Raw genomic sequence first — 57,499 nt, forward strand, 5'->3', positions numbered from 1 at the left:
CTCCGAGTTTCCGACGCTGCAGCCGCTGTCGCTGATCGGCCTCGTGTTTCTGGCCGGCGCCTGCCTGCTCGTGCTCTGCGGTTTTCACCATGCGCTCGGCGTGCAAAAACGCACCTCGACAGCCCTCGTCGCAGCAGGGTCCCTGGCAGTCGTCGCGCTGCTGATCGCGGCATTCGGCGCACGGAGCACCACCTTGCATGCGCTCTCCGTCATCGGCATCGTCGCCGCCTTCGTGCTGATCATCGCCGTCTGTTCGCAGCACCGGCGCCAGGCGCCCGGCCCGGTGGAGCGGCTCTGCGTCATCGCTTGCGCGGCAACCGGCTGTTCGACGCTGCTTGCGGTCACCGTGCTTTCGCCAGCCGCCCATGTGGCCGCATCGGTTCCACCTCAACCCGTCAGCTGGGACTTCGCGTGCGCCGTGATGCGCTCCTTTTACCTGCCGGCGCTCTTCCTTGGCGTGATCCTGATGATCCAGAACCGGGTGATCGCCGACCTCAAGACGGCGATCGCGCGCGACGAGTTGACGGGTGCCCTGTCGCGGCGTGCCCTGCTCGATCTTGGCCAGCGGGCGCTTGCCACCAGTCTCGCACGGCAACAGCCGGTGTCCTTCCTGCTGCTCGATCTCGATTACTTCAAGCAGATCAACGATCGTTATGGCCATGCGGTCGGCGACGCCGCGCTAGGCCACTTTGCCGGCACCGTGGCTGCCTGCCTCACCGGCCGCGGCACTCTGGGGCGCATCGGCGGCGAAGAGTTCGGAATCGTCCTGCCCAATCACACGGAAGATAAGGCCTTCACGCTCGCCGAAGAGATCGGCCGCGTGGTGCGCGACACGCCGATCGGCCGCTTCGATCGACCGATCCGGCTGACGGTGAGCATCGGCCTTGCCGAGGCCGTGCCGGGCGACACGATCAGCGACATCATGATCCGCGCCGACATGGCGCTCTACGACGCCAAGGCCGACGGGCGCGATCGCTGCACGATTGCCGGCCGCTTCCAGCCCGGCGCCAGTGCGCGGGCGCTCGCTGGTGCAGCCGCGCAGTTGCGCGCGGCCGACAGCCGCAGCTTCGAACCGAGGCTGCTGCGCGATACCGGCTGACCCCTGTGGCCCGAACCCTGCTGCCCACCCCCTGCGGCTTGTAATGCCGCGTCCTAAACCTATGTGAGCTTGGCCCAGTGCATGTCTCCCCGAACCGCAACCGGTTCACCGACACACGCGGCCATTCGAAACGCCAGGGCGACCTCTCACGTGTCTGAGAGACGCGCGTCGCTGCAGGAGGACAATCATGTTGCGTGCTGTTCGCGCTCTCTTCGTTGCCGGTCTCGCCGCCTTTGCGGCGACCTCCCTGCCCGCGCGCGCCGAAACGGTCGGCGAGGTCGGTGTCGACTGGCTTGGAAACGATATCATGGTCGATGCCGTCACTGACCCTAAGGTCAAGGGCGTCACCTGCCACGTCACCTATTTCGACCGCAGCGTCATCGACAGGCTGAAGAACGGCAACTGGTTCGAGGACCCGTCGAACAACTCGATCGCCTGCCGGCAGACCGGTCCGATCGAAATCGGCGACATCGATCTCTCCAAGGAAGGCGAGGAAGTGTTTCGCGCCGGGCTTTCGCTCGTCTGGAAGAACCTGCTGGTCACAAGGATTTACGATCGCAAGAACGATACGTTGATCTATCTCGCGCATTCACGTGAATTGACCGACGGCTCGGCCAAGATGTCGATCACCACCATTCCGCTCTACGGACAGACGGTCACCTGGCAGAACGGAAAGCCGCAGTAGGAGCGGCCCTGCCGCCTGTATCGGGCCTGCAAGGCAATCCGTCATGGAGGTGTGAAGCGCCCACCCCTTCACGGACGCTTCCGGAACCTCGCCAGAGCGGAACGAGGCGAAGTGTGTGGGAGCACCTCGTCCCGGATCTGCGTGCTCAATAGGACGTCGGCGGGACTATGCCCTGATAGTAATCGCCATCGCCGCCCTGATAACCGCCGAACGGCTGACGTTCACGATAGATCGGGGTCGGCGTAGAGGTTCTGCTGATGCTGCCCGTCGCCATCGTATCGACCGGCGCAGCGTAGCGCTTCGTCATCGGCGTGGTCTTGTGCATGTTCTGCGTTCCGGGAGGATTGTTGACGTCGATGCCCGGATAATAGCTATCGGCCAAAGCCGGCCCGGCTACCAACATCGTTACGGAGAGCGCGGCTAAAAGTTTCCTGACAGAGATTGTCATGAGTTCAACTCCTGTTTGGGGACAGGCACCCGGCCTCCATTCGGGCACCCAGCAACACCGTTAAATTAGTACAAGTATTGCTGCCAGCCACATGACGTTTTGTCACAATGGCATCGCCCAAGCGTGAAGATCATTGCTGAAGTTTAACTTGACCGGAGACTCCCCCAAACTGCCCGAACACAGCCGAAACGCAAAGCACCCCGGTGGCGATGCCACCGGGGTGCTTGTCAATTCTACCGGCAGTCGAACTCAGGCCGCCTGTGCCAGTTCGTCGGCGATGACCGTATCGAGGTTGAGGAAGCAGACCATGGTCTTTTCCAGGGCCACGATGCCACGGCAGAAGGCGCGCTGCGCTTCCGGAATGATCTCCGGCGCCGGCTGCAGCGCCTCGCTCTTGATCGTCATCATGTCCGAGACCTGCTCGACCAAAAGGCCGACGAGCTTGCCGGCAATGTCGGTGACGATGATCGCCGAGCGTTCCGAAGGTTCCGTCATCTTCATGCCGAGCCGTGCGGCCATGTCGATGACCGGGATCACCGCGCCACGCAGGTTGATGAGGCCTAGCACGTAGGGCGGCGTGTGCGGCATCGGGGTTACCGGCGCCCAGCCGCGGATTTCGCGGATCGCCATGATGTCGATGCAGAATTCCTGGTCGCCGAGATGGAACGATACGATTTCGAGATAGGCGCCGGACTGCTTGATTGCGTTGGTCATGGTCAGAATTCTTCCCAGTTCTCACCGGAGGCCGTCGTCGACGGCACGGAGCCCGGTTTGTTGCCGAATGCGCCCGCCAGCTTGCCCATCAGGGCCTTTGCGGGAGATGGAGTTGGAAACGACGCCATTTTGGCGGTGCCGATCTTGCGCAGCGGCACCGCTTCGCTGGTGCCCTTGGCGGCCGGCCGCTGAACGGCCGAAGCCGGAGATACTTTCGCCTGAACAGGGGCGGCCGTCCTTGCCGATGGCGCCACCGGCGCCGGCGCCAGGGTGGGCATGACGCGCTGCATCGTGTGGCCTTCGTGGAACTGGCCGACGAGGCCGGTGAGGCGCTCGGCGTCCTGCGCCAGCGTATGGCTCGACGCATTGGTCTGTTCGACCATGGCCGCATTCTGCTGCGTCATCTGGTCGAGCTGGCCGACGGCGGTACTGATCTCGTTGAGACCGGTCGACTGCTCGCGCGCCGCCATGACGATCGAGGTCATGTGTTCGTTGATGCGCGCCACGTCTGTGCCGATCCGGCCGAGCGCCTCACCCGTCGCCCGGACGAGCTTGACACCGCTGCCGACCTCGTTGCCGGAGCGGCTGACCAGCGCCTTGATATCCTTGGCAGCGCCCGCGGCACGCTGCGCAAGTTCGCGCACTTCCTGCGCCACGACCGCAAAGCCCTTTCCGGCTTCGCCTGCTCGGGCCGCCTCGACGCCGGCATTCAGCGCCAGAAGGTTGGTCTGGAAGGCAATCTCATCGATGACGTTGATGATCTTGCCGATCTCGTTCGAGGCATTTTCGATGCGCGCCATGGCGGCGATCGCCTCGCCGACGATGCGGCCGGACTCTTCCGCATTGGTGCGCGTCTCGCCGACCATGCGGCTTGCCTCTTCGGCGCGCTGGGTCGCGGTGTGCACCGTCACGGTGATTTCGTCGAGTGCGGCCGAGGTCTGCTCTAGCGAAGCGGCCTGCCGCTCGGTGCGGCGCGCCAGATCGTCAGCGGCACTGCGCATCTGCCGGCCGTTGGATTCGATCGAGAGCGCATTTTCCTTGACGCTCGAAAGCACGACACGGAGCCGTTCGACCGTCTGGTTGAAATTCTGGCGGAGCTGATCGAGGTTGCCGTCGAAGGGCCGGTCGATCGCAACGGCGAGATCGCCATCGGCAAGCTGCGTCAGGGCACGGCCGAGATTGTCGATCGCCGCCTGGATGCGGCGCACCGCCGCCTCCCGCTCGTTCTGCTGCTCCTCGCGTTCCTTCTCGATTTCGCGCCGGCTGCGTGCGGCACTCTGTTCGAGCGACTGCTTCTCGATCGCCGACAGGCGGAAGAGATCGACGGAGCGCGCCATGGCGCCGATTTCGTCGCCGCGGTCGAGCGCCTCGACCTTGGCTGCAAGATCGCCGTTCTGGATCCGCTGCATGCCGTTGCGCAGGTTGAGAATGCCGGCGCGGAGCGTGCTGCCGTGGAACCAGAGCAGATAAAGCAGCGTCGCCATCGCCAGCAGTCCCGCGGCCACCTGAAGCCGGAACGCCTGGTCGGACACTGTGCGCGCCTCGGCAACGCGCGCCTGCACCAATGCGGTCGCGGCTTCGGAAAGTCCGGTCAAGGCGGTGGCGACCCGTTCGCCGGCGCCATCGATCGCATCGTCGATCTTGCCGAAATCGTCGGCCGAAGCCTTGCCTTCGATCAGCGCCTTCAGGTCCGTGCCGATCGCCCGGCGCAGTTCCGCGACATCGGCGTCGTAGGTCGAAAGCGCATCGGTGCGGCCGAGCAGCTGGGCAAGCGCCTTGATATCGGCAGATTTCGTCTCGAGCAGTTTCAGGGTGCCGGCAATGCTCGCGGCACGCGCCGGCTGGATCGCGCCCTCGTCACGATCGATGATGCTGTCCATCGCATTGAGCACGAGATTGGTCGTCGCAAGGCGGATTTCGTCGACGGTCGTCAGGCCGTTCTGTGCCGCGATCGCGCCGTGCAATGCGTCATTCGCACGACTACCCTCATACCAGCCGACCCCGAGCACGGAACCAAAGCCGACAAAAGCGGCGCCGGCAAGCGTCGCCAGCCGCTGGCTCACGGAAAGATTGCGTTTCAGGGAGGCAGATGTGGCAGTCATAGGGAGTCCATGGTCACGGATCCGCGTGAAGCGGAGTCCTCCTACGATCGATACGGAAAACCGGGGCCGATAAAGCCGGCTGACCTCATGTCATGTCGGAGAGCGAACACTCCTCCCGCGTGGAAAAACACTGTCAAACAGACCTTAAACATTCGCTAAGGCAGGCGCCCAATCCCCAGGGAAAACGGCTATTTCAATATTTGCACATATGCGCTGCAAGCCCTGGTTTTCCGGCACTTGCAGACACAATCGATCAAGGGCCCGAGACCATATCCACCATTTCCTGCGCCCCCACCGATCCACGACGGCACTTGGCATACGACCCGCCTTCCCCTTGCCCCATGAACTGCTATGATGTCGCCATGAACACGAAGACCCAGCGCTCTATCCGCCTTCCCCTTGCCGCAAGCCTTGCGGCCGGGATCGCTGTTGTCATGCTGCTTGCCTTCCGCGGCTGGATGGAGAACGGCGCCGAGATGTTCCTGGCGCTTGCCCAGTCCGGCCTTTCCTGGTGCCTTTAGAATAGACTGGCGCCGCCAGGACGAGCGCTTCCAGTTTACGCCGGGCTTTACCCCTCACCCTAACCCTCTCCCCGCATGCGGGGAGAGGGTACGAGCACTGCTCAACGTCACCATGCGTTCTTGCGTCTTTCATGTTGGCGCACCGAGGCCCATGTTGAAGTGAGCGATCGCCACACGGCCCTTCTCCCCGTCATGACGGGGAGAAGGTCGCGGCAGCGGGATGAGAGGCAAATCCGCAAGGTTGCACCACAACCTGCGGCAATTGTCCCATTTGCGCGCCCCCGGTGAAGGCGGTATCAAGAAGCGATCAACCGGACATGGCCTTCGCTGGCCCCAACTAAATCGGTAGCAAGCATGAAAACCATCCGCATCGTCCTCTGGGCCGCCGTCGTCGTCATGGCGGGCATTCTGGGCTGGCTGACCTATGAAATGACCCAGTCGAAGCAGCAGGCTGCCTCCGGCCCCTTCGGCGTTCCCTTCACGCTGGTCGCCCAGGACGGCAAGGAAATCACCGAAAAGGCCTTCACCGGCAAACCGACCGCCCTCTTCTTCGGCTTCACCCATTGCCCGGAAGTCTGCCCGACGACGCTGTTCGAGTTGAACGGCTGGCTGGAAAAGGTCGATCCCGAAGGCAACAAGCTGCAGGCCTATTTCATCACCGTCGATCCCGAGCGCGACACGCCGGAAATCCTCGGTCAGTACGTCTCCAATGTCTCCAAGCGCATCACCGGCATTTCCGGCCCGGCTGACAAGGTAATGGAGATGGTCAAGGGCTTCCGCGTCTATGCCAAGAAGGTACCGGTCGACGCGGCCCAGCCGAATGGCGACTACACCATGGACCACACGGCCTCCGTCTTCCTGCTCGACGCCAACGGCCATTTCTCCGGCACGATCGCCTACGAGGAAAACCCGGAAACGGCGGTCAAGAAGCTGGAAAACCTGACCAAGGGCTGAACCCCTTCGATAGCGATGTGAAGTTGCAAGCGCCGGCTCCGTCCGGCGCTTTGCCTTTGTGGGGCAATCGTGATAGCGCACAGCACACGATTGCCGACGCTTGGCGCACCCTTCCACGGTTTGATGCGGGCGGCGGATTTCCCAGCCGAAGGACAGGGCCTTGAGCGAGATCAGACTTTTCGTCACCACCACCGAGAAGCAGGCGGAAGCTGTGCTCGACCGCATGAGCGAGGTCTTCGGCGAGGAAGACTTTGCCATCGGCACGACGGAAGTCGACGAGAAGCGCGACGTCTGGGAAGCCTCGATCTACATGATGGCGGTCGACGAGGAGGGTGTGAACGAACGCCTTGCCGAAGCGCTTCGCGAAGACTTCGCCCATCTCCCGATCGAGCGCGAAGTGCTGCCGGATATCGACTGGATCGCCAAGTCGCTCGAGGGCCTGGCGCCGGTGCGTGCCGGCCGCTTCGTCGTGCACGGCTCCCATGACCGCGACAAGGTCAAGACCGGCGAGATCGCCATCGAGATCGACGCCGGCCAGGCCTTCGGCACCGGCCATCACGGCACGACTGCCGGCTGCCTCGAAGTGCTGGCCACCGTCGCGCGCACCCGCACCGTGCGCAACGTGCTCGACCTCGGCACCGGCAGCGGCGTGCTGGCCATCGCCGCCTGGAAGCTGATGCACGTGCCGGTGCTTGCCACCGACATCGACCCGATCGCCACACGCGTCGCCGAAGAAAACGCCCGGGTCAACGGCGTCGTCACCGGCATGACCTTTGCGACCGCCCCCGGCTTCCACTCCACCGCCTTCAGCGCCAACGGCCCCTTCGATCTCATCATCGCCAATATTCTGGCCCGCCCGCTGATGAAGATGGCGCCACAGCTCGTCGCCAACCTCGCCCCCGGCGGCTCGGTCATTCTCTCCGGTATTCTCGCCGAACAGCGATGGAAGGTGCTCGCCCACTACAACGGCCAGCACCTGCGCCACGTGCGTACCATCTGGCGCAACGGATGGGTGACGATTCACCTGGAGAAGTGAGGGCCGTAGGCACTGGACCGGCGCCGCAAGCGAGCAGCCAATCCCGCTAGCGCGGTCCCTAATCCTGCGCGGCCACGACATCCTGAATCAACATCGTCGGCGCCCGTCGCTCGAAAGACCAATCCCGCGCCAAGCACTCGAAAGTGTCGTCGCGAAGATAAAATAGGAAATGCCTGTCCGCCGGCTCTGGCATCGGTGCCGGACGCAAGTCCGGCACCTGGTCGCGGAGAGGATCGTCGCCCACCAGCTTGTAGAACTCACCCCAATTCGGGGCGAGCATGCTGTAACGACACTGGCCCCGAAACCAACCCTCGTCATTGGTCGCCCCGAGCCGCCAAGCTTGGCATCCGTTGAACGTGAGATAACCGATCTCATCCTCGCGCGCCTCCTGCCCCCGAGAATCCATCCGAAAGCAAAGCTGGATTACGCTTCCTGCCGCGCGGACTTCCACCGCCGGAACATTCGGATCAGCATTCCAGTTGGCGTTGAGTTGTATGAAGTTCAAGCTTGGCACGCGAACTCCCTTCACGGCCCTATCGATTCGTCGGAACGATACCACCCGAATGTAATGCGAGCAGATGCATGCCTTCTGCAATTTCGGAGGGTTTCAAGCGCAGGCGGGGCAAGCCGACGAAGGGCCTTTCCGCGATGCGCCGCCACTCCTCGCCGTGACCAATCATCCGGAAAAAGCGAAAAGGCCGCCACGTCTATCATGACGGGCGGCCTTTCGAAACAAAGGCGATGCCAGTGGCATCGCCTGCTGGTTGGCTTGTGGCCAACCATGCCCGCGAGCCTGAGGAGGAGGAGTGCTCGAGCGGGCGTCTACCGTTCCGAAGCTGACCACCCTTGAGGGAGGAGGAGAACAGAGTGACCAACTATTCTCGGAACCGCAGCTTTTTGAACCACCGGATGTTCGTCCGTGTTCGTTGAGGCGGCTTATAAACCATTATTCCGATAGAGAAAGGGTTTTCTGAGCATGGGTGCCATGCGTTGAGCGCATATGTATGGTAAATGGGCAATTGCTCTCCTATCGCAACACAACTGCAGCTTTGCACAAGTCAGGTGATCAAGCCCCCGCAGGATATCGCCTCTTTCCCGGCAAGGGCGATTTCCGCTAACATGGCCCCACATCTTTCCCGCGGTTTGCCGCTCAATCTACCGGAATTCCCCCATGTTTCAGTCTTTTGAAGTCACCTCCACGCCGCAATTCGGCAAGGAGCGCACCGAAGCCCTGCGCGCGTCCTTCGCAGCTCTCGGCATCGACGGCTTTCTCGTGCCGCGCGCCGACGAGTTCCAGGGTGAATATGTGCCCGCCTCCTCCGAGCGCCTCTCGTGGCTGACGGGCTTCACCGGTTCGGCCGGCGTCGCCCTCATCACCAAGCGTGAAGCCGTCGTCTTCGTCGACGGCCGTTACGTCACCCAACTGAAGGAGCAGGTCGACGGCTCCGTCTTTACCGGTGGCGACCTCATCGGCGAACCGCCGCATCTCTGGCTGGAAAACCATGGATCCAAGGGCTTCAAGCTCGGCATCGATCCCTGGGTTCACACCGGCGCGGAAGTGCGCCGGCTGGAAAAGGCGCTCGCGACGCTCGGCGGCTCACTCGTCTTCCTCGATCACAACCCGCTCGACAAGATCTGGGCGAACCGCCCCGCAGCCCCGCTCGGCAAGGTCACCATCCAGCCGATCGAGCATGCCGGCGAACTGGCCAAGGACAAGATCGCAAGAATCGCTGCGGGCCTTTCCAAGGCCGACGCGAGCGCCGTGGTGCTGACGGATCCCTCCTCGGTCGCCTGGGCCTTCAACATCCGCGGGTCCGACGTACCGCATACGCCGCATCCGCTCGCCCGCGCGATCATCCACGCCGACGGCCGCGCCGAGCTTTTCCTCGACAAGCGCAAGACCGGCATCGAGCAGGAAGCCTATCTCACCCAGATCGCCGAGATCGTCGCACCTTCGACCTTTGACGACCGCCTGCGCGCACTGGGCACCGCCGGTGCCGCAGTCATGCTCGATCCGGACCTCGCCTCCTTCGCCATCTCCGAGCTGATCCGCGCCAAGGGCGGCAAGGTGGTCGAAGCGGTCGACCCGGCCCGCCTGCCCCGTGCCCAAAAGAACAAGGCCGAGATCGACGGTTCGACCCGTGCCCACCTGCAGGATGGCGCCGCCATGGTCGAGTTCCTCGCCTGGCTGGACAAGCAGCAGCCCGGCACGGTCACCGAGATCGGCGCCACCAACCAGCTCGAATCCGCCCGCGCCACCGTCGGCGAGCGCATGCAGAACCCGCTGAAGGACATCTCCTTCGACACGATCTCCGGTGCCGGCGCCCATGCGGCGATCATGCACTACCGTGTTACCACGGCCACCGATCAGGCGATCGAAGCGGGCACCATGTTCCTGATCGATTCCGGCGCGCAGTACATCAATGGCACCACCGACATCACCCGTACGGTGGCGATCGGCGCGGTACCTGAGGAACAGAAGCGCTTCTTCACGCTGGTGCTGAAGGGCATGATCGCGATCAGCACGGCTCGCTTCCCCAAGGGTTCGCGCGGCGTGGACCTCGATCCGTTGGCCCGTATCGCACTCTGGAAGGCAGGCGTCGACTATGCCCACGGCACCGGCCACGGCGTCGGCTCCTATCTCTCGGTGCATGAAGGCCCGCAGCGTATCGCCCGGCTTTCCACGCAGGAGCTTCTGCCCGGCATGATCCTTTCGAACGAGCCCGGCTACTACCGCCCCGGCGCCTTCGGCATCCGCATCGAAAACCTCATCGTGGTGCAGCCGGCAGCGATGGTCGACGGCGGCGACCTGCCGATGCTCGGCTTCGACACGATCACCTACTGCCCGATCGACCGCCGCCTGGTGCTGCCGGCTCTGCTGACCGACGAGGAACTCGACTGGCTCAACGCCTACCATGCCGAGACGCGCGAAAAGCTCACGCCGCTGCTCGCCAACGAAGACACCCGTGACTGGCTGAAGGCCGCCACGGAAGCGCTTTCACGCTGAGTCAGGCAGTCACTACAAAAAACGATGACGCCGCGCTCTTTGGGCGCGGCGTTTTGCTTTCCCGATATCGGATGCTGGCGAGCCCTACATCACCAAGTGCCGGACCACCATTACCACGACCCAGCCGATGACGAGCATGCGCAGCGTCGAGAGGTTCAGCCCGAGCGCTATGGCAAAGGCGATGAACATGGCGATCGTCACGTCGAGCCCGCCATAAACGAAGGCCGGAGCCACCAGCGTCGTCAGGACGGCGGCGGGAACGGCGTTCAGCGCCGCTTCCAGCCGCGGCGGGATCTGCTTCATCTGGGTGATCAGGATGTAGCCGCCGAAGCGCGTCAGGAAGGTCGCGACGGCCGCCGCGATGATCAGGTAGATGAGATTGAGATGTTGCGGATCCATGCTCAAGCCTCCTTCTCGACAGCCGGCGCGGCAGCCTGTCCGCTCGGCGGCAGGATGGCGGCAAGCAAGATGCCGGCGAGCGCGCCGATGCTGACATGCCAGGGCGAGCCGACGAAATGCATGCCGGCAACCGACGCCAACGCCGAGACGGCAACGATCGGCAGGAAGCGGTCGCGCTTGCGGAAGCCCATGACCAGCCCCATGAAATAGACCGGCAGCAGCACGTCGAGGCCGATCGCCTTGGGATCGCCGATCATCTGCCCGAAGATCGCTCCGACCAGCGTGTTGATGATCCAGGGGACATAGATGACGAGGCCGAAGCCGAGGTACCAGGCAAAGGTGATTGGCAAGCCACGCTCGCCGCGCTTCTCGGTCTCCGCATATTGCGGATCGACCAGCAGGAAGAAGGCAAGGAACTTCTGCCCGAAGGTGAAGTGCCGGACATATTTGGCGATCGAGGCCGAATAGAGCACGTGGCGGAAGTTGACGGCAAAGACCGAGAGCACGACCAGCCAGGGCTGGACGTGATTGCCGAAGAGCTCGATGCCGACCATCTGGCTGGCACCTGCATAGACCGTCGCGCTCATGAACACGGCATCCGCGATGGTAAAGCCGTTGTCCACCGCAAGCGCGCCGAACAGCGCACCGAAGGGCGACGCCGCCAGCATGATGGGAAAGCCCCCGCGGACCCCTTCCCAGAATTCATCTTTTTTCATGGAAACCTCCGCCGGCCGAGGCGATGAGGTGCGCCGTGCGGCCGGTGCCGGACTGATAGGCGCTCTCGCCCCCGGCAACAATTCAAATGCGCTGATACAATGATTGAATTTTATGATGCCTGACGACGGCAGGCTTGAACGAAATGCGCACCGCACGAAAAATGGCCGCGTTTTGCCTATTCAAGGCAGCGGCCCGTGGGGACCGCTGCCCTTGCTTCGCCTGGGCCTCAGGTCTTCGCCTGGCCCTTACTTTTTCGCCTGAAACGTATGTTCGATGCCCGGGAAGCTGCGCGCCTTTACCTCTGCCGCATAGGCCTCGGCCGCCTTGGAGATCGCCGGGGCGAGCTCGGCGAAGTGCTTGACGAAGCGCGGCTTGAAATCGTTGAAGAGGCCGAGCATGTCGTCGGAGACGAGGATCTGGCCGTCGCAGGCGGGTGACGCACCGATGCCGATGGTTGGCGAGCGCAGCTCAGCAGTGATGTCACGGGCGACCGGCTCGACCGTGCCCTCGATGACAATCGCAAAGGCGCCGGCATCGTCGATCGCCTTGGCGTCGCGGCGAATTTTTGCCACTTCCTTATCATTGCGACCAACCGAGCGATAACCGCCTGTCGTGTTGACGAGCTGCGGCATCAGCCCGACATGACCGAGAACCGGAATACCCCGGCTGACGAGAAACTCGACCGTCTCGGCCATCTCCGCGCCACCCTCGAGCTTCACCGCGCTGCAGCCGGTTTCCTTGAGGATGCGCGCGGCACTGCGGAACGCCTGTTCCTTCGATTCCTGATAGGAGCCGAAAGGCATGTCGATGACGACGCAGGCGCGCTCCGAGCCGCGCATGACCGCCTGGCCATGGGCGATCATCATTTCCAGCGTCACGCCGACGGTCGTATCCAGCCCGTAGAGCACCATGCCGACGGAATCGCCAACCAGCAGGAAATCGACATGCGGATCGAGCAGCCGGGCGATCGGCGTCGTATAGGCCGTGAGGCTGACGATCGGGCGTTCGCCCTTCAGCGCTTCGATGTTGGCGGGGCTGAGCCGGCGCTTGGCGGTTTGCACGCTCATGTCAGGCAACCTTTGCAAAATGCGCGGATTTCGGGGCGATCACGCGATTGTCGAGCAGTTTGGTCGTGCCGAAGCGCACGAAGAGCAGCAGCAGCACCGGACGGTCGCCGATCGTTTCGATCGTCTCCAGAGTATCGGGATCGCGCACCGCAACGACCTCGGGCTTCGCCAGCGGCTCGCTCGCGAGGAACTCGGTGACTGCCTTCTCGAGTGCCGCGACGTCGCTGACGCCGGAGGCAACCAGCCGTTCTGCCTCTTCCAGCGCCTTCGGCACGACCGCCGCGGCGCGGCGCTCTTCGGGCGTCAGGTAAACATTGCGCGACGAGCAGGCGAGCCCATCGGCCTCGCGCACCGTCGGCACGCCGATGACCGTCACCGGCTGGGCGAGATCTTCCACCATGCGGCGAATGATCTGCAATTGCTGGAAATCCTTCTCGCCGAAATAGGCGCGGTCCGGCTGAACGATATTGAAGAGCTTGGTGACCACCGTAGCGACACCGGCGAAATGGCCGGGGCGGACCGACCCTTCAAGCTCGCTGCCGAGCGTCGGCACGTCGACGACCGTTTCCATCGGCCGCGGATACATGTCGGCAACGCCGGGCGCGAAGAGATAGTCGACGCTGCCCGCTTCCAGCATCGCCTGGTCGCGGGCGAGATCGCGCGGATATTTGGAGAGGTCTTCGTTTGCGCCGAACTGCAACGGATTGACGAAGATGCTGGCGACGACGATGTCGTTTTCCTCGCGGGCGCGGCGCATCAGTTCCATATGGCCGACATGCAGGTAGCCCATGGTCGGCACAAGACCGACCGACTTGCCTGCGCGGCGATGTTCCGCAAGCGCAAAGCGCAGTTCGGCGATGGTGGTGAAAGTCTTCATCTCCGGACCCTCCAATCCGCGAACGCCCGACCCGAAGGGGTAGCGGCGCCCTGCCCCGCGGCAAGCGGCAAGCCTGCTGCGTCAGTGGGCATCTGCACAAATTTCGGCTGCAATCCTCTATCTTGTGCAGCGCAAAAAAACAATCGGATTGATGACAGCTTCGTGAAGCCGTGCCGCGCTTGACTTCCATCGGCAGCCTGTCACGGTTGGCCCTCGACGCGACTGCAACTCACGCTGGAGAACGAGATGAAGACCTGCCTGCGCGCCCTTGGGATCCTGCTGCCGGCGCTCGCCATCGCCGGTGCGGCCGAAGCCAAGATTCCGCTCGTCAACGCCACCTGCCCCGGCAAAATCGAGGTCCATGCCGATGAAGGCGGGCCGGTCTACATCAACGGCAAGGAAGTCAAGCTCAAGATATTCAACGACAACTACTACGAAGCGCATGGCGCCGGCGTTACCATCTCCTTGAGCATCAATCCCGATGGATCGCCAAGTGTCTCCTACACCGGCAAAGGCGGTGCCAACGGCGTCTGCACGCTGAACTAGGGCGCACGAACCCGACGGCGACCGAGAACGGCTGCGACCCGGATCGAAAATCCGACCGCACCGAAAGCTGCAAAGGATGCAGACCGTCCCGGCTGTCGGACGTGTTCGCACTTGCGTAAGGCCTTGCCAATGGTGGCTAGCGCGACAAAGCCGATGCGGCTGTCCCGTGATCAGCCCCGCGGCACTGCACACAGATCTGTGCGGATCGCATCGAGAACCCATTCTCGAAAGGCTGCGATCTTAGGCAGTGCGGCGTTCGCCTCGGGATAGACGAGATAGTAGGCGAATGCCTCGATATGCGTTTCTTCGGCCAGCTGGACGAGCCGCCCCGCTTCGATGTCCGGCGCCACCATCGCCGCTGGTAGCAACCCGGCCCCAAGCCCCGCGATCACGCCCTGCAACAGAAGGCCGGTGTCATCGAAAGAAGGCCCGAGCGGCAGCGCCGTTTCTGCGAGATTCTGCGCCTGCAGCCAGAGGCTCCACCCTTTCCGGTCGGCGTCCTGCACCTTCGGCCAGGAGGCCAAATCTGCGGGGCTCGCCGGCAGTCCCAGGCGCTCGACCAATGCCCCTGCGGCGACAGGCACCATCTCGACCGCAAGCACATGATCGCTGCGCAGCCCCGGATAGCAGCCATGACCATGGCGGAAGGCGACGTCGATGCCGCTGCGCGAAAAGTCGACCAGCGCATTGCTGGTGACGATCTGCAGGTCGATCTCCGGATGGGCATCGCGAAACGAAGCCATGCGCGGAACGAGCCATGCGGACGCGAAGAACGACGTGGCGCTGACCGTGAGCACGCCGCTGTCGGCCGAATTGGCGACACGCTTCGATGCCTCGGTGATCTGACGGAAGGCGTTGCGCACCGGCGGCAGGTAATCTCGCCCCGCATCCGTCAGGAAGATGCCGCGATTCACCCGAACGAAGAGCCTGACGCCTAGATGCTGTTCCAGCACCTTCAACATCTGGCTGACCGCGCCCGGCGTCACGCACAGCTCTTCGGCCGCAGCCTTCACCGAGAGGTGGCGGGCCGCAGCCTCGAAGGCGCGCAGTGCGTTCAGGGGTGGCAGCTTTGAATGCATAATTTAGAAATTCTAATCTGAAGTCCGCATTATTTATGGTTTGTACCCTGCCAAAATAACCGGAACATATGGCCTCATGCAACCGGTCGCATCGCAAAGATGTCCGGCAACTGAGTGAGGGAATATAATGCGAATGTCAGAAAGCAGTCTCGATCCCTCCGCACCGGGAGGATCAACGGCGATGACGGCCGATACCACCGGGCTTGCCTTTCTCGGCCTGATGGAGGTCGGAGCCATGATCCGCGATCGGGCTGTCACCTCGCGAGAAGTGGTCGAGGCCCAGCTTCGGCGTATTGCAGCACTCGACAAGGAGCTCAAGAGCTACGTCCTCGTGCTTGAGGCTTCGGCCCGGGCTCAGGCCGATGAGGCTGACAGGGAAATTGCAGAAGGACGGTATCGCGGCCCGCTCCATGGCGTGCCGATTGCCGTCAAGGATCTGTTCTGGCTGAAGGGCGAACCGACTGCGGCGGGGACCACGGTCCACCGGGCCTTCGTGCCGGACGAAGACGCAACGGTGGTGCGGCGTCTGCGCGAAGCCGGCGCGGTGCTGATTGGCAAGACGCAGTTGTCCGAAGGCGCCTATTCCGACCATCACCCCTCGGTGACGCCGCCGCGAAACCCCTGGAATGGCGATTGCTGGCCGGGCATCTCCTCGAGCGGCTCGGGCGTGGCAACGGCGGCGGGGCTTTGCTACGGCGCGCTAGCCTCCGACACCGGCGGCTCCATCCGCTGGCCGTCGGCGGCCAACGGCGTGACCGGCCTGAAGCCCAGTTGGGGTCGCATCAGCCGACACGGCAGCTTCGCCCTCGCCCCCTCGCTCGATCACGTCGGCGCCATGGCGCGCAGCACCGTCGATGCGGCCGCGCTTCTCGCCGCAATTGCCGGCTCCGACCCGCGCGACCCGACCGCGCTCCTCGATCCGGTGCCGGATTACTCCGCTTCCGCCGGGATCGGTGGACAAGGGCTCAGGATCGGCATCGACCCGGCCTGGAACGGTGCCGATGTCGATCCGCAAACACAGGCTGCGCTGGCTGCGGCCCTCGCCGTGTTCGCCGATCTGGGTGCCGAGATCGTCGAAGTCCGGTTTCCCGACGTCACCCGAATTGTCGCAGACTGGGTGCCCAATTGTGCGGTCGAGGCAGCTGTTGCCCATGAGGCAAGCTTTGCTGCGCACAGGGATCAATATGGTGCGGTTCTGGCCGGCGTCATCGAAGCCGGCCAGAACCTCTCCGGAACCGACTACCAGAAGATCCTGCTCAGGCGCGCAGCGTTTCGCGGCGAGGTCGATGCGCTGTTTTCGTCGATCGACCTGCTGCTGACGCCGGTTCAGCCCTTTGCGCCGCTGACGCTGAAAAAGGTCGCGACGCTCGGCGAGCAACCGGAGTTGATTACCATGCTTCAGCGCTACACCTGCCCGTTCGACATGAGCGGGCACCCGACGCTCACCTTGCCCGGCGGCTTCAGCGACGCCGGCATGCCGATCGGGCTGCAGCTTGTGGCCGGGCACCTTAAGGAGGCGACCCTCGTGCGCGGCGGCGCCGCCTTTCAGGCCGCCACATTCTGGCACCACAGACATCCGGGGATCTGACATGCACCCTCATGCGCGAAACGACAGCGTCTTCTATGGCTGGGCGGTGGTCGCTGCCGCCTTCAGCATCACCTTCGTGGGCTTCGGCAGCGCCTATACCTTCAGCGCCTTCGTCGAGCCGCTGCAGCGCGATCTCGGCGCCTCGCGCGGCTCGGTGGCGCTCGTCTTCTCACTCGCAGGCTTCCTCTATTTCGGGCTCGGCATCGTCTCAGGCCCACTTGCCGACCGCTTTGGCGCGCGGCGGCTTGCCATGCTCGGCATGCTCTTCGTCGGCATCGGCCTTGCCCTTGCCAGCCGGGCTCGCAGCATCGTCGAGGTCTACGCCGCCTACAGCATCGGCATCGGTCTTGGTGTCGGCCTCGCCTATGTGCCGGCGATTGGCACGGTGCAGCGCTGGTTCGTGGCGCGCCGCGGCCTTGCGTCCGGCCTTGCGGTCAGCGGCATCGGTGTCGGAACCCTGATCATGCCGCCACTCGCCACCTGGCTGATCGCTTCCCTCGGCTGGCGAGACGCCTATCTCGTCCTCGGCGTGCTCGCAGCCCTGGTCGGCGTCGCAATGTCCGCCCTGATCGTCAACGATCCGCGGGACCGCGGCACCGGCCCCGATGGCACCGCCATAGACACGCGTGCCACGGCAAAACCCGCCTCGGGAGCGACGGTGGCCGAGGCCGTCCGAACCTCGCAGTTCATCGGCCTTTACGCCGCCTGCCTGCTCGCAGCCTTCGGCGTCTTCGTCCCCTTCGTGCATCTGGTGCCCTATGCACTCGACCACGGCCTGGATCAGGCTTCCGCAGTCCTCCTGCTCGGCGCCATCGGCATCGGCAGCACGCTCGGGCGCTTCCTGCTCGGCAGCCTCGCCGACCGCATGGGGCGACAGGTCTTCCTCGTCGCCATGTTTGCCGGCATGGCCGCCTCGCTCTTTATCTGGGCCTTTGCAGGCAGCTTCTGGCCGCTCGCCATCTTCGCGCTGGTCTTCGGGGTCTTCTACGGCGGCTGGGTCGCCATCCTGCCGGCCGTGGTCATGGACTATTTCGGCGGGCGCCATGTCAGCGGCATCATCGGCGCGCTCTACACCAGCGTCGCGATCGGCACGCTCATCGGCCCAAGCGCCGCCGGTTTCGCCTTCGATTTCAGCCACAGCTATACACTGCCTATCCTCGCGGGAGCCGCAGCCAACATCCTCGCCGCAATCGTCGCGATCGCGACCGTGCGCGCACCGAGACGCGCGATCGTTGCAAGCTGACCGGAGTTCGCATCCAGAACCACCGGCGAAAAGGCCGACGATCGCATCGGTCTGCAACACATCTCGCCGGCGGCCTTGGTCGGCTCGTCCTTGAAAACCTGCGGTTGCGCCCCACATCAGCCCGGTTCAAAAAAATCTTTGAGCCGATGTCGGGATCGTCGACCGGCATTCGTCCTTAGGGCAGTTCCAGGAAAGCCATGAGACGGCTCTCCCCCGGAATTGAGCAATTTCCAGGAATTGGGTTCTTTCACGGATGGCGTGAAATGACCCGAAGCGTAAAACACAAATCCATACCAAGGAGCATTTCATGCGCATGATTTTCGTAAACCTGCCGGTCAAGGATCTGAAGGCTTCGCGTGCATTCTTCGCCGCGCTCGGTTTCACCTTCAACGAGCAGTTCTCCGACGACACGGCCGCTTGCACCGTGATCTCGGACAATATTTTCGTCATGCTTTTGACCGAGCCGAAGTTCCGCGACTTCATCACCGGCGAGATCAGCGATGCCCGCAAGGGCACGGAAGTCATCACCGCCCTTTCAGCCGGCAGTCGCGCCGAATGCGACGAGGTGCTGGCCAAGGCGCTTGCCGCCGGTGCCAAGCCGTGGAAGCCCGCGCTCGACTACGGCTTCATGTACGGCATCTCCTTCCAGGACCTCGACGGCCACGTCTGGGAATTCATGTGGATGGACCAGGAAGCGGCTCAGCAGCAGGCCTCCTGATATCAAGCAATGCCACCAGTGTTACACCCGCCGCCGAAAGCGGCGGGCATTTTTTGTGTGATCGAATGATCGCAGTGCCGGGCGAAGCATTCCGTCGGTACCCGATTTGAGAAGAAAGCGTCCGGCAAATCCGGTAGATGGGAGCCGACAGAAAGGCCGAGCGACGCGCAGCTTCGCTTGCATGCATTGAGAATGAGGAATCCCATGTCCACGAAGGTCGAAGCCAAGCACTGGTCCAAAGTCGAGCTCCTGCACGAGACCGTGCGTAACTCGAACATCCACGTTCGTGGCACCAACAGCTACTACAGCAACGCCTGGACCGGCTCCTTTGAGGAGAGCGTCGTTCGCTACCTCTATGGCGACGACTACAGCCTCGAGGCCTGGGAGCCGCAATGGCCGACCGACCAGTTGCGGATCGGTGACTATGTCGCGATCGGCGCCGAGGCAGTGATTCTCATGGGCGGCAACCACACCCATCGCACCGATTGGGTGAGCCTCTATCCCTTCCTCGACGTGATCGGCGAAGCCTATATCGGCAAGGGCGACACCATCATCGGCGACGGCGCCTGGATCGGCATGCGCGCCATGATCATGCCGGGCGTCACCCTTGGTGAAGGCGCCGTCGTCGCATCGGGCGCCATCGTGACGAAGGATGTGGCGCCCTATTCCATCGTTGCGGGGAATCCTGCGCGCCCCGTGCGCCAGCGTTTCCCCACAGCCGATGTCGAGACGCTGCTCGCACTCGGCATTTACCGGTGGGAGAAGTCGAAATTCGATGCGCTGCGTCGCTTCATCTGCGACGACGATATCGCCGCCCTGAAAGCTGCGTCAGAAGCCTACGATACCAAGCGGGCCTGACGACAACGCGGATCGGCGGGATCACCCGCCGATCAGCACCAGCCACTCGTCTTCGTCCATGGTCTGGACGCCGAGTTCGCGGGCCTTGTCGAGCTTGGAGCCGGCACCCGGTCCGGCAACGACGATGTCGGTCTTCTTCGACACCGAGCCTGCAACCTTGGCGCCCAGGCTCTCGGCCTTGGCCTTGGCCTCGTCGCGCGTCATCTTTTCGAGCGAGCCGGTGAAAACCACCGTCTTGCCCGCGACCGGGCTGTCCGAGGCAACCGGCGCTTCCGCCGCTTCTGGCGTCACTTCCGAAAGTAGCCGGTTGACCACTTCGAGGTTGCGCGGCTCCTTGTAGAACTCGACGATGGCGCGGGCGACGACCTCGCCGATGCCGTCGATGCTGTTGAGCTCGTTCCAGGCCTCGCCGGTAAAGGTCGCCGCCTCGCTCATCGCAGTTCCAAAGTGCTCGTAGTTGCCATAGGAGCGCGCCAGGAGCTTGGCCGTCGTCTCACCCACATGGCGGATGCCGAGCGCGTAGATGAAACGCTGCAGCGCGATCGAGCGGCGCGTGTTGATGGCGTCATAGAGCTTGCGCACGCTGACGCGGCCAAAGCCGTCGATGTTTTCAAGCTTGGTGAGCGACGCCTCCTGGCGCTTCTCCAGCGTGAAGATATCGGGCGCTGTGCGGATCGAAAGCGTCGGATCCTCGCTTTCGAAGAAGAACTCGATCTGCTTCGATCCGAGGCCCTCGATGTCATAGGCGTTGCGCGAGACGAAGTGCTTGAGATGTTCGACCGCCTGGGCGCGGCAGACGAAGCCGCCGGTGCAACGGCGCACCGCATCCACCTTGCCGGTCTTCTCGTTGATGTCGCGCACCGCATGGCTGCCGCAGACCGGGCATGTGGTCGGGAAGCGGTAGGGCTCGGCCCCTTCCTTGCGCTCGTCCATCACCACGTCGACGATTTGCGGAATGACGTCGCCGGCGCGCTGGACGATCACCATGTCGCCAATGCGGATGTCCCTGCCCTCGCGGATCGGCTCGCCCGAATTGCCGAGGCCCTTGATGTAATCCTCGTTGTGCAGCGTCGCATTGGTGACGACGACGCCGCCGACCGTGATCGGCTCGAGGCGTGCCACCGGCGTCAGCGCGCCGGTGCGGCCAACCTGGATGTCGATCGCCGTCAGCCGGGTAAAGGCCTGCTCCGCCGGGAACTTGTGTGCCGTCGCCCAGCGCGGCGAACGCGAGCGGAAGCCGAGGCGCGCCTGCAGGTCGAGCCTGTCGACCTTGTAGACGACGCCGTCGATATCGTAGTCGAGATCCGGCCGTTCCCGCTCGATGTGATGGTAGTGCTCAAGCAACGCATCAGCCGAGGAGAGCCGCTGCATCAGCGGGTTGACCGGGAAGCCCCAGTTCTTGAACACCTCGACCATGCCCATCTGCGTATCGGCGGGCATTTCCGAGATCTCGCCCCAGGCATAGGCGAAGAAGCGCAGCTTGCGGCTCGCCGTCACCTTGGCGTCGAGCTGGCGCAGCGAACCCGAAGCGGTGTTGCGCGGGTTGACGTAGAGCGGCTTGCCGAGCGCCGCCATCTCGGCGTTGAGCGCGGCAAAGTCGGATTTCGCCATATAGATTTCGCCGCGCACCTCGACGACGTCAGGCGCATCGGCGGGCAGCGTCTGCGGGATCATGCCGATGGTGCGGATGTTGGCGGTAACGTTTTCGCCCGTCGTGCCGTCGCCGCGGGTCGCCGCCGTCACCAGCCGACGGTTCTCGTAGCGCAGCGACATGGAGAGACCGTCGATCTTCGGCTCGGCGGTAAAGGCGATCGAATTATCAGGTAGCTGGCCGAGGAAGCGATAGACCGACGCCACGAAATCGCGCGCGTCCTCGTCGGAAAACGTATTGTCGAGCGACAGCATCGGCCGGGCGTGAACGACAGGCTGGAAGGTGACGGACGGCGCCGCCCCCACCTTCCGAGACGGGCTGTCCTCGCGCACGAGTGCTGGAAAGAGCGCCTCGATCGCATCGTTGCGCCGCTTCAGCGCGTCGTAGTCGGCATCCGAAATCTCCGGCGCGTCCTGACCGTGATAGAGCGCGTCGTGCCGGGCCAGTTCGGCCGCGAGAAAGGCGAGCTCCGCCGCCGCTTCCGTTTCGGTGAGGTTTTCGACGGGTTTCAGTTCGTTGGACATACGCAAGGACTCCGGATTCGGAGTCGTTTTTACTGCATGATTCCTTAAATCGGAATCGATTTGGACAACATCATGCAGGAATTCAAAGTGCCACAGCGACCTTCGTCGCGTCCTTTGGGCGCGCGGCGCCGTAAGCAACCACTGCAACAGAAAAGTGCTAGCGGCTAGCCGTTACCGGCGAGCAGTCGGGCGGCAGCCGCCCTTGCCTCTTCGGTGATCGAGGCACCGGCAAGCATGCGGGCGATTTCCTCGGTTCTGGCCTTGTCGTCCATACGGGCGACGCGGGTCGAGATCATCTCCGACTTTTCGGCCGAAGGCCCCTTGGAGATCAATAGGTGCGTCGCTGCCCGCGCGGCGACCTGCGGTGCGTGGGTGACGGAAAGCACCTGCACGGTCGCCGAAAGCCGCTTCAGCCGCTGGCCGATGGCGTCCGCCACCGCACCACCGACCCCGGTGTCGATTTCGTCGAAGACGAGCGTCGGCGCCGAGCCGCGATCGGCTAGCGCCACCTTCAGCGCCAGCAGGAAGCGCGAGAGTTCGCCACCTGAAGCAACCTTCATGATCGGCCCCGGACGGGTGCCGGGGTTCGTCTGGACGTGGAACTCGACGAGATCGATGCCCTCGGCCGTCGCTTGGGCCGGGTCGCTCTGAACTTCCACCATGAAGCGCGCGCGCTCGAGCTTGAGCGCCGGCAGTTCGGCCATGACAGCGGCGGAAAGGGCGGATGCCGTGCGGTGACGCTTTTCCGAAATCGAGCGCGCCGACGCGTCGAAGGCTGACCTGGCGACGCCGACCTGCCCTTCGAGCTGCTTCAACTTTTCTTCACCTGCGTCGAGATCGGCCAGATCGGAGATCATGCGCGCAGCCAGCGCCGGCAACTCGGCCACCGGCACGGAGTATTTGCGGCTTGCGCCGCGAAGGGCGAACAGGCGTTCCTCCACCCGCTCCAGCTCTTTCGGGTCGAATTCGGTGTTGCGCAGCGCCCGCTCGACGGACATCTGCGCATCCGAAAGCTGGTTCAGCGCCCCGTCGAGCAACTCGACCGTTTCTTCGAGCAGGCCCGGCGCTTCCTGGCTCTTGCGCTCGAGGCGGCGCACCAGCGAGGCGATCAGCGGAACCGGCGAAGCGTTGCCGTTCAGGAACTCCGAGGCTTCGTTGATGTCGCCGGCGATGCGCTCGGCCTTCATCATCCGCGCCCGGTTCTCGGCAAGCTCGTCTTCTTCGCCGTCGCGCGGGCTAAGCTTTTCCAGCTCTTCCACGGAGGAACGCAGATAGTCAGCCTCGCGCGCGGCAGCCTCGACGCGCTCGCGGTGCTTCTTCAGGCCGCGCTCGGCATCCTTCCAGGCCCGGAAGAGGTTGCCGACATGCTGCGCCTCGTCGGCGGTGCCGCCGAAAGCATCAAGCAACGTGCGGTGCGCATCGATATCGACGAGCGCACGATCGTCGTGCTGTCCGTGAATTTCGACGAGCGTCTGCCCAAGCTGGCGCATCAGCTGCACACTGATCGGCTGGTCGTTGACATAGGCCTTGGTGCGGCCGTCGGCCGATTGCACGCGGCGGAAGATCAGATCGCCGTCGTCGTCGATGCCGTTTTCACCGAGCATCAGCCGCGCCGAATGACCGGCCGGCACGTCGAAGACCGCCGTCACCTGCCCCTTGTCCGAACCGTGGCGCACCAGCGAGCCGTCGCCACGGCCGCCAAGCGCCAGCGACAAACTATCGAGCAGGATGGATTTGCCGGCACCGGTCTCGCCGGTCAGCACCGAGAGCCCGGCGTCAAAAGCCAGATCAAGCCGTTCAATCAGGACGATATCGCGGATCGAAAGCTGGGCGAGCATCCGGGGTTAAATCTTCCTTGACGGGCGCTGACGAAATCAGGCGCCGATGAGGTTCTTGGCAGCGCGCGAAATCCACGAGTTGCCGCTTTCACGCGGCTCGAGGCCACCCGACTGCAGCAGCTTGAAGGAATCGGAGTACCACTGGCTGTCCGGATAGTTGTGGCCGAGAACGGCGGCAGCGGTCTGCGCCTCCTGGGTCACGCCCATCGAGTAATAGGCCTCGGTCAGGCGCGCCAGCGCTTCCTCCACCTGGTTGGTGTTCGGATACTGCTCGATCACGACGCGGAAGCGCGAAACGGCGGCAAGGTATTCCTTGCGCTCGAGATAGTAGCGGCCGACCTGCATTTCCTTGCCGGCCAGCTGGTCGCGGGCAAAACGGATCTTCGACTTGGCGTCGTCGACATATTCGGAGTCCGGATAGCGATCGACGACGGCCTGCATGGCCTCGATCGCCCGCATTGCCGGCTTCTGGTCCTGCGTTACCGCCGGGATCTGCTTGGTATAGGCCAGGCCCTGGATGTACTGCGCATAGGCTGCGTCTTCGGACTGCGGATAGAGATTGAGGTAACGACCGGTGGCGTTGATCGCCTCCTGGTACTGCCCGTTGCGGTAGGAAACGAAGGCATTCATCACCAGCGCCTTGCGGGCATATTCCGAGAACGGATGCTGGCGGTCGAGCGCTTCGAACTTGCGCGACGCTTCCGTCGTCTTGCCGGCGTTGAGGTTGGCAAGACCTTGATTGTAGAGCACTTCCGGTGGATCGGTTTCCGCCGTCAGCTTGGTGATGTCGATATCGGGATCGTTCTGGCAGGCGGTAATCAGGGCGCTGCCGGCAATGGCCGCAACAATCACGGCCGCCACGCGCGCTGACTTTCTCAGATCAACAGAAACTGCAAGAACCATCGGATATTCCCGTTCCATTCTGCGGGCTTGGACCCCGCCAGACATGCGCTTTTAGAGCAAGTTACCTTGAGACCGCAACGTCATGATCGGTGATTCATGCAAATTTGTGGCGGCCCTATCATGAAAATGCCGGCCTTTCGGCCGGCGACTGGAGGAGATTGTAACTTTTTTTGTTATGCGGACCAAGGCGCGAAGCCCGGAACTGCAACGGCAACCATATCGCGCGCGCGGGTACGCTGACGCGGGGTCGCCGTTTCGACGACTTCGTAGGCCGTCGGATCGCTGAGGAGCGCCTTCAGTGCATTGGCGTTCATCTTGTGGCCGCCGCGATAGGAGCGGTAGCAGCCGATGAACGGGGCACCGGCGAGCGAGAGGTCGCCAACCGCATCGAGCGTCTTGTGGCGAACGAACTCGTCCGTGTAACGCAGGCCTTCGACGTTGATGACGGCGTTGTCGTCGGAAATGACGACCGAGTTTTCGAGCGAGGAGCCGAGTGCAAAGCCGGCGGCCCAGAGCCGCTCGACGTCACGCATGAAGCCGAAGGTGCGGGCGCGCGACAGCTCGCGCTTGAAGACCGACGGCGTCATGTCGCCCTTCCAGGACTGGCGGCCGATCAGCGGGCAATCGAAGTCGATCTCAACCTCGAAGCGCATGCCGTCATAGGGCGTGAACTCCGACCAGGAGGCGCCCGATTCGATGCGGACCGGCTTGACGATGCGGATGTAGCGACGCTTGACCGCAAGGGCACGAACGCCCACCAGCTCGATCGCGTCGATGAAGGGTTCGGAGCTGCCGTCCATGATCGGCATTTCAGCGCCATGAACTTCGATCGTCAGGTTGTCGAGGCCGAGCGCGTAGATGGCAGCCATCACATGTTCGATCGTGGCGATCGAGGTGGCCGGCGACATGCCGAGAACGGTGCACAGATCAGTGTTGCCGACCTGCGAGGAAACCGCCTTGTATTCGCTAACCCGGCCGTTTGCCTGGATGCGCTGGAAAACGATGCCCGCATCGGCTTCGGCCGGGTGGAAGGTGATCGACACTTCCGCACCCGAATGAACGCCGATACCCTTCAGCGTTACCGGGCTTGCAATCGTCGTCTGAAACCCGAGCAATTCGATTCCCATTCTCGTCACTTTCAATACTTGTGGCCGATGGCCAGAACCTGCCGGTGAACGCAGCAATCTTCAGGGCACAAGCAAGGCACCCGAGAGTCTCGGAGCAAAGTCCGATCCTCTGCGTTTCGAACAGACAGCGCTTGATCGAATCGCATGCGTCCCCAATTTCGAGTCTGAAAATAAGAGTTTGGAGGCACCATTCCAAATCACTGTTCGTTTCGCTTTGTTACGTATTTGCGACGGTCCGTAACACAGGATCAAACATCTGAAATGATGAAGAAAATGCAAAAATGCCCGGGCAGTTGCCCGGGCATTCGGCAAGGTGAAGGAACGGGCCTTCCAATCAGTTCGACTGACGGCGCAGGAACGCCGGGATTTCGAGCTGATCATCTTCGTGCGGGCGCGCCTGCTGCGAAGCGCGACCGTGATCGTCAAGCTGGCCGCGACGCGGCGCATAGAGGCTCGCTTCCGGCGAGAGCGGCCGGCGCTGCTGGGAAGCAGCGGTCGGTGCAGACGCCGTCATGTCGGCGGCTGCAGGGGTCTGTTCGCGGTCACGCAGGCCAAGCGAGCTGGTGATGCGGTTGAGCAGGCCCATCGGGCCGCGCTCTTCCTGCATCGGAGCTGCCGGCTGGGCGCGGCGGTCCATCTCGGCCTTTACGACCGGCGGAAAGTCTTCGACCTTCGGCATGCGAACCTGTTCCGGCTGCTGACGCATGACCGGAGCGACAGGCTCCTGGCGCATGATCGGCTGCGGCTGCGGCTGGACCTGAACCGGCTGCATCTGCGGCTGCGGCTGGCGCATGACCGGAGCGGCTTCTACCGGTGCTGCGCCGGCGAAAAGCTTGCTCTGGGGGCGAAAGTTCTCTTCGTGCATCGGCTGAACCGGAGCCTGCGCCTGCGCCTGGGCAGCGCGGGTCGCGATATCCAGTTCCCGCTCCATTTCGGCTTCGCGGATGGCGGCTGCGATCTGGTCGGCGGTTGCCTGCTGCTGCACCGGCTGCTGAACCGGCTGAGCGACCGGCTGCTGCATCACCGGCTGGTGAACCGGGGCCGGCTGATGCTGGGCAACGGGCTGCGGCTGCTGGGCCGGAATGGCGGCGGACGGCCGAACGACCGGCTTGGCTGCTACCGGACGAAAGTCGGCGGAACGACCCGCCACCTCCGCAGCCGTACGGTCGATGCCGGTGGCGACGACCGAGACGCGGATCAGGCCTTCGAGTTCTTCGTCGAACGTCGCGCCGAGGATGATGTTGGCATCCGGGTCGACTTCTTCGCGAATACGGGTTGCAGCTTCGTCGAGTTCGAACAGCGTCAGGTCGCGACCGCCGGTGATCGAGATCAGCAGGCCCTGGGCACCCTTCATCGAGGTTTCGTCGAGCAGCGGGTTGGCGATCGCGGCTTCGGCAGCGGCCAGTGCGCGGCCTTCGCCCGAAGCTTCGCCGGTACCCATCATCGCGCGACCCATCTCACGCATCACCGAACGGACGTCGGCGAAGTCGAGGTTGATGAGGCCTTCCTTGACCATGAGGTCGGTGATGCAGGCAACGCCGGAATAAAGAACCTGGTCGGCCATCGCGAAGGCGTCCGCAAAGGTCGTGCGGTCGTTGGCGATGCGGAAGAGGTTCTGGTTCGGGATGACGATCAGGGTGTCGACCGACTTCTGCAGTTCGGCGATGCCCTGGTCGGCGAGACGCATGCGGCGCGCGCCTTCGAAATGGAACGGCTTGGTGACGACGCCGACGGTCAAAATGCCCTTGTTGCGGGCGGCCTGAGCGACGATCGGGGCCGCACCGGTGCCGGTGCCGCCGCCCATGCCGGCGGTGACGAAGCACATGTGGGTGCCGTTGAGGTGGTCGATGATCTCATCGATGCACTCTTCGGCGGCCGCACGGCCGACTTCCGGCTGCGAACCGGCGCCGAGACCTTCGGTGACGGCGACACCCATCTGGATGATGCGCTCGGCCTTGGTCATGGTCAGAGCCTGGGCATCGGTGTTGGCGACGACGAAGTCGACGCCCTGGAGGCCTGCAGTGATCATGTTGTTGACGGCGTTGCCGCCGCCGCCACCCACACCAAAGACGGTGATGCGGGGCTTCAGCTCCGTGATATCCGGCTTCTGCAAGTTGATAGTCATTGTACCCGTTCCTTCTGTTTTCTGGCCGCCTTGCCGAGCCGACCAAATCTTTCAAAGTCCTAGTTTGTATTCACCCGGTTCCGTCCCTGTCGGAGCCGGGCGGCTCTACTCAAAAACTCTCTTTCAACCACTGGCCCATGCGGGCGATGCGGCCGTTGCCGGCACCGAGCGCCGAGAACATGCCGCCATGGGAGGCATGGGTCTCGAGGTCGGCGACCTGCGGATAGATCATCAGGCCGACCGCCGTGGAGAAGGCCGGACCCTTGGCAGCCGCCGGCAGCCCGGAAACTCCGAGCGGACGGCCGATGCGAACATTGCGGGCGAGGATGCGGCGCGCCGCTTCCGGCAGGCCCGTGAGCTGGCTTGCGCCGCCCGTCAAAACGATGCGCTTGCCGACGATCGGGCTGAAGCCCGAGCGCTGGATACGATCGCGGATGAGTTCCAGCGTCTCTTCGATGCGGGCACGCACGATGCGCGAAACGAGCGCGCGCGGCACATGCGTCGGCTGATCGCGGTCGTCCTCGCCGATCGGCGGGACGGAGACGATGTCGCGCTCGTCGGCGCTGTTGGGCAGCGCCGAGCCGTGCACGACCTTCAGCCGCTCGGCATCCTCGATACGGGTCGAAAGACCGCGTGCCAGGTCCGTCGTCACATGATGGCCGCCAAGGCTGACGGCGTCGGCGTGAACCAGCTTGCCCTCGGCAAAGACCGAGATCGTCGTCGTGCCGCCACCCATGTCGATCGCCGCGCAGCCAAGCTCGACTTCGTCGTCGACGAGCGCGGCAAGACCGCTGGCATAGGGCGTCGCCACCATACCTTCGACCGAAAGGTGAGCGCGGTTGACGCAGAGTTCCAGGTTCTTGAGCGCCGCGCGCTCGGCCGTCAGCACATGCATGTCGACGCCGAGAACGTCGCCGAACATGGCGAGCGGATCACGGATGCCGCGTTCGCCATCGAGCGAGAAGCCCGTCGGCAACGAGTGCAGGATGGCGCGGTCGGAGCGCAGCGACTGCTGGCCGGCGGCCGACAGGACCTTGCGCAGATCGTTGGCGTCGACTTCCTGACCGCCGAGATCGATCGTCGCGGTGTAGACGTCGCTCTGCAGACGGCCCGCCGAAACGTTGACGATCATGCTGTCGATGGTAAGGCCGGCCATACGCTCGGCCGCATCGACCGCGAGCCGCACGACGCTTTCGACCGCATCGAGATCGGCGACAACGCCGTTCTTGACGCCGCGCGACTTCTGATGGCCGATGCCGATGATTTCGACGTTGTGGGTGCGGTTAGGCAGGATCTGGCTTTCGGCGCGCGGCGTCAGCCGGCCGATCATGCAGACCACCTTGGTCGAACCGATATCCAGCACCGAGACGACATGAGACCGCTTTGAAGAAAGCGGCTTCAGGCGCGGCAGGCCAAAGCTGGAGGACCCGAACAAACTCATATCCGCCCCTCTTTCTTCTTCTCGGTCTCCTGCGCCTTCAGCATCTTGTCCCTCGCCTTCAAGGCAACTTCGCGCCGGGTCACTGCATCCGGCGTCAACTGAACTGTGGTTCGATCTTGCAGTCTCAGGTCCACGGCAGCGATGTCGCGCTCGAGGAGCTGGTGCTGGCTTTCCATGTCGGACAGCACCTGCATCGCCCGGGCAACGTCATGCTCCGGCAACTTGACGACGATGCCGTTGTCGAGGCGCAGGTCCCAGCGGCGACCGGCGACACGGACGAAGGCCTTCACCCGCGAGCGGATCTCCGGCCAGCGGGAAAACTCGTCGTAGAAATCGGCGGCCGCCGTCTCGGCGTCACGGCCGACGAAGAGCGGCAGGGCCGCGAACTTGTTGTCGCGCAGCGGCGCAATCACGCTGCCGCTTCTTTCGATCAACGAAAGGTCGGAGCCGTGCTGCCAGATGCCGAACGCCTTGCGCTCGGTGAGGCTGACCTCGATCGTGCCGGGGTAAACCTTGCGAACGGTGACGCCCTGCACCCAGGGCATTTCCGCAATCAGTTTGCGCGCCTCGGCGATATCGAGCGCCACCAGCGAGGTCGTGCCATCGAGGCCGAGCTGCTGCAGGATATCGATCTCCGAGGTCTGGTCGTTGCCGGAAACCTTGACGTCCTCGATGGCGAAACCGGCGGCCGTGGTCGATGCCTGGGCGAAGTTCTGCGTGTGCCCGCCAAGCGACATGCCGTAAAAACCGGTGGCGGCAAAGAATGCGAGCGCCGAGATCGTGCCCGTATGGGCGGGGAAGCGAATGCGGCCAGCCCCGAGACTGACCAGGAATCGAACGGCACGGCGCAGCGGACGCGGCAGCACGCGGCCACCGTCCACGTCGACGGCAGCAGCACCGTCGAGGTGACGAACCCTCTTGCCTCTTCTGCCCCTCAACGCAAACACGACGCTTCCTCCACCATCCAACTCAAAAACTCACCGAAACCATAGCCGGCATGCGCAGCCATTTCGGGCACCAGGGAGGTTGGCGTCATGCCGGGCTGGGTGTTGATTTCCAGCCAGATCAGCTCGCCCTCACCGGAGGAACTGTCATCGAAACGAAAGTCGGATCGGCTGACGCCGCGGCAACCGATTGCCTGATGCGCCTTCAGAGCGAGTGTTTGTATTTTTTGGTAAATATTTGGTGAAATCTGTGCCGGAATGACGTGGCTAGAACCACCTTTTACGTACTTGGAGTCGTAATCGTAGAAGGCGTGGCCCTGCGGAATGATCTCGGTTACGCCTAGCGCACGATCACCCATGACACCGCAGGTCAACTCGCGACCGGCAACATAACGCTCGACCATGATTCGGTCGCCATAGCGCCACTCGCTCGACGTCACCACCTGCGGCGGATGCGACTGATCTTCCTTGACGATGACGACCCCGAAGCTCGAACCCTCGCGGACCGGCTTGACGACATAGGGCGGCTTCATCGGATGCTTCGGGCCGAAAGCGTGGCGATCCATCACCTGCGCGTCGGCGACCGGAATGCCGGAGGCGGCAGCAACGTGCTTTGCCTGCGCCTTGTCCATGGCGAGCGCGGAGGCGAGCACGCCGGAATGGGTGTAGGGAATTTCCAGATACTCGAGGATGCCCTGGATCGTGCCGTCCTCCCCGAACGGACCGTGAAGGGCGTTGAAGGCGACGTCCGGACGGAGTGCCGCCAGCACCTCTGCAACATTGCGATCGACGTCGATTCGGGTGACGCGGTAGCCGGCAGCCTCGAGGGCATCCGCACAGGCAGCCCCGGACGACAGGCTAACCGGTCGCTCCGAAGAAAATCCGCCCATCAGGACAGCCACATGCTTGCCGCTCATTCGAACCCCCAGACAATACGCCACTATCGCAAGGTTTCCTTGCGTCTGGCTGATTCCGGTTTTCGCGAGTCACCGGCGCCATTGAGGTCACTAGAACGGCATTATGGTTAACGAACCGTTTACTTTCGTTAACCTTAGTCGGGAAACGAAACACGCGCGGCGCCTGCGCATACACGGGCGAAAACGCATTTTAGCGAGAGATCAAAGGGTTGCGAAGTAATCCTGAATCGAATGCATAACAGGCAAAAAAAATGAAAAACCCGCTGCGCAGGGCAGCGGGTTCCTTGCCTGACCGAATCCGAAGCCGGATTAGTCGTCGTCGCCGACGATCTTCCAGACGATGCCGGCGATCGCCGCACCGACGATCGGCGCCACCCAGAACAGCCACAATTGCTGAATGGCCCAGTCGCCGACGAAGAGCGCCTGGCCTGTTGAGCGGGCAGGATTGACCGACGTATTCGTGATCGGGATCGAGACCAGGTGAATAAGGGTGAGCGCCAGGCCGATGGCGATCGGTGCGAAGCCGGCAGGCACGCGGCCATGGGTGGAACCGAGGATGATGAACAGGAAGAAGAAGGTCAGCATCACTTCGGCGACGAGTGCTGATGTCAGCGAATAGCCGCCCGGTGAATGTTCAGCGTAGCCGTTGGCCGCGAACCCGCCGAGCTCAAAACCGGCCTTGCCACTGGCAATCAGATAGAGCACGGCGGCAGCGGCAATTGCACCCAGCACCTGCGAGATGACGTAGCCGACGAGCTTATGAGACGGAAACTTGCCGGCAACCATCAGTCCAACCGAAACGGCCGGATTGAAATGCCCGCCGGAAATGCCGCCGACCGCATAAGCCATGGTGAGAACGGTAAGACCAAAAGCAAAGGAAACGCCGAGCAGGCCGATGCCGACCTCAGGAAAGGCGGCCGCCAGCACCGCGCTGCCGCAACCACCGAAAACGAGCCAGAATGTACCGAGAAATTCCGCTGAAAGCCTTTTAAACATGCATTCGCTCCTGAAAAACGAAGCCGATCGCTTCAGCTGCCGAGAGTTTGCCACAATTTGATTCCGGTCAAGCGCGGTTGAGTGGCGCTGGAAACGCCCGTTAAAAGCGAAGAAGAACTGACACGTGTCAGCTCCCTGGCCTAGGAAAGGTCAAACCCTGGTAGCGCGCCGGGCAACCATGCATGAGCGGAACAATGCTGCGCACGACGCCGCGATCGTTCGCATATCTTACGATATTAGGGTTTCGTCATGCCGAAACTTGCGTTAAGACGCCCATAACCGCCTCCCAAGACGGCCTCACATCCATGTCAGGAATTATGAAAATGACAGACGCGACAACCACCCTGTCGCCGAAGAACAATGCGTCGAAGCACGCGGCAGTGAACTCCCCTGCCCGGGTGCTGTTCGCAAGCCTCGTCGGCACGACCATCGAATTCTTCGACTTCTACGTATACGCCACCGCCGCGGTTCTCGTTTTCCCGCACCTCTTCTTCCCCGGCGCCGACCCGACCTCGGCGATGCTGCAATCCTTCGCGACCTTCTCGATCGCCTTCTTCGCCCGCCCCTTCGGCGCCGTGGTCTTCGGCCACTTCGGCGACAAGGTCGGCCGCAAGGCGACACTGGTGGCGGCGCTGATGACCATGGGCATCTCCACCGTCGTCATCGGCCTCCTGCCTACCTATGCGACGATCGGCGTCGCAGCTCCGCTGCTGCTGGCACTGTGCCGCTTCGGCCAGGGTCTCGGCCTCGGCGGCGAATGGGGCGGCGCCGTCCTGCTCGCCACAGAGAACGCGCCCGAGGGCAAACGCAGCTGGTACGCCATGTTCCCGCAACTCGGCGCCCCGATCGGCTTCATCCTCTCGGCCGGCACCTTCCTCATCCTCGGCGAAGTGATGAGCGACGAAGCCTTCCTCGCCTGGGGTTGGCGCGTGCCGTTCATCGCCAGCATCCTGCTGGTCGCCGTCGGCCTCTATGTCCGTCTGAAGATCACCGAAACGCCGGAATTCCAGAAAGCCGTCGACAAGCACGAGCGCGTGCAGGTGCCGATCGCCGAGATCTTCCGCTCGCACAAGCGCAGCCTGGTGCTCGGCACCTTCGTGGCGCTCGCGACCTTCGTGCTGTTCTATCTGATGACGGTGTTCTCGCTGTCCTGGGGCACGGCGAAGCTCGGCTACTCGCGTGAGCAGTTCCTGGTCGTGCAGATGACCGGTGTCGTCTTCTTCGGCCTGATGATCCCGGTTGCAGGCATCCTGTCGGACCGCTTCGGCCGCCGCCTGATCCTGATCCTGACGACCATCGGCATCGGCATCTTCGGCATCTTCATGGCCTCGCTGCTCTCGAGCGGACTTGGCGGCGCATTCCTGTTCTCGATCATCGGCCTCGGCCTCATGGGCCTTACCTACGGCCCGATCGGAGCGGCACTCGCCGCCCCCTTCCCGACCTCGGTGCGCTACACCGGCGCCTCGATGACCTTCAACCTCGCCGGCATCTTCGGCGCGTCGCTGGCGCCCTACATCGCCACCTGGCTCGCCACCAACTACAGCCTGGATTATGTCGGCTACTACCTGCTGGCCGCCGCCGCCATCACGCTTCTGTGCCTAGTGCTGTCGACGGAAGACGAGGTTTCGGCCTGATCACGACCGGCTGCGCCCCATACGCAGCCGGCCACTAAAAGAAAAGAGCCGCAGCGGCAACGCTGCGGCTCTTTTCGTTTGGCGGATGCTGGCGAGGATCGCGATCTAGTCTGAACTCGCGCCCATGAAGATGACGGCACCTGCCTCACGTCGGAAGATAAGCGCGAAGTCCCAAAACACGGGGTATGCCGGATGCCCGGCTTTAAGCCAGAAGGACTCGACCTTCGTCGATGTCTTGATCGTCGTGTCGACCTGCTTCTCAAGTCGCTCGACCAGGGACATGAATTGTTCGGATTCAAACACCGCGCGGGAAGGACCAGCACCGGCGTCCCCAACATAGAGCAGAGCGTCCTTCACCCCCGGCCACACAGCCTCAGCTTGGGCTTCTTCTATCCCGCCCAACGTGGCCCCAGCTCCTAGCGCCATCTGGACAAGCGCGACTGAATCCGTCGGCTCGACGGCTTTAACCTCGTACAGCTTCAGGAAGACGGAATAGTTGGTTGAAGCCGCGTTCAATGTGGCTGCAATTCGCTCCAGCGTGTCTTGATCCATTGTTCTGCCACGGAGCGTGGTGATGCCGCTCGCCCGATAAACAAAAGGCCGCGGCGTCTCCGCCACGGCCCTTTCTAGCACTGTCCCGCTCAGCCTCAGGCGATGCCGCGGCCGAGGAATTCCTTGATCTCGTAGCCCGGCATGAAATTGCCGATGCGCTTGATTTCCCATTCGAGCCGCACGCCGGAATGTTCGAGCACGCGCTGGCGCACCGTCTCGCCGAGATATTCGAGCTCGTAGCCGGTCGCCTGGCCGGTGTTGATCATGAAGTTGCAGTGCAGCGGCGACATCTGCGCGCTGCCGATCATCAGACCGCGGCAGCCGGCCTCGTCGATCAGCTTCCAGGCCGAATGGCCCTCGGGATTTTTGAAAGTCGAGCCGCCCGTCTTCTCGCGGATCGGCTGCACCGTCTCACGATGCTGGCGCACCGCATCCATGTCGGTGCGAATCTTGTTCTTGTCTTCGGCGTAGCCTTCGAACACCGCATGGGTGAAGATCAGGTCTTTCGCCGCCGAGGAATGGCGGTAGGCGTAGCCCATGTCCGCATTCGACAGCACATGCTGGTTGCCCTGGCGGTCGACCGCATGGACCTCGACGACCCGCTCGCGGGTCTCTGAACCATTGGCGCCGGCGTTCATGCGCAGCGCGCCGCCGAGCGAGCCCGGGATGCCATAGTAGAAATAGAAGCCGCCGATGCCGTGATCGAGCGCCATGGCCGCGATGTTCTTGTCCGGGCAGATGGCGCCGGCCTTGATGCGGTTTTCGCCGACGAGTTCCAGATCGCCGAAGCCCTTGGCCGAGAGCCTGATGACGACGCCGGGAATGCCACCGTCGCGCACGAGCAGGTTCGAGCCGACACCGACCACCATGACCGGCACTTCGGCCGGAACAAGCTTCAGGAAGGTGATGAGATCATCCGTATCGTGCGGCTGGAACATGAGCTCGGCAAGGCCGCCGGCGCGGAACCAGGTGACGCGATCCATCGGCGCATCGGGCGTGATACGGCCGCGCACCGCGCTGACACCACTTCCAAGCGACTCCAGTAGTTTCTGACCGTTGACCTGTTTCATGCTCAATTTCCTGAAATATCCGCGAGTTCCTTTGGCAGGGCAGCTGCCCAATAGGTGATGCTGCCAGCCCCCAAGAGAACCACAAAATCGCCGGGCTGTGCAATCTTGCTGACAACCGGCGCAATTGCCTCCGGACCGGAGACGTAACGGGCGTCGCGATGGCCGCCGGCCTTGATCCGATCCACCAGCTCCTCGGCGGTGGCACCGGGGATCGGTTCTTCGCCGGCAGCATAGACGGGCACGATCAAAATCGTGTCGGCGTCGTTGAAGCAGGCGGAGAATTCCTGGAACAGGCTCGAAAGGCGCGAGTAGCGGTGCGGCTGGTGCACGGCGATGATTCGGCCCTGGCAGGCCTCGCGCGCCGCCTTCAGCACCGCCTTGATCTCGACCGGATGGTGGCCGTAGTCGTCATAGACGCGCACGCCCTTCCACTCGCCGGTAAGCGTGAAGCGACGCTTGACGCCGCTGAAGGAGGCAAGCCCCTTGGCGATCGCTTCCGGGCTGATGCCGAGGCGCTGGGCAACCGCAATCGCAGCAGTCGCGTTGGAGACATTGTGGCGGCCGGGCATCGGCAAGCGCAGATCCTTCATCGCGATCACCTGGCCGGTGCGGCGGCGGCGGATCTCGATGTCGAAGATCGAGGTGCCGTTGTCCATGCGGATGTTGTGGAAGCGCACGTCGGCCTGCGGGTTCTCGCCGTAGGTGACGACCTTGCGGTCCTCGATCTTGCCGACCATCGTCTGCACTTCCGGATGGTCGAGGCAGAGAACGCCGAAACCGTAGAAGGGCACGTTCTCGACGAACTGGCGGAAGGCCGCACGCACCGCATCGAAATTGCCGTAGTGGTCGAGATGTTCCGGATCGATATTGGTGACGATCGCTACATCGGCCGGCAGCTTCAGGAAGGTGCCGTCGGATTCGTCGGCCTCCACCACCATCCACTCGCCCTCGCCCATGCGAGCGTTGGTGCCATAGGCATTGATGATGCCGCCGTTGATGACGGTCGGATCGAGGTTGCCGGCCTCGAGCAGCGCCGCGACCATGGAGGTCGTCGTCGTCTTGCCGTGCGTGCCGCCGATCGCGATTGCGTTGCGGAAGCGCATGAGCTCGGCGAGCATCTCGGCCCGACGCACGACAGGCAGGAACTTCTCGCGCGCCGCGATCAGTTCCGGATTGTCCTTCTTGATCGCGGTCGAAACGACGATCACCTCGGCGTCGCCGATATTCTCGGCCTTGTGGCCGACGAAGACCTCGATGCCCTTGTCGCGAAGGCGCTGCACATTGGCACTGTCGGACTGGTCAGAGCCCTGCACCCGGTGGCCGAGATTGTGCAGCACCTCGGCAATGCCGCTCATGCCGATGCCGCCGATACCGATGAAATGGACCAGCCCGATGGTTTTCGGCATTTTCATGAGCGTGTTTCCCTGAATTTCTCGACTGTCAAACCGCTGGCAATAGCCTCAACGAGGGATGCAAGCAAGCTTGCTGCGTCCGGCTTGCCGGTTTCCCGGGCATTTGCGGCCATTTGAGCGAGGGATTGCGGGTTGCCGATCGCGTCCTTGAGGATGCCGGCCAGGCGGTCTGCGGTCAGTTCGCCTTGCGCGATTACCCGCGCCCCGCCCTTGGCGGCGAGCGCAGCGGCATTGGCCGCCTGGTCGTGGTCGAGCGCATAGGGATAGGGCACCAGGATCGCCGGGCGCCCTATGACCGCAAGCTCCGAAACCGTCGAGGCGCCGGAGCGGCAGATGACGAGTTGCGCGCCGGCGATGCGCTCGGCCATGTCGGTGAAAAAGGGCGAGACCTCGGCCGGTACGCCAAGCTGCTCATAGGTCGCGATCACGCCGTCCTTGTCTTCCGGCCGCGCCTGCTGCGTCACCGTGATGCGCTGGCGAACGTCGTCTTCGAGCCGGCAGATCGCCTGCGGGACCGCCTTGGAGAAATACTGCGCGCCCTGACTGCCGCCGAAGACGACGAGGTGGAACGGCGCGTCGCCGTTGGCCGCCGCATAGGGCGAATTGGCGGCGGCGAGCACCGCCGGACGGACCGGATTGCCCGTCGTCACGGTCTTGTCGGCAAAGGCGCCCGTGCCCTCCGGCAGGAAACCGCCGGCAATCGCCTTGACGCGGGAGGCGAGTGCCTTGTTGGCCCGACCCATGACCGCGTTCTGCTCGTGGATCAGCGACGGCACGCCCATGCCGGTGGCGGCAAGCAACGGCGGCACGGTCGGATAGCCACCGAAGCCGACAACGGCCTTGGGCTTCAGCCGGGCAATCAGCTTGCGGGCGGCACGCATGCCGGTCCACAGCGTCCACAGCGACTTCACCACGCTGACCGGGTTCTTCGAGCCGATCGTCGCCGAGGGAACGACATGCACTTCATCGGCCGGGAACTTGCCGGCATAGCGCTCGGCGCGGCTGTCGGTGACGAGATGCACCGAATAGCCGTTGGCCTTCAGTTCGTGGGCCAGCGCTTCCGCCGGAAACAGGTGGCCGCCGGTGCCGCCGGCGGCGAGCAGGATGATGCCTTTGGTCATATTTTACTCCGCCGGCACGCCAATGCCGGACCGAAACAGGCTGCGCTCCACGGCGCGCTTCTCCGGACGGTGACGGGTCAGCGCCAGGATGAAACCGGCGGTGACGCAGATCGCCACCATCGACGAGCCACCATAGGAGATCAGCGGCAGGGTCATGCCCTTGGCCGGAAGCAGTTCGAGGTTCACGCCGATGTTGATCATCGACTGGATGCCGATTTGGAGAACCAGGCCGGCAACGGCGAACCGGTTGAAGTCGTTGCGTTCGCGGAAGGCGTGGTTGAGGCCGCGCATCACCAGGAAGGCGAAGATCAGCACGATGACCATGCAAAAGACGATGCCGAATTCTTCGGCCGCAACGGAAAAGACGAAGTCGGTATGGCTGTCCGGGATGATGCGCTTGACGATGCCTTCACCCGGACCCCGGCCGAACCAGTCGCCGCGAATGATCGCTTCGCGCGCCGTGTCCATCTGGAAGGTATCGCCCTCCCCGGTCAGGAACTTGTCGATACGCGCGGCCACGTGCGGCAGCATCGTATAGGCGACGAAGAAGCCGCCGAGGGCTGCACCACCGAGCAGGATGATCCAGAGCCAGGGCATGCCCGCCATGAAGAACATGCCGCCCCAGACGGCAGTGGTCAGGATCGTCTGGCCAAGGTCCGGCTGGGCGACGAGAAGAGCGGCGACGATGCCGAAAAGCAGGATGGCAAAGAGATTGCCCGGGATTTCCGGCTGGCGCGCATGCTCGGAAAAGAGCCAGGCGCAGACGACGACGAAGGCGGGCTTCATGAATTCGGACGGCTGGATCGAGATGCCGGCGATTGAAAGCCAGCGCATCGACCCTTTCACCTCCTCACCGATGAACAGCACCAGCACCATCATGCCGAGCGAACCGGCGAGAAGCAGGATCGCCGCACGCCGGACCTGGCGCGGTGAGAGGAAGGAAATGCCGACCATCACCACCAGTGACGGCAGGAGGAAAAGCGCGTGGCGCTTGACGAAGTGGAAGCTGTCGAGGCCGATGCGCTCGGCAACCGCCGGGCTTGCCGCAAAGGACAGCATGAAGCCGACCCCCATCAACAGGATGAAGGTCGCCAGAAAGAACCTGTCGATCGTCCAGAACCAGTCGGCCACGGGGCCACGTTCGGCTCGGCTTACCATCTTGTCAGTCCCCTTCTCCGGCGCCTTTTGCGCCCCACGTCCGAATACCCGCACCCGCTTCCGTTTCGACCGGTGCCTTCAGCACCGGCCTGACGGACTAAATCAGCATCGTCACGCCATCGATCGCGCGCACATGGCCGACGAAGGCATCACCGCGCACCTCGAAGTTCTTATACTGGTCGAAGCTTGCGCAAGCCGGAGATAGCATCACCGCCGAAGGACCGCCTTCGTCCCTGCCGGCCTCCGCCGCCGCGTGCGCCACCGCCTGTTCCAGCGTACCCGAAATCTCGTAGGGAACGGCCTCGCCCAGGGTCGCAGCGAAGGCGGGTGCCGCCTCGCCGATCAGATAGGCCTTGACGATCTTCGGGAAGAAGGGCGCAAGCGTCGTGATGCCCCCCTCCTTCGGCAGACCGCCGGCAATCCAGTAGATGCGCTCGTAGCTCGAAAGCGCCGGCGCGGCCGCGTCGGCATTGGTCGCCTTGCTGTCGTTGACGAAGACGACAGCACCCTTGCGCCCAACCGGCTGCATGCGGTGCTTGAGGCCCGGGAAGCTCTTGAGGCCCGCACGGATTTCAGCCTCGCTGACGCCGACCGAAAGGCAGGCGGCAATGGCAGCAGCCGCATTCTGGGCATTGTGGCCACCACGCAGCGTCTGGATGCCGTCGAGATCGACGAACAGGCCCGATGTGCCGCCTTCCGCCTTCAGAATGCGCGAACCTTCCGCATAGAGGCCGTTGGCGAGCACGTGGCGGCTCGAGATCCGCACGACCCTGGTGCCGGCACGCTCGACGCGATCGGCGATCAGCGCCGAGAAGCTGTCGTCGACGCCGACAATGGCCGTGCCGCTGCCGGCAACCAACCGTTCCTTGATGTCGGCGTAATGCTGCATCGTGCCGTGACGATCGAGGTGGTCGGGCGTGAGGTTCAAGAGAATGCCGGCCGTCGGGTTCAGCGTCGGCGCCAGATCGATCTGGTAGGACGAGCACTCGACCACATAGAAGCGGCCCGCCTTCGGAGGATCAAGCGTCAGCACTGCCGTGCCGATATTGCCGCCAAGCTGGGTGTCGCGTCCGCTTTCGCGCAGGATATGGGCGATCAGCGCCGTCGTCGTCGATTTGCCGTTGGTGCCGGTGATGGCGATGAAAGGGCAATCGGGCGCATGGGCGCGACGTTCGCGCACGAAGAGTTCCACGTCGCCGATGATCTCGACGCCCGCCGCGTGGGCAAGATCCACGGTCCAGTGCCGCTTCGGATGGGTAAGCGGCACACCGGGCGATAGCACGAAGGCAGCAAAGGCTGCCCATTCCACCGTGTGCAGGTCCGCCGTCGGCACGCCAGCGGCCGCAGCCTTGGCGACGCTATCGGGATTGTCGTCCCAGGCGGTAACGTCCGCGCCGCCGGCGACCAGCGCCTGTGCCGTCGCCAAGCCCGATCCGCCGAGACCGAAGAGAGCGACCTTCCTGCCCTTGAAGCTGCTGACCGGGATCATCGTCCGCTCACCGAAGCTTGAGGGTGGAGAGGCCGACCATCGCGAGGATGACGGCAATGATCCAGAAGCGGATCACGACCTGGCTTTCGGTCCAGCCCTTCTTTTCGAAGTGGTGGTGGATCGGCGCCATCAGGAAGACGCGGCGGCCGGTGCGCTTGAACCAGAAGACCTGGATGATGACCGACAGTGTCTCCATGACGAAGAGGCCGCCGATGATGACCATGACGATCTCGTGCTTGACGGCAACGGCAACGGTGCCGATCAGACCGCCGAGCGCGAGCGACCCGGTGTCGCCCATGAAGATTGCAGCCGGCGGCGCGTTGAACCAGAGGAAGCCGAGGCCGGCGCCGATGACGGCGCCAAGGATCACGGCGAGTTCGCCGGTGCCGGGCACGAAATGGATCTGCAGGTAGTTGGCGAAGACGGCGTTACCGGCAAGGTAGGCAATCAGGCCGAAAGCTGCGGCGGCGATCATGACCGGCACGATCGCAAGGCCGTCGAGGCCGTCCGTCAGGTTCACCGCATTGCCGGCGCCGACGATGACGAAGCCGCCGAACAGCACGAAGAAATAGCCGAGGTTGAGGATCAGGTCCTTGAAGAAGGGGAACGTCACCGAGGAGCCGAAGGTAGAGCCGGATGCACCGCTCGAAAGCGAGGCCTGCATCATGAAGAACACGGCGATCGCTGCGATCACGAATTCGATGCCGAGGCGCGCTTTGCCGGAAAAGCCCTTTTCGGACTGCTTGGTGACCTTGAGGTAATCGTCATAGAAGCCGATGGCGCCAAAGCCGAGCGTGACGAGCAGGGTCGAGACCACGTAGACGCTCGAAAGATCGGCCCAGAGCAGCGACGAGACGACGATGCCGGCCAGGATCATCAGCCCGCCCATGGTCGGCGTACCGGCCTTCTTGAAATGCGTCTGCGGCCCGTCGGCGCGGATCGGCTGGCCCTTGCCCTGGCGGATACGCAGCGAGGCGATCATCGCGGGGCCGAACAGGAAGACGATCATGGCCGAGGTGAAAAGCGCCGCACCGGTGCGGAATGTGATGTAGCGAAAAAGATTGAAAAACTGAAAGTGGTCCGCCAGTTCCACGAGCCAAATGAGCATAAGGGACCTTTCCCCAAAGGTTTCCTGCATAATTCCTAAGGATAAAATTATGCAGCAGTTTAAAGTGCCACGGCGACCTTTGCGCGTCTTACGAGGACCCGCGGCGCCGTAAAATCAGAAACCCGTCCAACAGAATCATCTGAAAAACGATACGCGCTTGCATGCGAAAGTGTTAGGGCGCGCCCACCTAACGCCAGGCTGTATCCACCGCGCCCGTCATGGGCAGTGTCGCCGGCTTATCCCTCGGCTTCAGGTCCCTCGACTTCCGCTGCCGGATAGGTATCGATCAGCGCCTGCACGATCTTGGCGCAACCGGTCCCCTTCGATGACTTGATCATGACGACATCGCCCGGCGCGACCGCGGCCAGCGCATAGGCCTTCAGCTCCTCGACGCTCTCGCGGTAGATAACCGAGACCTCGGGAGGCAAGGCATCGCGAAGATGCGCCATCAAGGGCCCGGCAAGCCAGACATCGGTGATGCCGGCTTCGACCAGCGGACGTGCGAGTGCCGCGTGCACATCGACGGCGTGTTCGCCCATTTCCAGCATGTCGCCGAGCACGGCGATGCGACGGCCGCCGACCGGCGGCTCGCTGTCACGCAGGAGCGCGATCGCCGCCCGCATCGAGCTCGGATTGGCATTGTAGCTTTCATCGATCAGCTTCAGCGTGCCGGTGCCGATCGTGAGCGTGTGGCGTCGGCCCCTGCCCGTTTCGGCCTGCATGGTTGCAAGCGCCGAAGCCGCACGGTCGAGATCGCCACCGGCAAGCTTCACGGCTGCCAGGACCGCCACGGCGTTCTCCGCAATGTGCCGTCCGGGCGCGCCGATCGCGACTTCCAGCGTCCGCCCGCCGATGCCGGCCCAGAGGATCGAGCCCTCCGCGCCGCCACTGAATTCGACCAGCCGGAATTCCGCCTTCGGATTGGCGCCGAAGGAATGGATGTGGCTGACACCGGCCGCGGCCGCTGCATTTTCCAGCAGCTTGTATTGCGGGCTGTCGTGAATGATCAGTGCGTGGCCGCCATTGGCGACACCTTCGAAGATTTCGGCCTTGGCTTCGGCGATCTGATCGAGGCTCTCGAAATTGCCGAGGTGCGCGGCGGCGATGCTCGTCACCATGGCCACATGCGGCCGCACCATGGCGGTCAGCGGCCGGATCTCGCCCGGATGGTTCATGCCGATTTCGAAGATGCCAAAATCGGTTGCCTCAGGCATGCGCGCAAGCGTCAGCGGCACGCCCCAGTGATTGTTGAAGGAGGCGACGGAAGCATGCACGCGCCCCTGGGGCTGCAGCACATGCCGCAGCATTTCCTTGGTGGTCGTCTTGCCGACCGAGCCGGTGACGGCGATGATCTTGGCCGCACTGCGGTCACGCGCCGCACAGCCGAGACGGATCAGCGCTTCGAGCACGTCGTCGACGACGATCATCGGCGCATTCAGCCGTCCGAGCGCCGGCAGCTTGCCTTCGCTGACGACCAGCACCGCCGCGCCATTGGCCAGCGCGATGCCCGCGTAATCGTGACCGTCCACACGGTCGCCCCTGATCGCGAAGAAAGCTTCGCCCTTGCCGATCGAACGGCTGTCGATCGAGATCCCCGAGATGCCCTCGGGCAGATTGCCAACCGGCCGGCCGTTCATCGCGGCCAGGAGATCGCTGCTTGTCCAGAGCCAGTTCAAATCACAAGCCTCCCAATGCCTTGCGGACCTCCGCATGATCCGAGAAGGGCAGCGTGACGGAGCCGATCGTCTGCCCCTCCTCGTGTCCCTTGCCGGCAACGATCAGCGTGTCGCCGGTCTTCAACATGCCGACCGCCGTGCGGATCGCCGTGGCGCGGTCGCCGATCTCGATCGCGCCCTTGGCGGCAGTCATGATTTCGGCGCGGATCACCTCGGGGATTTCCGAGCGCGGATTGTCGTCGGTCACGATCGTCACGTCGGCAAGCCGCGTGGCGATCTCGCCCATGATCGGGCGCTTGCCCTTGTCGCGGTCTCCGCCGCAGCCGAACACCACGACGACGCGGCCCGTCGTGAACGGGCGCACCGAGGCGAGCACGTTTTCGAGCGCATCCGGCTTGTGGGCGTAATCGACATAGGCGAGCGCTCCGTCCCTGGTCTGGCCGACCAGTTCGAGGCGCCCGGAAGCGCCCTGCAGCTTTTCAAGCGCGGAAAAGGCAGCCTTGGCGCTGATGCCGGTGGACATGGCAAGGCCCGCCGCGACCAGTGCATTCGCCACCTGGAAATCGCCGGCGAGCGGAATGTGGATTTCGAAGATGTCGTCGCCGACATGCACTTCGGCCGATTGCTTGTGGCGGAAGTGCTCGACCCGCTTCAGCGAGATGAAATCGCCCTTGCGGCCGACCGTGCGCACGTCGAGCTTTGCCTTGCGGGCAGCTGCGATCGCCTGCTCCGACCACTGGTCGTCGGCGAAGATCAACGCCGGCGCGCCCTTCGGCAGGAGCGCATCGAACAACCGCATCTTGGAGGCCATGTAGTGCTCGACCGTCGGGTGGTAGTCCATGTGGTCGCGGCCGAGATTGGTGAAGGCGGCAGCCGAAAGGCGCACGCCGTCAAGCCGGCTCTGGTCGAGGCCGTGGCTGGAGGCCTCCATCGCCGCATGGGTGACGCCGGCATCGGCAAGCTCGGCCAAGAGCTTATGCAGCGACACCGGATCGGGCGTCGTCAGCGAGCCGTAATCGTTGCGACCGGGAGCGATGACGCCTGTCGTGCCGATCATCGCCGCTGCGAAGCCCGAATGCGCCCAGATCTGGCGGGTGAAGGAGGCGACCGAAGTCTTGCCGGCGGTGCCGGTCACGGCAACCATGGTCTCCGGTTGGCGGCCGTAGAAGGCAGCGGCGGCGCGCGCCAGGAACGCGCGGGGTTCCGACAGCTTCAGGACCGGCGCCGACGGGGCATCCACGTCCGAGTCCGCTTCGGTGACGACGGCGACCGCACCGCGCTTCAAGGCGTCGGCGACATAGGCGCTGCCATTGGCCTTGCTGCCGGAAACGGCAACAAAGAGATCCCCTGGCTGAACCTGCCGACTGTCGGCCGTCAGTCCGGCAACGTCGATATCGGCAGCAGCACCGTTCAGCTGCGCCGAAAGCTCCGGAAAATTCGTTCCCGCCAGGTCTTTGATCTTCATGAACGCACGTCTCGCATCGATTTCGATCCGCGAGAATCGCGAATCGTCCGCTTTCTCATTTCATGTCTAATAAGACACAAGCAAGGCAGAACCGTCTTCTCCAAACTTTGGTTCGACACCGAGCAGCGGCGCGGAGCGGCTGATGATGTCACGAACCATGGGAGCAGCGTTCGAGCCTGCCGTGCGCCCGCCGCCCTCGCCGGTCTTCGGCGCGTCGATGAAGGTCAGCACGATGTATTTCGGGTTGTCGATCGGGAAGGCCGCGAGGAACGCGTTGAAGTTCTGGTCGCTGGCATAGCGGCCGTTGACCACCTTGTCGGCCGTGCCGGTCTTGCCGCCGACGTTGAAGCCCGGCACCAGCGCCCGTTTGCCCGAGCCGGCAATGCCGTTCCAGCGAAGCAGGAAGCGCATGTCGTCGCTGGTGCTCTTCTTGACCACCGGCGTGGCGACCGCGTTGGCCTGCTCCTCGGTGCGCGGCAGGAAGGTCGGCTCGATCAGCTTGCCGCCATTGACGAGTGCAGCACCCGCAACCGCCGTCTGCAGCGGCGTCGTCGAGACGCCGTGGCCGAAGGAGATGGTGACCGAGTTGATCTTTTTCCATTCGCGCGGCTGGCTCGGAGATTTCACTTCCGGCAGCTCGGTCGGCAGCTTCGAAAGCAGGCCGAGGCGCGTCAGGAATTCCTTGTGGCCGGGAATGCCGACGAGGTCTGCGATCTTGGCGGTGCCGATGTTCGACGAATACTGGAAGATTTCCGGAACGGTCAGCACGCGGCGCTTGCCGTGGAAGTCCTTGATGGTGAAGCCGCCGATGCGGATCGGTGCCGAGGCGTCGAAGCTGTCGTTCAGCGTCACCTTGCCGGAGTCGAGGCCCATGGCGATGGTGAAGGTCTTGAAGGTGGAGCCCATCTCGAACGTGCCGTTCGACATGCGGTTCATCCAGCCCTCTTCCGCACCCTCGGCCGGCTTGTTCGGGTCGTAGTCGGGAACGGACGCCATCGCCAGCACTTCGCCGGTATGCACGTCAAGCACGACGGCGCCGGCGGCGAGCGCCTGATAGTTCTTCATGCCGGCGTCGATGACATCGCGCACGATGTTCTGCACGCGCACGTCGATCGAGAGCTTCACCGGTTCGAGCTTGGCGTCGCTGGTCATGCCGATCGCGGCAAGGTCGGCGAGACCCTGGCTATCGATGTAGCGCTCCATGCCGGCAACGCCGCGGTTGTCGATGTTGACGTGACCAAGAATATGCGCGGCGGTGTGGCCGCCCGGATAGAAGCGGCGCTTTTCCGGACGGAAGCCGACGCCGGGAATACCGAGCGCCAGAATCTCGCTCTGCTGCTTCGGGGTGAGCTGGCGGCGCAGCCACTGGAAGCGCGATTTCGACTTCAGCTTGTTGTAGATTTCCCGGGTATTGATGTCAGGCAATACCGTCGCCAGCCGCTCGACCGCCTCGTCGGCATCGACGATCTTGTGCGGTTCGGCATAGAGCGAAACGGTGCGGATGTCTGTCGCCAGTATCTCGCCGTTGCGGTCGAGAATGTCAGGACGCGAGGCCATCAGGTTGTCTGCGCGGCCGATGCTGGAAACCGTCTCGGGTTGTGCCATGCCGTATTGCACCAGGCGCCCGCCGATGACGGCATAGACGATGCCGAAGCTCGCGATCACGATGGCGACGCGGTTCTTGGCCTGATTTGTGGTCTTCTTGCGCGTCCCCTGAAAGGTGACATTGAGGCCGCTTTCCGACGGTCGGTTGTTGCCGCCTGCCGAGAAGTGCGCCTTGCTCTTCAATACCATGATGCGGGAGAGAAACGACATCAGCGCGCCACCGAGCCAGTTGCCATGTTATCGGTCTTGTTGATGATGGCAGCGACACCGTCCTTCGCAGCCTTTTCGTCTTCGGACACCGGCAGATCCGCCTTCAGCATCGGCAGTTCCTGCGGCTGAGCGAGCTGCGTCGATGGGGTCGGCGCAAGCTGCAGGTCGGCGCCGAAAGCACCGACCAGACGCTCCAGCCGGTTCGGCTGCGTCAGAAGCGCCCAGTCGGCGCGCAGCAGATCGATCGTGTCTTCTTCAAGCTTGATCGCCACATCGAGCTTGCGGACTTCCTCAAGCTTGTTTTCGGCGCGGTGCTTGATCGTATAGGTCACTGTCGCGGCGGCGGTCATGACGACGATCAGGACTATGTCGAGCGTTCGAAGCATGTCTTGTCAGCCCCCCAGCCGTGCAAGGCTTGCCAGTTCCGGCAGATTGAAAATGGACAGATCGTTTCCCGGCGACACGGCTTGCGTGCGGATCCCGGCGCGCAGCTTTGCGGAGCGGGCGCGCGGATTGAGGGACGCTTCTTCCTCGCTGGCTGCCACCATAGGCTTGCCAACTGGCGTGAAGGTTGCGGCACGCGCGGAAACCATGGGCAAATGGCGCGAGCCACTCGCCTTGCCGGAGCGATCCTGGAAGAAAGCCTTGACGATCCGGTCTTCGAGCGAATGGAAGGTCACCACCACAAGCCGGCCGCCGGGCTTCAGCACCTGCTCGGCGGCAAACAGCGCCTCTGCCAGTTCGCCGAGCTCGTCATTGACGAAGATACGCAGCGCCTGGAAGACGCGGGTCGCCGGATGGATCTTGTCCTTCGCCTTGCGCGGCGTCACCACCTCGATCAGGCCGGCAAGATCCCGGGTCGTCTCGAAGAGCTGCTCGGCCCGGCGCTTCTCGATCGCGCGGGCGATGCGGCCCGCCTGCTTCTCTTCGCCGAGAAAACCGAAGATGCGGATGAGATCGGAGACCTTGGCGCGATTGACGACATCGGCTGCCGAAACGCCCGAAGCCGACATGCGCATGTCGAGCGGCCCCTTCTTCTGGAAGGAGAAGCCGCGCTCCGGCTCGTCGATCTGCATCGAGGAAACGCCGATATCGAGCACGACGCCATCGAGCCCGCCTTCGGGCGCATGGGCGGCAAGATCGGAGAATTGAGCGTGAAGGAGCTTCAGCCGGCCGCCCCACTCGGCGACCTGCGCCTGCCCTGCGGCAATCGCCGTAGGGTCGCGGTCGAGCGCAATCACGTCGGCACCGGCCTTGAGGATTGCGGAACTGTAGCCGCCGGCACCGAAGGTGCCATCGAGGATGACCTTGCCGGGCGCAGGCTCGAGGGCCGCAAGAACCTCCGACAAGAGGACGGGAATGTGACGAACCGGTCCGCCTTCGGCTTCAGAAATACCTCCGCCTTGTTCCGTCACCATTCCCTCTCTCCATTCTAGTCTGGACGCAACCCCCGTGACTTGCGCCCCTCCCGGGCCACCGCCTGCGCCTTCATGAAGGCCTGCGGCTCCCAGAGCTGAAAATAATCGCCCCGCCCGACGAACATCACGTCGGTCGAGATTCCGGTGAAGTCGCGGATGAAATCCGTCACCATCAGCCGGCCTTCCGGATCGAGCTTCACGAAGACCCCGCCCCCGTGAACGAGCAGCGACATCTCGTTGGCTTCCGGGGAAAATGGATCCTCGGCCGCCATCTGCTTCTCGAACCGATCCAGGAGCTCCGGCCCGCCGACACTGATCGCCGGGAAGACGAAATCCTGAAAACAGTATAGCTCCCGAACGCCCCCATCCGACAGCACGGAACGAAACGCCGAAGGCACGGAAACCCGCCCCTTCGCATCGATCCGATTGGCAGCATGTGACAAGAAGCGGTTCATAACGCGAAACGGCCGCCCAAGACTGACGGGCCACGATCATTGGCCCGCGAGAACACGTCACCCCGCACACAAGACAACCCTGCCGAACAGTGGAATGTCCGACCACCCTCCGAAGCCGGAAGGCACTGGAATCTTGCGATGTTGGGCCGCGAAGCAGCCCCTGCGCAGTGCCATTATGGGATATCATGGGACCATATGGGCGTCAATGGGAATGGATCGTAAACAGCCGCCGGACTGATCAAATATTGATAGGTTGTTAAGTTTAACGAAGGGTTACGAAGAGACCCCCACCGTGCGGGAATGCGACGGTCGAACGGCTTCAAATCGTTGAAAAATCAGAATGTGAGAAAAAGCGCAGGAACATGCGCATTGCCACCGCCGGGCGCAATCGCGCGGAACCCAACCGGCAAAAAAACCGACGCAGCAGGCGCCGGCCACCCGCCGCCGCGAACGCAACTTCGCATCGCGGAGATGCCCCGACGACGCGCCTCAGATCAAGTTTAGCGCGCCCTCCGCCCGGGGTCGGACTGCGCAACATTCTCGTCGATCGAGTTGTGACACGCTTCGGACGTACCGACCTGGCGGCTGTAGAGCTCTTTCCAACGACCAGCATCGAACACCAGGTATTCAAGCACGCATCGGTCTGGCTCGTAGGAGCCCCATTGCGCCATCATCAGCCTGCTATCAAGCCCGAACCCAAGCGTCATCAGAAGGTTGTCGTCGCCGCCCCGAGGGAAATCAAAGACCTCCCCGGTTCGGTTGCTCGAGACAACGACGAAAGTGCACTGCGCACCGCAACCGACTTGGTTCACCCGGTACTCGCCGGCAAAGTTCACCCCTTCCAGCATTTCCTTGGCGATCGTCGTTCGAAAGAGGCGGAAATCCTTGTCACGGCCGTTGAAGTCCGGAAGTTTTACTTTGCCCTTGTAGACCTTGGCGGCAGGATAGCTCTTCGGCGAAAGGTCCGGCAGATTTTCGCCATAAACGGGAGCAACGGCTGCCGGCACCAGCACAAGCAGCGCCAGACCGACACCGCACCATTTTCCGAAAGCTTTTGCGACTGTCACCTGCGCCCCCCCTGTCAGCACTCGCTGACACCACTGGTACAACCAAGTAGTAAAGACGCGGTTCCACCATAAAGAGAAATCGCCAGTTGGCCTGTAAGCCGGGTTCTGTATGGCCCCGCCACCCGAAGGCAACGGAACGTGGCAGCCATTCATCTGGGACTACGTTTGCACGCAGCCTCTTGCAACCCACCCGGATGACTGGCCCGGAAACAGGCTGGGCGCTTGCGCGTCCGCGTCATCCCTATTCGGTCTTGCTCCCGGTGGGGTTTGCCGTGCCGTCCATGTCGCCATGTCCGCGGTGGGCTCTTACCCCACCCTTTCACCCTTACTCCGCAAGCGGAGCGGTTTGCTTTCTGTGGCACTTTCCCTGAGGTCACCCTCGCCGGACGTTATCCGGCACCGTGCTTCCGTGGAGCCCGGACTTTCCTCCCCCCGCGGCCTTTCGGCACTTGCGGAGAGCGGCTGCCCGGCCAACTGGCAGGCGCTCCTTAACGCAAGCCCCCGCCCGGCGCCAGAAAAAACGGCAGGGTTTTTCGAGCCACCAACAGGGCAGATCGGCTGAAGCCTGGCGGATGTTGCCGCCACCTAGCGAAAGGCGACGGAGAAATCCGCATCGTATTCGGGCTCGTCGATCCGCCCATTGAGCAGGAGGACCGCGCCCAGGCGGCCGATCTCGTCGGAGCTCTTCGCCGCCTGGCCGTTGCCGCCGGTGACAACGGCGACACGGCTGCCCTCGGCAAAACCGATATAGGGCAACCCGTGTCGGGTGAACGAGGTGACGCAGGGAGAAAAGTGGGTGGAAACGGGTTGGAGGCTTGGCATCACCTCTGCCAGCAGCCCGCGCAGATGCTCGGCCGCCGTCACGCCACCTGACCCACGGAACCATTGTCGGACCGCCGCTTCACCATCGAGAATCCTGTCGGTCGGATCGCCGCCGATCTTGATATAGTGCTTTCCGTCCGCATAGCCGACCGGCGGCAGCAGGTAGTAGCTTTTCGCCTGCTCGGGCGCTGCGCCGATCAGCGAGGGCATGCCCTCGAAACCGGAGAGATCGCCGTCCGCCACCTCGGCAAAGAATACGGTTCGCGCCTTGACGGTGAGATCGATCGGCCGCCGCAGCAGCGCCGTGGAGATCGAGAACCCGCCGGCGGCAACGATCACTCGTCCCGCTGCGAGATGCTCACCGTCGACCGTCATGACGACCACGCGTTCGCGCTCTTCCGATACGGCCGCAACTTCGCTGCGCACGATCCGTGCGCCCGCCTTCTCGGCGCAAACGGTCTGTGCAGCGACCAGCGCCCGCGGATTGATGTAGCCGGCCCCGCGCCTTTCGTGGACGCCGGCCGTGCCATGGGGGAAGTGGAACCAGGGAAAGCGCTGCGACAGCGCCTCGCCATCATAGAGCGGCGCCTCGACGCCGAGCGCGTCGCGTGCCCTCTCGACTTGCTCGATATAATCGTAGGGAGCGCCCGGCGCCGGTCCGGCGATCAGGCAGCCGACTTCGTGGTAGAAGGTAATGCCGCTCTCGCCTTCGATTTCGCCGTAGCGCTCGATCGATCTCCGCGCAAGCCGCGCCCAGACCGGATCGTCGTCGATCGTGCGGGTGATGCGGGCATTGTCGTAATGGCTGGAAAAGACGCCGGCGTGGTTGGCCCAGTCCGTCGGCTCATCCGGGCCGACGAGCGCGACCTTGGCGCCCGAAAGCGCGAGGTGGCGGGCGGCCGCAGCCCCCATCATGCCCTTGCCGACGACAATGAAATCAAAGCTTTCCGACATGTCGATCCTCGTCCCTCTGCTCAAGGGGAGATAGCATGCCGGCGCCGGTATGGCACGGTGGTTGTAGTGATTTTCCGTATGCGCCGGAACGCGAGACCTGTCCGGCTGGAGCATCCGCCATCACCTGATACGGCTGGCGGATGAAGCTCTTCGCTGAGTGCATGCTTCTCGGAACGCACTTGATCCGAGATGAGGCGCCAAGCGAAAGAACGCGCCGGCGCCTGTCATGCGATCGATCAGTTCATCCGATCGATCAGTCGATGATGTCCTGGACCTTGCCGCAATAGCGCTTGGAAACCGGGTTCATGCGCTTGGCGCCATGGCCGGCATTGTACTTCAGAACCGTGCCGCAGGTCGTGCCGCCGGACAGTTCATGCGCCATGGCCAGATACTTCATGCCGAACTTGATGTTGGTTTCCGGATCGTAGAGACCCTTGGAAGAACCGGAATAGCCCAACATGCGCGCCGTGGCGGGCTTGATCTGCATCAGGCCGATTTCGCCGGCGCTGCCGCGTGCCTTGGGGTTGAAGTTGCTTTCGACCTTGACGATCGCATGCGCCAGATCGACCGGAACGCCGTATTGCTTGGCGTAGGACTTGATCAGCGATGTGTACTCCACGTTCTGCACGACGTCGGGCTTGGGAAAGCCCGTGGTCCGGGTGACGGACTGGATGGCTGAGGTCTTGATGGTCTTGTCGACACTCCCCGCAAACGACGTACCCATCCCGGCGAAGAACATGCCAAGGCATGCCGCCACCGCAGCAACAGACGAAATTCTCATGTAGTTTGAATTCTCCGGTCTGGGGAATGGACCGAAGCGCACCCCGCTTCGAACCTCACTTCCCGATCGTTTCATTCACAGGAAGTGAGCGTTGCGCCCTGATGCTCCTGCAGTTCCAATGGGGCGGGAAATGAATGCCGCATCATGGTAAACATGTGGCAAAGCTAAAAAAACATGCCACGAATATCTGCAGAAGTGCCGTTTAGACGAAAAATTCTTCCACGTCAGGCGGTGAATTGCGGCAGGCCTGACAGTAGGCGGTGCAGCGTATCAAGGGTTGAGATGTCAGCGATGCCATCGACCCTTTGTTGTCTGAAGTGCCGCTGGAACGCGGCCACGGCGCCTTCGGTCTTTTCGCAGAATTCGCCAGTCACATCAATGCCATAACCGTAGAGTGACAGCATCGACTGGATGGCCTCAACCGGCTGCCCCTGGTCACCGCGCTGGAAAAAACGCCCGCCGCCGATTGGGGCCGGCTCCACCCAATGCCCGACGCCTTCGTGATGAAGAACGTGCCAGGGAAATTTTTCTCCCGGATCGACCTTGCGAATGGGGGCGATATCGCTGTGTGCGAGCACTCTCTCGGGCGCAATCGACCAGCGATCGCCGCAGTCCCGACACAATTCTACAACTGCCGCGATCTGCTTTTCCGGAAAGTCGGGCAACCCGCCGGGGTGACCCGGGTTGGCGATCTCGATTCCGATCGAGCAGGAGTTGATATCGGTCTCGCCCTTCCAATAGCTCTTGCCGGCATGCCAGGCGCGACGCGCCTCCGGCACGAGCTGATCGACGCGGCCGTCCTCGTGGACGAAGTAATGGCTGGAGACCTGGCTTTCTTCGCGACAAAGCCATTCGAGCGCCGAAGCGCCCGTCGACATGCCGGTATAGTGAAGAACGATCATATCCGGGGCGCGCAAGTCGGCGCGGTCACCGAAATTGGGCGACGGCATGAAGCGTGCACCCGGATAGTCGCAGTATTTCGAGGTCATGCGGCTCGGCGTTCTTTCTCGATCGCCTCATAGGCGGCGTTCAGCGCCGCCATGCGATCATTGGCGATCGCGTGGAATTCTTGCGGTACGCCGCGAGCAACCAGCATATCCGGGTGGTTCTCGGAAACGAGCACACGGTAGCGCTTGCGGATAGCGGCGAAATCATCCTTACGCGAAACGCCGAGCACCTGATAGGGGTCACGACCATCGCCATGCACGTGGCGCGCCATGATCCGACTGAAGTGCCCCTCGTCCATGCCGAAGATGTCGGCCACGCGCAACAGGAAGGCAAGCTCGCGCTCATGCACTGCGCCGTCCGACTTGGCGATATGGAACAGGCCGTCGATGATATCCTCGAGGATCGGGCAGTTCTTTTCGCAGGACGAACACAGCGACGCCATCTTCTCTGCATAGGCCTCGTAGCCGGCAACGTCCTGGCGCGCCAGATTATAGAGACGCGCGACGTTCTGCGCTTGGTCCGGCGGAAACTGGAAGATATCGCGGAAGGCGGCGACTTCGGCTTCGGTCACAACGCCGTCGGCCTTGGCCATCTTGGCCGATAGCGCGATCATGGCGACCGAGAAGGCTACCTTGCGCCGCGTTTCCGGATCACCCTCGAACAGGGTGCGCACGGCCTCGACCACGCCGGCAAGCGCATTGCCGGTGGCGGTAACGATCCTGAGGAGGCTGTCCCAAAATGACATGCGAGGTTCCCTGTCTCTCACTCTATAGCATGGACCAATGTGGTGGCAAATTGCAAGCGGTGGGCGGCCCGAACCACGAGGATGACGAATTTGTGATGGCCCCTCACTATTGTCAATCCATCGATTGGAACTTGCGACAGCCAACCGACGGAAAGCTGTTCCCGCGGGAACAGCCATCCAATAAAAGTAAGATCTCGTCGAGGCCCGCAAAACCGGTATTCGCGCCGTTCGTAATGGCGCAGGCCGGGCTTACGCCCTGCGACAATCCGCGCCCCGCTGCCTCGCCTCGCCAATCCCGCGCTCCAGGGCGCCTCGCGGCATCGTCTCGACTCAACATCCACAGGCGCGTCATTTAATTTCCATCTGATTTGCGTTATGGAGGCCCCACCCATCGCATGCCAAAGTCCCGAGGAGGAAACATGGCCAAGAAAAAAGTCGCAATGCTGACGGCCGGCGGGCTCGCACCCTGTCTGTCATCCGCCGTTGGGGGCCTGATCGAGCGCTATACGGACGTCGCGCCCGAGTATGAGCTGGTCGCCTATCGCTCCGGCTACCAGGGCCTGCTCTTGGCTGACCGCATCGAGATCACCCGCGACATGCGCGAGAAGGCGCATATCCTGCATCGCCACGGCGGTTCGCCCATCGGCAACAGCCGCGTCAAGCTCACCAACGCGGCCGACTGCGTCAAGCGCGGCCTCGTCAAGGACGGCGAGAACCCGTTGCGCATCGCTGCGGAGCGGCTTGCCAATGACGGCATCTCGATCCTCCACACCATCGGTGGTGACGACACCAACACGACGGCGGCCGACCTTGCCGCCTATCTCGGCGCCAACGGCTACAACCTCACCGTTGTCGGCCTGCCGAAGACGGTCGACAACGATGTCGTGCCGATCCGCCAGACGCTTGGCGCCTGGACGGCGGCCGAATATGGCGCCCGCTTCTTCGACAATGTCAGCAACGAACAGAGCGCCGCCCCGCGCACGCTCGTCGTGCACGAGGTCATGGGGCGCCATAGCGGCTGGCTGACGGCCGCCACCGCCCGCTCCTACATTCAGATGACCGACGACAAGGAATTCGTCGACGGCTTCATGATGAACCGCCAGATGAAGAACATCGACGGTCTTTACCTGCCGGAGATGAAGTTCGACCTGCAGGGGGAAGCCGAACGTCTGCGTCAGGTCATGGACCGCACCGGCTTCGTGACGCTGTTCGTCAGCGAAGGCGCCTGCCTCGATGCGATCGTCGCCGAGCGGGAAGCGGCGGGCGAAACCATCAAGCGCGATGCCTTCGGCCACGTGAAGATCGACACCATCAATGTCGGCAACTGGTTCTCCAAGCAGTTCGCAGCCCTTCTCGGCGCCGAACGCTCGATGGTGCAGAAGTCCGGCTACTACGCCCGCTCGGCCCCTGCCAACGGCGACGACCTGCGCCTGATCCAGGGCATGGTCGATCTCGCCGTCGAAAGCGCGCTCAATAAGGTCTCCGGCGTCACCGGTCACGACGAAGACCAGGGCGGCAAGCTGCGCACGATCGAGTTCCCGCGCATCAAGGGCGGCAAGCACTTCGACACTTCGACGAAGTGGTTCGGCGAAGTCATGGACGTCATCGGCCAGAAGTGGCAGGCCCAGAAGCACTGATTTGCGCTTCCCGGCGGGCGCATATGCCGCCCGCCAACAACGCCTGATTTTGAGATTGACGGCTCCGCGTTTCCATGGCTGGCTCGGCCAATCCTTAGATCGATCCCGATTTAAAGAATTATGCAGGAACGCGGAGCCCTTTCATGTCCTTTGAACATTGGTTTGCCTTTGCCGCAGCCTCTGCCGTGCTGCTCGCCATTCCCGGCCCCACCATTCTTCTCGTCATTTCCTATGCGCTCGGACACGGCCGCAAGACCGCAGGCGCCACAGTCGCCGGTGTGGCGCTTGGTGATTTCACCGCGATGACCGCTTCCATGCTCGGCCTCGGTGCGCTGCTTGCGACCTCCGCGGCGATCTTCACGGCACTCAAATGGGTGGGTGCCGCCTATCTCATCTGGCTCGGCATCAAGCTCTGGCGCGCACCGGTGGCCGCCGGCGGCGACGCTGAGGTCGAATCGGCTTCCGGCGAACGTCCGCTGCGCATCTTCCTTCACACCTATGCGGTGACTGCGCTGAACCCGAAAAGCATCGTCTTCTTCGTCGCCTTCCTGCCGCAGTTCCTCGATCTCAGCCAGCCGCTCTTCACCCAGATGGCGATTTTCGAGCTCACATTCCTGACGCTCGCGATCCTCAATGCCAGCCTCTATGCGGCCCTTGCAACGGCTGCTCGCAGCACGATTTCCAAGCCGAATGTCCGCCGGATCGTCAACCGCGCGGGCGGTTCCATGCTCATCGGAGCCGGGCTCCTGACGGCGACGATGAAGCGCGCCACGGCGTGAAATTGCCGCCTGCGCTTGCCGCCGGATGCCTCATAGGTTAATGGAGATTCACGCTTGGCGGCTGGCAACCGCTGATTTGCAGGGGCTACGGGGCCCAGAAGCACGAAAGTGACAGAATGGCGAAGTACCGTATTTCCCTTTCCAAACAGACGTTTGGCGTGGCAGCCATATTGTCCGCGACCATCGTCTCGGGATGCTCAACGGTAGAGCACACGTCGCTCGAAGAACTGACGGCCGTGCAGACGGTCACCCCGCTCGCAAAGCCCGGCACTGAAATGACGGCTTACGCGCTTCCCACGCCTGACGGTGCAGCCACCGTGGCAAGCGCTGCCCTGGCGGCCCAGACAGCCGGCGTCGCCACCACCTATCCGGTCGCGACCGATCTCGCCCAGGGCGCCGAAGCCGCCCCCGCGATGGTTGCGGTTCCGGCGTCGAAGCCGGGCAGCACCATGGCGCTCGCCATGGTTTCCCCGACCACGCCTGCCATCGCCAGTGCAGAAACGGCAACCGCCGCCGTTACCCAGGTTTCCGCCGACGCCTCGCAAGTACCGGCCCCGACTTCTGCGGACGTTGCAGCCAAGACGAGCCGGGTCCAGGACCTTCCGATTTCGACCCTCGCCGTCGCCGCGGCGATGGAATCGGACTTCGACACCGGCGAACCCGTCGGCCTCGAAAACCTGGTTGCAAACCGCATGATCGTTCCGACCGAGCGTCCGAAGACGGGCGTCATCGGCTCGACGGTCGCGGCCGTCGCCAGCGTCATTCCGGACTCGATGAAGCTCAACAAGGCGCCGACGAGCTCGCGTCCCGACCTCGACAAGCTGATCAAGTACTATGCCGACCTGAACGATATTCCGGTCGAACTGGTTCACCGGGTCGTCAAGCGCGAGAGCAACTACAACCCGCGCGCCTACAGCAAGGGCAATTACGGCCTGATGCAGATCCGCTACAACACCGCCAAGGGCCTCGGCTATGACGGTCCGGCGGAAGGCCTGTTCGACGCTGAAACCAACCTCAAATACGCGACCAAATATCTGCACGGCGCCTGGATGGTGGCCGACAACCAGCACGACAGCGCGGTCAAGCTCTATGCCAGCGGCTATTATTACCACGCCAAGCGCAAGGGTCTTCTCGACGACCTCGGCATGAAGTGAGCCTGTCGAGCCGATAGCTCGGGTTATCTTGCGAGGCGCTCAATCGAGCGCCTCTATTATTTTGGCGTTGAGTTTCTGCACATCATAGCCGAGACGCGAGGGCGTGAGACCCAGC

52 protein-coding genes and 1 other RNA gene (2 of these 53 cut by a window edge) are annotated in these 57,499 nt (G+C 63.2%); 15 read left to right on the top strand and 38 right to left on the bottom strand.

What is annotated here, in order from left to right; all coding sequences use genetic code 11:
* Together LAC81_RS11680 and LAC81_RS11685 are read left to right on the top strand one after the other, a co-directional pair.
* A protein-coding gene (locus tag LAC81_RS11680) for a sensor domain-containing diguanylate cyclase (protein ID WP_223724923.1) crosses the window boundary here: on the top strand, positions 1–1,099 show its 3' portion. It extends 146 nt beyond the left edge of the window; only the last 1,099 of its 1,245 coding nucleotides appear in the window; the start codon falls outside the window, past its left edge; it ends in the stop codon at positions 1,097–1,099.
* A gap of 187 nt (positions 1,100–1,286) precedes the next feature.
* Positions 1,287–1,784: a CreA family protein gene (locus LAC81_RS11685; protein ID WP_223724924.1), complete on the top strand. Its 498-nt coding sequence runs from the start codon at positions 1,287–1,289 to the stop codon at positions 1,782–1,784.
* 145 nt (positions 1,785–1,929) lie between these two features.
* Here LAC81_RS11685 and LAC81_RS11690 read toward each other — a convergent pair whose 3' ends face one another.
* The 3 genes from LAC81_RS11690 to LAC81_RS11700 form a co-directional block, all read right to left on the bottom strand.
* Positions 1,930–2,232: a hypothetical protein gene (locus LAC81_RS11690; protein WP_223724925.1), complete on the bottom strand. Its 303-nt coding sequence runs from the start codon at positions 2,230–2,232 to the stop codon at positions 1,930–1,932.
* 249 nt (positions 2,233–2,481) lie between these two features.
* On the bottom strand, positions 2,482–2,946 hold the full coding sequence (locus LAC81_RS11695) for a chemotaxis protein CheW (protein ID WP_113540693.1): 465 nt from the start codon (positions 2,944–2,946) through the stop codon (positions 2,482–2,484).
* A 2-nt stretch (positions 2,947–2,948) separates the two neighbouring features.
* Positions 2,949–5,048 (bottom strand): methyl-accepting chemotaxis protein, encoded by a 2,100-nt coding sequence (locus LAC81_RS11700; protein ID WP_223724926.1) that lies wholly within the window; start codon positions 5,046–5,048, stop codon positions 2,949–2,951.
* Positions 5,049–5,410: 362 nt separating this feature from the next.
* On the opposite strand from LAC81_RS11700, the gene LAC81_RS11705 reads away from it, so the two are divergent.
* From LAC81_RS11705 to LAC81_RS11715, 3 genes are all read left to right on the top strand, one after another.
* The gene (locus LAC81_RS11705; RefSeq protein WP_223724927.1) at positions 5,411–5,569 is read left to right on the top strand and encodes a hypothetical protein; all 159 of its coding nucleotides are present in this window, start codon (positions 5,411–5,413) and stop codon (positions 5,567–5,569) included.
* Between the two features lie 354 nt (positions 5,570–5,923).
* Positions 5,924–6,523 (top strand): SCO family protein, encoded by a 600-nt coding sequence (locus tag LAC81_RS11710; protein WP_113540696.1) that lies wholly within the window; start codon positions 5,924–5,926, stop codon positions 6,521–6,523.
* A gap of 160 nt (positions 6,524–6,683) precedes the next feature.
* Positions 6,684–7,559, top strand: a complete 876-nt coding sequence (locus LAC81_RS11715; protein ID WP_223724928.1) for a 50S ribosomal protein L11 methyltransferase — start codon at positions 6,684–6,686, stop codon at positions 7,557–7,559.
* A 58-nt stretch (positions 7,560–7,617) separates the two neighbouring features.
* Here the strand turns inward: LAC81_RS11715 and LAC81_RS11720 are convergent, their stop codons facing one another.
* The gene (locus LAC81_RS11720) at positions 7,618–8,073 is read right to left on the bottom strand and encodes a hypothetical protein (RefSeq protein WP_223724929.1); all 456 of its coding nucleotides are present in this window, start codon (positions 8,071–8,073) and stop codon (positions 7,618–7,620) included.
* A gap of 657 nt (positions 8,074–8,730) precedes the next feature.
* Between LAC81_RS11720 and LAC81_RS11725 the strand changes: the two genes are divergently transcribed.
* Complete coding sequence (locus tag LAC81_RS11725) at positions 8,731–10,566, top strand: aminopeptidase P family protein (protein WP_223724930.1); 1,836 nt, start codon at positions 8,731–8,733, stop codon at positions 10,564–10,566.
* An 84-nt stretch (positions 10,567–10,650) separates the two neighbouring features.
* Here LAC81_RS11725 and LAC81_RS11730 read toward each other — a convergent pair whose 3' ends face one another.
* The 4 genes from LAC81_RS11730 to panC form a co-directional block, all read right to left on the bottom strand.
* Positions 10,651–10,965 (bottom strand): AzlD family protein, encoded by a 315-nt coding sequence (locus tag LAC81_RS11730; protein ID WP_223724931.1) that lies wholly within the window; start codon positions 10,963–10,965, stop codon positions 10,651–10,653.
* 2 nt (positions 10,966–10,967) lie between these two features.
* Entirely contained in the window at positions 10,968–11,681 is a 714-nt protein-coding gene (locus LAC81_RS11735) for an AzlC family ABC transporter permease (protein ID WP_223724932.1), read from the bottom strand.
* A 246-nt stretch (positions 11,682–11,927) separates the two neighbouring features.
* Positions 11,928–12,749 (bottom strand): 3-methyl-2-oxobutanoate hydroxymethyltransferase, encoded by an 822-nt coding sequence (gene panB, locus LAC81_RS11740; RefSeq protein ID WP_223724933.1) that lies wholly within the window; start codon positions 12,747–12,749, stop codon positions 11,928–11,930.
* 1 nt (position 12,750) lies between these two features.
* Positions 12,751–13,626, bottom strand: coding sequence for a pantoate--beta-alanine ligase (gene panC, locus LAC81_RS11745; protein WP_223724934.1), 876 nt, complete (start codon positions 13,624–13,626; stop codon positions 12,751–12,753).
* A 246-nt stretch (positions 13,627–13,872) separates the two neighbouring features.
* On the opposite strand from panC, the gene LAC81_RS11750 reads away from it, so the two are divergent.
* Positions 13,873–14,172, top strand: a complete 300-nt coding sequence (locus tag LAC81_RS11750) for a hypothetical protein (protein WP_223724935.1) — start codon at positions 13,873–13,875, stop codon at positions 14,170–14,172.
* Between the two features lie 170 nt (positions 14,173–14,342).
* Here the strand turns inward: LAC81_RS11750 and gcvA are convergent, their stop codons facing one another.
* Positions 14,343–15,251, bottom strand: a complete 909-nt coding sequence (gene gcvA / locus LAC81_RS11755) for a transcriptional regulator GcvA (protein ID WP_223724936.1) — start codon at positions 15,249–15,251, stop codon at positions 14,343–14,345.
* A gap of 181 nt (positions 15,252–15,432) precedes the next feature.
* On the opposite strand from gcvA, the gene LAC81_RS11760 reads away from it, so the two are divergent.
* The 4 genes from LAC81_RS11760 (at position 15,433) to LAC81_RS11775 (ending at position 19,658) form a co-directional block, all read left to right on the top strand.
* Positions 15,433–16,839, top strand: coding sequence for an amidase (locus LAC81_RS11760; RefSeq protein ID WP_223724937.1), 1,407 nt, complete (start codon positions 15,433–15,435; stop codon positions 16,837–16,839).
* Between the two features lies 1 nt (position 16,840).
* Positions 16,841–18,082, top strand: coding sequence for an MFS transporter (locus LAC81_RS11765; RefSeq protein ID WP_223724938.1), 1,242 nt, complete (start codon positions 16,841–16,843; stop codon positions 18,080–18,082).
* Between the two features lie 307 nt (positions 18,083–18,389).
* A complete protein-coding gene (locus LAC81_RS11770; protein ID WP_223724939.1) occupies positions 18,390–18,800 on the top strand; it encodes a VOC family protein in 411 nt (136 codons plus the stop codon).
* A gap of 204 nt (positions 18,801–19,004) precedes the next feature.
* The gene (locus tag LAC81_RS11775) at positions 19,005–19,658 is read left to right on the top strand and encodes a CatB-related O-acetyltransferase (RefSeq protein ID WP_223724940.1); all 654 of its coding nucleotides are present in this window, start codon (positions 19,005–19,007) and stop codon (positions 19,656–19,658) included.
* 21 nt (positions 19,659–19,679) lie between these two features.
* Here LAC81_RS11775 and ligA read toward each other — a convergent pair whose 3' ends face one another.
* The 9 genes from ligA to aqpZ form a co-directional block, all read right to left on the bottom strand.
* A complete protein-coding gene (gene ligA, locus LAC81_RS11780; protein ID WP_223724941.1) occupies positions 19,680–21,833 on the bottom strand; it encodes an NAD-dependent DNA ligase LigA in 2,154 nt (717 codons plus the stop codon).
* Positions 21,834–21,997: 164 nt separating this feature from the next.
* Positions 21,998–23,671 (bottom strand): DNA repair protein RecN, encoded by a 1,674-nt coding sequence (gene recN, locus LAC81_RS11785; protein WP_223724942.1) that lies wholly within the window; start codon positions 23,669–23,671, stop codon positions 21,998–22,000.
* Between the two features lie 36 nt (positions 23,672–23,707).
* Positions 23,708–24,574, bottom strand: a complete 867-nt coding sequence (locus tag LAC81_RS11790) for an outer membrane protein assembly factor BamD (RefSeq protein ID WP_113540711.1) — start codon at positions 24,572–24,574, stop codon at positions 23,708–23,710.
* A 173-nt stretch (positions 24,575–24,747) separates the two neighbouring features.
* Positions 24,748–25,701 carry a UDP-3-O-acyl-N-acetylglucosamine deacetylase gene (lpxC, locus tag LAC81_RS11795; protein WP_113540712.1) on the bottom strand — a complete coding sequence of 318 codons (954 nt, stop codon included), beginning with the start codon at positions 25,699–25,701 and terminating at the stop codon, positions 24,748–24,750.
* A 334-nt stretch (positions 25,702–26,035) separates the two neighbouring features.
* Positions 26,036–27,826: a cell division protein FtsZ gene (gene ftsZ / locus LAC81_RS11800; RefSeq protein WP_113540713.1), complete on the bottom strand. Its 1,791-nt coding sequence runs from the start codon at positions 27,824–27,826 to the stop codon at positions 26,036–26,038.
* Positions 27,827–27,935: 109 nt separating this feature from the next.
* Positions 27,936–29,267 carry a cell division protein FtsA gene (gene ftsA, locus LAC81_RS11805; RefSeq protein ID WP_113540714.1) on the bottom strand — a complete coding sequence of 444 codons (1,332 nt, stop codon included), beginning with the start codon at positions 29,265–29,267 and terminating at the stop codon, positions 27,936–27,938.
* Complete coding sequence (ftsQ, locus tag LAC81_RS11810) at positions 29,264–30,214, bottom strand: cell division protein FtsQ (protein ID WP_223724943.1); 951 nt, start codon at positions 30,212–30,214, stop codon at positions 29,264–29,266. The genes ftsA and ftsQ overlap by 4 nt, the downstream gene beginning before the upstream one ends.
* Positions 30,202–31,128: a D-alanine--D-alanine ligase gene (locus tag LAC81_RS11815; protein ID WP_113540716.1), complete on the bottom strand. Its 927-nt coding sequence runs from the start codon at positions 31,126–31,128 to the stop codon at positions 30,202–30,204. Before LAC81_RS11815 ends, ftsQ begins: the two co-directional genes overlap by 13 nt.
* A gap of 309 nt (positions 31,129–31,437) precedes the next feature.
* Positions 31,438–32,124: an aquaporin Z gene (aqpZ, locus tag LAC81_RS11820; protein WP_223724944.1), complete on the bottom strand. Its 687-nt coding sequence runs from the start codon at positions 32,122–32,124 to the stop codon at positions 31,438–31,440.
* A 323-nt stretch (positions 32,125–32,447) separates the two neighbouring features.
* On the opposite strand from aqpZ, the gene LAC81_RS11825 reads away from it, so the two are divergent.
* Complete coding sequence (locus LAC81_RS11825) at positions 32,448–33,758, top strand: MFS transporter (protein ID WP_223724945.1); 1,311 nt, start codon at positions 32,448–32,450, stop codon at positions 33,756–33,758.
* Between the two features lie 105 nt (positions 33,759–33,863).
* Here LAC81_RS11825 and LAC81_RS11830 read toward each other — a convergent pair whose 3' ends face one another.
* From LAC81_RS11830 to LAC81_RS11920, 19 genes are all read right to left on the bottom strand, one after another.
* Complete coding sequence (locus LAC81_RS11830) at positions 33,864–34,376, bottom strand: hypothetical protein (RefSeq protein ID WP_223724946.1); 513 nt, start codon at positions 34,374–34,376, stop codon at positions 33,864–33,866.
* Between the two features lie 29 nt (positions 34,377–34,405).
* A complete protein-coding gene (murB, locus tag LAC81_RS11835; RefSeq protein ID WP_113540720.1) occupies positions 34,406–35,380 on the bottom strand; it encodes a UDP-N-acetylmuramate dehydrogenase in 975 nt (324 codons plus the stop codon).
* Positions 35,381–35,382: 2 nt separating this feature from the next.
* Positions 35,383–36,792 (bottom strand): UDP-N-acetylmuramate--L-alanine ligase, encoded by a 1,410-nt coding sequence (gene murC / locus LAC81_RS11840; RefSeq protein ID WP_223724947.1) that lies wholly within the window; start codon positions 36,790–36,792, stop codon positions 35,383–35,385.
* The gene (gene murG, locus LAC81_RS11845) at positions 36,789–37,913 is read right to left on the bottom strand and encodes an undecaprenyldiphospho-muramoylpentapeptide beta-N-acetylglucosaminyltransferase (protein WP_223724948.1); all 1,125 of its coding nucleotides are present in this window, start codon (positions 37,911–37,913) and stop codon (positions 36,789–36,791) included. The genes murC and murG overlap by 4 nt, the downstream gene beginning before the upstream one ends.
* 3 nt (positions 37,914–37,916) lie before the next feature.
* Positions 37,917–39,071: a putative lipid II flippase FtsW gene (gene ftsW, locus LAC81_RS11850; RefSeq protein ID WP_113540723.1), complete on the bottom strand. Its 1,155-nt coding sequence runs from the start codon at positions 39,069–39,071 to the stop codon at positions 37,917–37,919.
* Positions 39,072–39,168: 97 nt separating this feature from the next.
* Entirely contained in the window at positions 39,169–40,560 is a 1,392-nt protein-coding gene (gene murD, locus LAC81_RS11855; RefSeq protein WP_223724949.1) for a UDP-N-acetylmuramoyl-L-alanine--D-glutamate ligase, read from the bottom strand.
* A gap of 7 nt (positions 40,561–40,567) precedes the next feature.
* Positions 40,568–41,668 carry a phospho-N-acetylmuramoyl-pentapeptide-transferase gene (gene mraY / locus LAC81_RS11860; RefSeq protein ID WP_223724950.1) on the bottom strand — a complete coding sequence of 367 codons (1,101 nt, stop codon included), beginning with the start codon at positions 41,666–41,668 and terminating at the stop codon, positions 40,568–40,570.
* Between the two features lie 236 nt (positions 41,669–41,904).
* Positions 41,905–43,344, bottom strand: a complete 1,440-nt coding sequence (locus LAC81_RS11865) for a UDP-N-acetylmuramoylalanyl-D-glutamyl-2,6-diaminopimelate--D-alanyl-D-alanine ligase (RefSeq protein ID WP_223724951.1) — start codon at positions 43,342–43,344, stop codon at positions 41,905–41,907.
* A gap of 1 nt (position 43,345) precedes the next feature.
* Positions 43,346–44,809 carry a UDP-N-acetylmuramoyl-L-alanyl-D-glutamate--2,6-diaminopimelate ligase gene (locus tag LAC81_RS11870; RefSeq protein WP_223724952.1) on the bottom strand — a complete coding sequence of 488 codons (1,464 nt, stop codon included), beginning with the start codon at positions 44,807–44,809 and terminating at the stop codon, positions 43,346–43,348.
* A gap of 66 nt (positions 44,810–44,875) precedes the next feature.
* Entirely contained in the window at positions 44,876–46,624 is a 1,749-nt protein-coding gene (locus LAC81_RS11875) for a peptidoglycan D,D-transpeptidase FtsI family protein (protein ID WP_113540728.1), read from the bottom strand.
* Positions 46,624–47,010 carry a cell division protein FtsL gene (gene ftsL / locus LAC81_RS11880; protein WP_113540729.1) on the bottom strand — a complete coding sequence of 129 codons (387 nt, stop codon included), beginning with the start codon at positions 47,008–47,010 and terminating at the stop codon, positions 46,624–46,626. The genes LAC81_RS11875 and ftsL overlap by 1 nt, the downstream gene beginning before the upstream one ends.
* Positions 47,011–47,016: 6 nt before the next feature.
* Positions 47,017–48,042, bottom strand: a complete 1,026-nt coding sequence (gene rsmH / locus LAC81_RS11885) for a 16S rRNA (cytosine(1402)-N(4))-methyltransferase RsmH (protein WP_223724953.1) — start codon at positions 48,040–48,042, stop codon at positions 47,017–47,019.
* 14 nt (positions 48,043–48,056) lie between these two features.
* Positions 48,057–48,497, bottom strand: coding sequence for a division/cell wall cluster transcriptional repressor MraZ (mraZ, locus tag LAC81_RS11890; protein ID WP_173517202.1), 441 nt, complete (start codon positions 48,495–48,497; stop codon positions 48,057–48,059).
* Positions 48,498–48,997: 500 nt separating this feature from the next.
* Complete coding sequence (locus tag LAC81_RS11895; RefSeq protein WP_223724954.1) at positions 48,998–49,564, bottom strand: hypothetical protein; 567 nt, start codon at positions 49,562–49,564, stop codon at positions 48,998–49,000.
* A 78-nt stretch (positions 49,565–49,642) separates the two neighbouring features.
* An RNA gene (rnpB, locus tag LAC81_RS11900) (RNase P RNA component class A) lies at positions 49,643–50,042 on the bottom strand.
* Between the two features lie 107 nt (positions 50,043–50,149).
* Complete coding sequence (locus LAC81_RS11905) at positions 50,150–51,340, bottom strand: NAD(P)/FAD-dependent oxidoreductase (RefSeq protein WP_223724955.1); 1,191 nt, start codon at positions 51,338–51,340, stop codon at positions 50,150–50,152.
* Positions 51,341–51,593: 253 nt separating this feature from the next.
* Positions 51,594–52,121, bottom strand: coding sequence for a lytic transglycosylase domain-containing protein (locus LAC81_RS11910; protein WP_223724956.1), 528 nt, complete (start codon positions 52,119–52,121; stop codon positions 51,594–51,596).
* Between the two features lie 224 nt (positions 52,122–52,345).
* The gene (locus LAC81_RS11915; RefSeq protein WP_223724957.1) at positions 52,346–53,110 is read right to left on the bottom strand and encodes an N-acetylmuramoyl-L-alanine amidase; all 765 of its coding nucleotides are present in this window, start codon (positions 53,108–53,110) and stop codon (positions 52,346–52,348) included.
* Positions 53,107–53,814, bottom strand: coding sequence for a J domain-containing protein (locus LAC81_RS11920; protein WP_223724958.1), 708 nt, complete (start codon positions 53,812–53,814; stop codon positions 53,107–53,109). Before LAC81_RS11920 ends, LAC81_RS11915 begins: the two co-directional genes overlap by 4 nt.
* A 419-nt stretch (positions 53,815–54,233) precedes the next feature.
* On the opposite strand from LAC81_RS11920, the gene LAC81_RS11925 reads away from it, so the two are divergent.
* The 3 genes from LAC81_RS11925 to LAC81_RS11935 all read left to right on the top strand — a co-directional run bounded on the left by LAC81_RS11925 (position 54,234) and on the right by LAC81_RS11935 (position 57,384).
* Entirely contained in the window at positions 54,234–55,451 is a 1,218-nt protein-coding gene (locus LAC81_RS11925) for a pyrophosphate--fructose-6-phosphate 1-phosphotransferase (RefSeq protein ID WP_113540737.1), read from the top strand.
* A 143-nt stretch (positions 55,452–55,594) separates the two neighbouring features.
* Positions 55,595–56,230 (top strand): LysE family translocator, encoded by a 636-nt coding sequence (locus tag LAC81_RS11930; protein ID WP_223724959.1) that lies wholly within the window; start codon positions 55,595–55,597, stop codon positions 56,228–56,230.
* A gap of 116 nt (positions 56,231–56,346) precedes the next feature.
* A complete protein-coding gene (locus LAC81_RS11935) occupies positions 56,347–57,384 on the top strand; it encodes a lytic transglycosylase domain-containing protein (protein ID WP_223724960.1) in 1,038 nt (345 codons plus the stop codon).
* A gap of 39 nt (positions 57,385–57,423) precedes the next feature.
* Here LAC81_RS11935 and LAC81_RS11940 read toward each other — a convergent pair whose 3' ends face one another.
* On the bottom strand, positions 57,424–57,499 hold the end of the coding sequence (locus LAC81_RS11940) for a serine hydrolase domain-containing protein (RefSeq protein WP_223724961.1). The gene runs 1,277 nt beyond the window's last position; only the last 76 of its 1,353 coding nucleotides appear in the window; its start codon lies beyond the right edge, outside the window; its stop codon occupies positions 57,424–57,426.

The organism is Ensifer adhaerens (assembly GCF_020035535.1).
GTDB lineage: Bacteria > Pseudomonadota > Alphaproteobacteria > Rhizobiales > Rhizobiaceae > Ensifer.

Coding starts and splice junctions, on each gene's coding strand:
- LAC81_RS11685 (WP_223724924.1), top strand. CDS start 1,287: ATGTTGCGTGCTGTTCGCGCTCTCTTCGTTGCCGGTCTCGCCGCCTTT.
- LAC81_RS11690 (WP_223724925.1), bottom strand. CDS start 2,232: ATGACAATCTCTGTCAGGAAACTTTTAGCCGCGCTCTCCGTAACGATG.
- LAC81_RS11695 (WP_113540693.1), bottom strand. CDS start 2,946: ATGACCAACGCAATCAAGCAGTCCGGCGCCTATCTCGAAATCGTATCG.
- LAC81_RS11700 (WP_223724926.1), bottom strand. CDS start 5,048: ATGACTGCCACATCTGCCTCCCTGAAACGCAATCTTTCCGTGAGCCAG.
- LAC81_RS11705 (WP_223724927.1), top strand. CDS start 5,411: ATGAACACGAAGACCCAGCGCTCTATCCGCCTTCCCCTTGCCGCAAGC.
- LAC81_RS11710 (WP_113540696.1), top strand. CDS start 5,924: ATGAAAACCATCCGCATCGTCCTCTGGGCCGCCGTCGTCGTCATGGCG.
- LAC81_RS11725 (WP_223724930.1), top strand. CDS start 8,731: ATGTTTCAGTCTTTTGAAGTCACCTCCACGCCGCAATTCGGCAAGGAG.
- LAC81_RS11730 (WP_223724931.1), bottom strand. CDS start 10,965: ATGGATCCGCAACATCTCAATCTCATCTACCTGATCATCGCGGCGGCC.
- LAC81_RS11735 (WP_223724932.1), bottom strand. CDS start 11,681: ATGAAAAAAGATGAATTCTGGGAAGGGGTCCGCGGGGGCTTTCCCATC.
- panB (WP_223724933.1), bottom strand. CDS start 12,749: ATGAGCGTGCAAACCGCCAAGCGCCGGCTCAGCCCCGCCAACATCGAA.
- panC (WP_223724934.1), bottom strand. CDS start 13,626: ATGAAGACTTTCACCACCATCGCCGAACTGCGCTTTGCGCTTGCGGAA.
- LAC81_RS11750 (WP_223724935.1), top strand. CDS start 13,873: ATGAAGACCTGCCTGCGCGCCCTTGGGATCCTGCTGCCGGCGCTCGCC.
- gcvA (WP_223724936.1), bottom strand. CDS start 15,251: ATGCATTCAAAGCTGCCACCCCTGAACGCACTGCGCGCCTTCGAGGCT.
- LAC81_RS11760 (WP_223724937.1), top strand. CDS start 15,433: ATGACGGCCGATACCACCGGGCTTGCCTTTCTCGGCCTGATGGAGGTC.
- LAC81_RS11765 (WP_223724938.1), top strand. CDS start 16,841: ATGCACCCTCATGCGCGAAACGACAGCGTCTTCTATGGCTGGGCGGTG.
- LAC81_RS11770 (WP_223724939.1), top strand. CDS start 18,390: ATGCGCATGATTTTCGTAAACCTGCCGGTCAAGGATCTGAAGGCTTCG.
- LAC81_RS11775 (WP_223724940.1), top strand. CDS start 19,005: ATGTCCACGAAGGTCGAAGCCAAGCACTGGTCCAAAGTCGAGCTCCTG.
- ligA (WP_223724941.1), bottom strand. CDS start 21,833: ATGTCCAACGAACTGAAACCCGTCGAAAACCTCACCGAAACGGAAGCG.
- recN (WP_223724942.1), bottom strand. CDS start 23,671: ATGCTCGCCCAGCTTTCGATCCGCGATATCGTCCTGATTGAACGGCTT.
- LAC81_RS11790 (WP_113540711.1), bottom strand. CDS start 24,574: ATGGTTCTTGCAGTTTCTGTTGATCTGAGAAAGTCAGCGCGCGTGGCG.
- lpxC (WP_113540712.1), bottom strand. CDS start 25,701: ATGGGAATCGAATTGCTCGGGTTTCAGACGACGATTGCAAGCCCGGTA.
- ftsZ (WP_113540713.1), bottom strand. CDS start 27,826: ATGACTATCAACTTGCAGAAGCCGGATATCACGGAGCTGAAGCCCCGC.
- ftsA (WP_113540714.1), bottom strand. CDS start 29,267: ATGAGTTTGTTCGGGTCCTCCAGCTTTGGCCTGCCGCGCCTGAAGCCG.
- LAC81_RS11815 (WP_113540716.1), bottom strand. CDS start 31,128: ATGAGCGGCAAGCATGTGGCTGTCCTGATGGGCGGATTTTCTTCGGAG.
- aqpZ (WP_223724944.1), bottom strand. CDS start 32,124: ATGTTTAAAAGGCTTTCAGCGGAATTTCTCGGTACATTCTGGCTCGTT.
- LAC81_RS11825 (WP_223724945.1), top strand. CDS start 32,448: ATGACAGACGCGACAACCACCCTGTCGCCGAAGAACAATGCGTCGAAG.
- murB (WP_113540720.1), bottom strand. CDS start 35,380: ATGAAACAGGTCAACGGTCAGAAACTACTGGAGTCGCTTGGAAGTGGT.
- murC (WP_223724947.1), bottom strand. CDS start 36,792: ATGAAAATGCCGAAAACCATCGGGCTGGTCCATTTCATCGGTATCGGC.
- murG (WP_223724948.1), bottom strand. CDS start 37,913: ATGACCAAAGGCATCATCCTGCTCGCCGCCGGCGGCACCGGCGGCCAC.
- ftsW (WP_113540723.1), bottom strand. CDS start 39,071: ATGGTAAGCCGAGCCGAACGTGGCCCCGTGGCCGACTGGTTCTGGACG.
- murD (WP_223724949.1), bottom strand. CDS start 40,560: ATGATCCCGGTCAGCAGCTTCAAGGGCAGGAAGGTCGCTCTCTTCGGT.
- mraY (WP_223724950.1), bottom strand. CDS start 41,668: ATGCTCATTTGGCTCGTGGAACTGGCGGACCACTTTCAGTTTTTCAAT.
- LAC81_RS11870 (WP_223724952.1), bottom strand. CDS start 44,809: ATGAAGATCAAAGACCTGGCGGGAACGAATTTTCCGGAGCTTTCGGCG.
- LAC81_RS11875 (WP_113540728.1), bottom strand. CDS start 46,624: ATGTCGTTTCTCTCCCGCATCATGGTATTGAAGAGCAAGGCGCACTTC.
- ftsL (WP_113540729.1), bottom strand. CDS start 47,010: ATGCTTCGAACGCTCGACATAGTCCTGATCGTCGTCATGACCGCCGCC.
- rsmH (WP_223724953.1), bottom strand. CDS start 48,042: ATGGTGACGGAACAAGGCGGAGGTATTTCTGAAGCCGAAGGCGGACCG.
- mraZ (WP_173517202.1), bottom strand. CDS start 48,497: ATGAACCGCTTCTTGTCACATGCTGCCAATCGGATCGATGCGAAGGGG.
- LAC81_RS11905 (WP_223724955.1), bottom strand. CDS start 51,340: ATGTCGGAAAGCTTTGATTTCATTGTCGTCGGCAAGGGCATGATGGGG.
- LAC81_RS11910 (WP_223724956.1), bottom strand. CDS start 52,121: ATGAGAATTTCGTCTGTTGCTGCGGTGGCGGCATGCCTTGGCATGTTC.
- LAC81_RS11915 (WP_223724957.1), bottom strand. CDS start 53,110: ATGACCTCGAAATACTGCGACTATCCGGGTGCACGCTTCATGCCGTCG.
- LAC81_RS11920 (WP_223724958.1), bottom strand. CDS start 53,814: ATGTCATTTTGGGACAGCCTCCTCAGGATCGTTACCGCCACCGGCAAT.
- LAC81_RS11925 (WP_113540737.1), top strand. CDS start 54,234: ATGGCCAAGAAAAAAGTCGCAATGCTGACGGCCGGCGGGCTCGCACCC.
- LAC81_RS11930 (WP_223724959.1), top strand. CDS start 55,595: ATGTCCTTTGAACATTGGTTTGCCTTTGCCGCAGCCTCTGCCGTGCTG.
- LAC81_RS11935 (WP_223724960.1), top strand. CDS start 56,347: ATGGCGAAGTACCGTATTTCCCTTTCCAAACAGACGTTTGGCGTGGCA.